We start from the raw sequence: 57,671 nt of genomic DNA, 5'->3' as shown, positions 1-57,671 counted from the left end.
CAGTTGGTCTGGTAGTTATTGGAGATCCCCCCGAGGAAGGCGTGACAGTCTACGTGGCTCGAGCGCAGAAGGTGAGCCAGCAGGGTAGAGGTCGTGGTCTTGCCATGGGTACCAGCGACACAGAGCCCACGCTCTCGGCGGGTCAAGTCGCCCAGGAGCTCTGCTCGCTTGATCACCCTATTACCCTGATGGATGAAGAAGTTCAGCTCCCGATGATCTCGAGGTACAGCAGGGGTGAAGACGACCAAGGTATCTGGACTGCGGAAGGGCTCAGGGATGAGCTCGGGATCATCTTCGTAGTGGATCAGTGCACCCTCTTCGGTGAGTGCTTTGGTCAGAGGCGAAGGTGTCAAGTCATAGCCCGCTACGTCGTCCCCTTTGCTGAGGAAGTAGCGTACCAGCGCACTCATGCCTATGCCACCGATACCGACAAAGTATAGCTTCATGCTGTATCTCTATTTTACCATTTTACGCAAAGGTACAAAGAAAGTAACACTACGCCTCCAGACTCTTATATCGAGCGTATAAGTCCTTCCCATCCCTTAGGGAAGGCGGGACAAATGGGTAAGGGAAGAAGAAAGCAGAGGCCTCAGCACGCAGCGTGTGCTGAGGCCTCTGCCTTTCTATATGTACTAGGGAAGGGTGGACGATCACTCTGCCTTACCTGAGCCCAAGTGGTAGTAGGCGCAGTGCGGATATTCGTAGAGGTCGAGCCCGAGGTAGTTGATATTCGTTCGGTAGACACGGCTACCGTCTTCTGTATAGCTCTCGGCAGGGAGCAGTCGGAAGTAAACCCGTGCATAGAGTGTATGGGCATTATGCCCCAGAGTACCAGAGCGCTTCTCATAGCTTTCGGCTCGCTCAGCAGGTACGCTGATGAAGGGTACTCTCTGCTGTGTGGCGAGGTAGAGCGATACCCTATCGTCACCTGAAGTAGAAAGGAAGGGGACGGCAGGCCCGTATAACTCTGCCCAAGGGTAGCCAGAGCGTGTGAAATCATACCCATCAGTGGTGAGCTGATGCCGTGCATAGTAGACTCGGTTTAGATCGAACTTCTCCACGGCTTCCTTTAGCTTTTCCAGAAGAATAGCCCGTTGTCGCTGATATTCAAAAGGGTTATTCACAGTGGTATGTGATGACCCACTATTCCCCAAGGATTGAGCATAGGCCTTGATCGCTACATCTGTGTACGTCGTGTAGCCCGCCTTGATGAGTGCGGGGACATAGTCCTCAGGGAGAAGCTCCACGGCCTCTGGGTAGAGAGGCGTGTGCTCTACTGGAGCAGTCACGATTTCCCCCTTCTGCACAGCCTCACCAAGGTAAACAATGAGGCTATCCTTGGGGAACTTTGGGTGATTGAGGAAGTACACAGTGTCTTGTGGTATGAGATTCCCAAAGATATTTCTCTTTGGGGAGGGGATATGCCATTTGAGTTTTCCTTTCGTGAAAGCTGGAATCTCCCGATATTCCCACGATGAAGGATGAATGGTTCGGTACCTTCCCCTCGGTATGTGAGGCAGGCCAATCGTGAGGCTATCCCCCAGGTGGAAGGTCTGTCCTGCGACGGTCGTGACGGCTGTCTGAGCGAAGCTACTTCCGCCCCCAAGCAGAAGCACCAAGAATAAATAGAGGTAATTGCGCATAGCTGTATTGAGGTAATTTGGTTGGCAGAGTCTCTGTCCAGTCGAAGGGCAAAGATACGATAAGCTACTTATCCGCCTAGTTTGGAGGCGTGGTGGCGAAGGGGAAAAATCGAGGCTCGGAGGAGGGGGAAGATGCCTTGGGAAACAGAGGGGGGTATCTATGTAGAGAAAGGGGAGCTGTAGGGTGTCTCGCTGGAGGGGGCTGTCGTGGGGTGTTTTGGAAACCTACTGTGGGTCGCCTTGCGACCCACGGTAGGTCGTCTCAGGCGACCTACAGTAGGTTTTTTGACGACCTACCGTAGGTCGGTTTTTGAGGGTGTCGGAAGGGGGGCGTCGAGAGGGTGAATGGAGGTGGATAGAAGGGGTGGGGAAAGACGCCTTGAGGGGGAGGAGGGAGGTGCCCTAAGGTATGGGGCGGGAGGCGTCGGGGAGTGGGGGAGAGAGGCTACTTAGCTAGTAGAGAGGTAGGTAATTAATTATCTGTACCTTTGCGCCCTAGAAATAGGTAATTAACATCACTTTTATTGCAAAGAAGCTTTAACTCATGATCGTAACCAAGCGTGCCAACGAGCCCGTATGGACTAACATCTATGCTTACGCACAGCTCCCCGAAGAGCTCCGTAGACTGGATGAACTGGCACACAACCTCTGGTGGGTATGGAACCCCAAGGCTCAAAACCTCTTCCGCCGTCTCTCCCCTGAGCTCTGGGAGGCAACAGAAGGCAACCCCGTGACACTCACACGCCAGCTCTCCTCCGAGGAGATCGCTGCGCTCATCGCAGACAAGAGCTTTACGGCCGAGCTCGACGATGTATATGCAGACTTCCGTGCCTACCTGGCTGAGCCCGCTGATACGAAGCGCCCTTCGGTAGCCTACTTCAGCATGGAGTACGGGCTGACGAACATCCTCAAGATCTATTCGGGTGGTCTGGGTGTCCTAGCAGGGGACTACCTCAAGGAGGCCAGCGACAGCAACGTCCGCCTGACAGCAGTGGGCTTCCTCTACCGCTATGGTTACTTCACGCAGACCCTTAGCCCTGAAGGTCAGCAGGAAGCTACCTACGAAGCTCAGGACTTCACGCAGCTCCCCATCGAACAGGTCTTCGAAGCTGACGGCAAGACGCCTATGGTCCTCGAAGTGCCTTACGCTACGCACGTCGTCGCCTGCCACGTGTGGAAGGTCAACGTCGGACGTATCAGCCTCTACCTCCTCGATACAGATATTGCTCAGAATAGCGAATGGGATCGCCCCATCACCCACAAGCTCTATGGAGGTGACTGGGAGAATCGTCTGAAGCAGGAATTCCTGCTCGGTATCGGCGGTGTCCTCCTGCTGAAGAAGCTCGGCATCTCGAAGGATGTCTACCACATGAACGAAGGGCACGCTGCCTTCATGAACGCTCAGCGTCTGGTCGACTACGTAGAGGGCGAAGGCCTTCCCTTCGACGAAGCTCTGGAGCTGGTACGTGCATCTTCGATCTACACGGTACATACGCCTGTCCCCGCTGGGCACGACTACTTCGCAGAGGATATCCTGGGTAAGTATCTCGGGCATCTACCCGACCGCCTCGGCATCTCGTGGCATGACTTCGTGAGCCTCGGCCGTGAGTGCCCCGATAGCAATGAGAAGTTCTCCATGAGCGTCTTCGCTCTGAACACCTGTCAGGAAGCCAATGGTGTGAGCCTCCTGCATGGCAAGGTGTCTCAGGAGATGTTCGCACCCGTGTGGAAGGGCTTCTTCCCCGAAGAGCTTCATGTGGGCTATGTCACTAATGGTGTGCACCTTCCTACATGGGCTTCGGCTGAATGGCAGGACTTCTATCGCAAGTACTTCGGCGAAGATTACCTCAAGCACCAGACGAGCGAAGATACTTGGGCTAAGGTGCAGCAGATCCCCAACGAAGTGCTCTGGGAGACGCATCAGAGTATCAAGCTTCGCCTCGTCGAGCATATCCGTTCCTTCTACGGCGAGAAGTGGATCCGCAATAGCGGTGACCCCGAGACGACGGTCTCCGTCCTCGAGGGAATCAACCCCAACGCTCTGCTCATCGGCTTCGGTCGTCGCTTCGCTACCTATAAGCGTGCACACCTGCTCTTCACCGACCTAGAGCGTCTGGAGCGCATCGTCAACAATCCTAAGTACCCGGTGCAGTTCCTCTTCACCGGTAAGGCACACCCTGCTGATGGTGGCGGTCAGGGACTCATCAAGTACATCCTAGAGATCAGCCGTCGTCCAGAGTTCCTAGGTAAGATCATCTTCCTCGAGAACTACGACATGCGTCTGGCGAGCAAGCTCATCGCTGGGGTCGATATCTGGATGAACACCCCTACACGACCTCTCGAAGCTTCGGGTACGTCGGGTGAGAAGGCAGAGATGAATGGTGTACTCAATCTCTCGGTCCTCGACGGGTGGTGGTACGAAGGCTACCGCAAGGGTGCCGGTTGGGCACTCACCGACAAGCGTACCTACAGCAATCAGACGCTGCAGGATAAGCTCGACGCTACGACGATCTACGACCTTCTGGAGAAGGAGATCGTACCTCTATACTTCAATCGTGAAGGGAAGCCCTATTCTGATGGGTGGGTACAGACGATGAAGAACTCGATGAACTTCATCGCACCTCACTACACGATGCGTCGTATGATGGACGATTACTTCGACCGCTTCTACACGGGGCTTGCTGCCCGCTCGGCGCATCTTCACGCCAATGGGAATAAGATCGCACGTGAGCTAGTCGATTGGAAGCGTGCCGTAGCGAGCGAATGGGATAGCCTTCGTATCGTCTCTGTCGAAGACTCAGGTAATTCGTCCAATGTATCCAACGAGCGCTATACGGGCACCCACGAGACCATTCGCCTGGTACTCGACAAGGCAAGCCTCTCTTGCGACCTCGAGGTAGAACTGGTAGACGCTCGTGAGGAAGCTGATGGCAAGCTCCGTCTGGTGGCTAAGACGCCTCTCCGCCTTGTAGAGAAGGAGGGCACGAAGGAGGTATACGAACTCGCCTTCACTCAGTCTCGCCCCGGACTCTACAAGCGTGCGATCCGTATCGTGCCTACGCACCCTGAGCTCCCACACCGCATGGACTTCGCTCTCGTACGTTGGGTAGCGCTTTAGTAAGCCTTCCCGACTAAGCACAGTCACCGAAAGTAAAGCCCCCACTTCATACCGCAGGGTATGGAGTGGGGGCTTGCTGTATCGGTAGGGTAGGGGAGTGCCCTGTGAAGTCTATAGAAGCGCTGTGAGCGCCTTCCTCTATGCTTGGGCGATCCTTCTCTATGTGAAGGGCTGTTCTTCCCTGTAGGGTGCTTTATTCAGCCTTGCCCGAGTTCTTGGGGTGCAGACCAAGCGCTTCTGCTTCTCGAAGCATGAAGGCGTAGGCTGGCTCATACTCGTTGGGGATGGTGCCGTCGAGGATGGCGTCCTTGATGGCATCCTTGATCAAGCCTACCTCACGGCAGGGAGTGAGTGCAAAGGTATCCATGATCATCTGCCCTGAGATCGGAGGCTGGAAGTTCCGTATTCGGTCCTTCTCTTCTATGTCGATGAGCTTCCTACGTACCAGTTTGTAGTTATCCAGGTACTTACGGACGCGCTGGGGATTCTTGCTGGTGATATCTGCTTCTACGAGGAGCATCAGGTCATCTATGTCATCACCTGCCTCGAAGAGTAGACGGCGCACCGCCGAATCAGTGACACCTTCGTCGACGAGTGTAGCAGGTCGCATGTGAAGATCAATAAGCTTCTCCACGTAGTGCATCTTATGATCCAGCGGAAGGCGTAGACGGCGGAAGATCTTTGCCACCATCTTCATCCCGATGAAATTATGATTGTGGAAGGTCCAGCCGAGGCGCTTGTCGAAGCGCTTCGTACGTGGCTTGCCGATGTCATGCAGGAGAGCAGCCCACAGTAGCCAGAGGTTCATCTCTTCTCCAGGGCGAGAGGCGGAGAGCGCCTTAGCCATGTTGTCGACTACCTTATAAGTATGGGTAAGGTTGTCCTTATGACCGATGCCATCACGGGTCTCGGCGCCCTTGAGTTCAAGAAGTTCGGGGAATACTTCGGCCATTAGCCCCGTCTGCTCAAAGAGCTCCAGCCCTATTGATGGGCGAGGGGAGAGGAGGATCTTATTGAACTCGGTGGATATTCGTTCGGCAGAGACGATCTCGATACGCTTAGCATTGCGCCCGATAGCGGCGAAGGTGTCGGGATCGATAAAGAAGCCCAGCTGCGAAGCAAAGCGTATCGCCCGCATCATACGTAGCGGGTCATCGCTGAATGTGATGTCGGGATCTAGTGGAGTACGAAGCGTCAGTTCCTCGAGATCGGTAAGTCCGTCGAAGGGATCAATGAGCGTGCCGAAGGAGTCTGCGTTGAGTGAGATCGCAAGAGCATTGATCGTGAAGTCTCGGCGCTCTTGATCCTCCTGGAGTGTGCCGTCCTCGACGAAGGGCTTACGGCTATCGGGGCTGTAGCTCTCCCGTCGGGCACCGACGAATTCTAGTTCAAGGTCGCCTTGTTTTACTTGAGCGGTGCCAAAGCGTGCGAAGGTCGTGATGTGTGCTCCCCGTCCAAGTCGCCGTGCTACCGCTTGAGCCAGGTCGATCCCTCGGCCGATGGAGACGATGTCTATATCCTTCGAGGGGCGGTAGAGTAGGAGATCGCGCACATAGCCTCCTACGATGTAGGCGTCGACTCCTAGTTCATCCGCCGCTTCTCCTATGAGATGGAAGAGGGGAGTATCGACCTTGTCGTAAATCAAATCTTCGCTAAGCATCCGTGGTCTTATTCTAATTCTTTTTCGCCTGCAAAGATAGGCATTCTATTACGTCGGTCACTTGGCCCGTGCTCCACGTGGAACGTCGGAGCGTTTCTCCGCTAATCTCCGAGCTCACTAAGCACACGATCGTCCTCCGTGATGGGGCGAAGCGGACGGCAGGGATTGCCGATGGCGATGTTATTAGCCTGTATGTCACGCGTCACTACGCTACCTGCGCCGATGACTGCACCGTCACCGATCGTCACGCCTCCTAGGATGGTGACCGAACCACCGATCCAAACGTTGTCGCCGATCGTGACAGGCTTGCCTTGCTCATAGCCTGTGTTGCGCTCCTCTGCTAGTAATGGGTGGGTTGGAGTATAGATACTGACGTTGGGCCCGATGAAGACACGCCTACCGATCTCAATGCGTCCGGCATCCAGAGCGGTGAAGTTGCTATTGACGAAGCTGTAGTCGCCGATGTGGACATTCGATCCGTAGTCGAAAAAGACGGGTGGGACGAAGTGGCATCGCTTACCCATACTCCCCAGAAGACTACGGATGATCTCTTCGGCTTCCTGATGTTCGGCTGGGGTTAAGCTGTTGTAGCGCTGGATGAGTGTCTGTGCTCTGAGGCGCTCTTCGTGAATCTCGGGGTCGAGGGCGCAGAAGTAGAGTCCTGCTTGACGGCGTTCTTTTTGGGTCATTGCTTGAGGGGAAGGGTGGGGGGGGGAAGTACGCTTTTCGCAAAGATACGATAAGCTGTGGCTTTGTTTCAGGGGAAGGAGTCGGTCTTCGCCTGTGGTGAGCCTCGGGTTTGCTTCAGGAGTCCTCTTCATTCTAATGAAGAGCGAGCGAGGGTGTCGTGTCCCCTCGCTCGCTTTTGCTTGTAGGTTTGGCTGTCTCTTCGACCACTACGGCTGCATAGTGAAGGAACCGAGACGCCGCAGTGGTTCTTTCTTGAGCTTAATGATCTTGGTCTTCATGCTGGTATTTTCGATCATGTTCCCCGACGTGATGGACTTTTTTCCTGTGATGTAATTGATGCTCGTCTTTTCTCCTTCGCCCGTCATGCGGTTGTGCCAACCAGTCTCTTCGCCGATGAGGTAGAAGTCGCCCGACTGGTAGCGGTATCTGTAGGTCGTACTGCCTGTGTCGGCGGTCCCCATGCTTGACCAACTGCTGACGTTGAAGTCGACAGCGCCCTTGGGTGTGACGGAGAGTTCGACACCGATCTCGGTATATTCGTCCTCCCGGTGTGGGATGGCCTCCTTCCATACTTTGAATCTTTGGTAGACGCCTGTGGGTGATCCGAAGTAGACGGCAAGGATGGCGGGGTTGAAATCGTATTCATATCCGTCGTCTCTCTTCTTCTTGTTCTCAGGAAAGTTAGGGTGTGCGATGAGGATGATATCCTCGATGCCGTCCTTGTTTAAGTCACCAGTGCCGTGCTGTGCTTCCCATCCTTTCGGGAGGAGTTCTTCGAGATTACGCCCTTCTTTTGCTAGCTCCGGCCTCTTGCTCTTCTGTGCTAGGAGCGTGTTCGAACTGAAGACGAGGACTGAACCTAGGGTAAGGGCGGATAGTAATGCTTTTCTTTTCATCGTGCGTATCGCTTTGTCTAAGGGTTGAGAATTATTGCGTCGTTGATTGCTTGCTCAAAGTCCGTCGTCAAGTGGCTAAGAGGTGGCTGAGGGATTTCTATTAAGATGCCAGCCCGAGTATCGTAATCGCTTCGCTCGTCTCTATGAAGATGAAGGCTTTTCTTCTGAAGTGGTGTCCCCCCCCCATCCTGTATTCGTCGGTGGAGGTGCCGGAAGAAGGGTGATTGCTCTAGTGCGAAGATAAATAGAAATTCCTGCATCCGACGCTCTTTGTTCAAGAGATGGATGCGGGAATTGCATAAGAAGTGTCGTGGGTGTGCGGTGTTCCACGTGGAGCGTTTTCGCCGGTCGAAGGCGAAGATGCAGGCGGGTGGGGCGCTTATTCTCTGAGTTTGCTGTCGAGCCAGATCGTCACGGGACCGTCGTTGACTAGCGAAACCTGCATGTCTGCTCCGAAGCGACCCGTGCCAATTTTATATCCGAGACGAAGCTCTAGCGCTTGGACCACTTCGTTGTACAGCGGTTCGGCGATCTCGGGACGGGCAGCACGGATGTACGAAGGCCGATTGCCCTTCTTCGTTTCCGCCATGAGTGTGAACTGCGATACTGCGATGATCTCCCCACCGACGTCAAGGATACTTCGATTCATCACACCAGCCTCGTCGTCGAAGATACGGAGTTGGGTCGCTTTCTTCACGAGATACTCGATGTCTTCGGCTGTATCGTCGGGAGCGATGCCGATGAGGATGAGCATGCCGAGGCCGTTGCTCTTAGCTACTTCTTCGCCACCGATGTGGACGGCTGCGGTACGTGTCCGCTGAATTAGGAAGCGCATAGGGTGGGGATGATTTATACTTCGGGGTGGAAGGCGGTGTAGATGATGCGGGCTTTGGCTGGACCGACGGCCGTGGTGAGCTCTTCAAGCGAGGCCGATGATATGCCCTGCACACTGCGGAAATGGTGTATCAGCGCTTCCTTTGCCTTAGGTCCGATGCCCTTGATGTAGTCAAGTCGGGAGTCTAGCTGGCTCTTGCTGCGCTTATCACGATGGAAGGTGATGGCGAAGCGGTGTACTTCGGCCTGGATTTGCTCGAGGAGACGGAAGACGGGACTATGATGTCGGATCGGGATCTCTCGTAGGAACTCGTCGCCGTAGAGGAGGGCGGAGGTGCGATGACGTTCGTCCTTGACGAGTCCAGCGACCGGGATTTCCAGCTCTAGTGAAAGAAGCGCCTCACGAATAGCACCAACTTGTCCCTTGCCACCGTCTGCTAGGATCAGGTCGGGCAGTACTTCTTCGGCCTCTTTCATGCGTTTGTAGCGACGTGTGACGACTTCTCGCATCGAAGCATAGTCGTCAGGACCTTCGACGGAGCGGATATTGAACTTGCGGTAATCCTTCTTCGACGGGCGTCCTCGCTTGAAGACAACACAGGCAGCTACGGGATCCGAGCCCTGGATATTCGAATTGTCGAAGCACTCGATGTGTAGGGGGAGCTTGTCGAGATGTAGTAGTTCCTTCAGTTCGGTCACTATCTGCATGAGGCGCTGATCGGGATTGAGGCGCTCGGCACGCTTATACTTGTCTAGTTTGTACTGGCGGACGTTGCGCTCGGATAGTTCAAGGAGCTTCTTCTTATCCCCACGCTGAGGGATGGTGATCGTGACACTTGGGTCGTCTTGCCAGCCGGGATCGAAGGGGAGAATGAGTTCTTTGGCTCGGGATGCAAAGCGCTGACGAAGCTCGGTGATCGCAGAGGCGAAGAGCTCTTCACGAGTCTCGCCCTCGAGTAGACTACGATACTCGAGGGTATAGACCTGAGTGACCATGCCTTGAGTCAGATGCATGAAGTTCACATAAGTAGCTCCGTCCTCGTCTTCTTCGAAGCTGAAGACGTCGACATTATGGATGTGGTGGGGCGCTACGGTATGTTTGACTTGGTAGTTCTCGAGATACTGCAGACGTTCTTTATAGATCTGCGCCTCTTCGAACCGTAATTCCTCGCTGAGTCGTAGCATCTCGCCTCGGTAGAGCTCGATGACGTCACGGAGATTGCCACGTAGTAGGGATGCGATCTCACGGACATTCTGCTCGTAGTCAGCCAGGGTCTGTAGGCCGATACAGGGTGCCTTGCACTTCTTGATATGGTACTGCAGGCACTCCTTGTACTTGCCTTGGGCGATCTTCTCAGGCGAGAGGTCGAGGTCGCACGTGCGGATAGGGTAGAGGTCACGTACCATATCGACCGCAGCATGCGCCATACCCGCACTGGGATAAGGGCCAAAGCGCTGAGAGCCATCCTGCTTCGGACGGCGCTCTACACGTATACGGGGGAAGGGTTCGTGACGGATGACGACTTCGGGATAAGTCTTGTCGTCCTTGAGGAGAATGTTGTAGCGGGGCTGATGCTCCTTGATGAGGGCATTCTCTAGTATTAGCGCTTCGGCTTCTGTGCCGACGACGACGTACTCGATACCACGGATCTGGCGCACCAGTAGCCGTGTCTTGGAGCTCTGTACGTCGCGCTGGAAGTAGCTACTGACCCTACGACGCAGGTTCTTTGCCTTACCGACGTAGATGATCGTGCCGTCCTGCCCGATGTACTTGTAGCACCCGGGGGACTCAGGTAGTGTGGGGAGGATCTTGCGTATCTCTTCGATCGTCATGGCGGGTAAGGTAAGGGAGGGCGTGCTTACCGTCCAGCCAGGACGAGTAGTACGCTCACGTCGTGGGGAGATATACCAGGGATGCGGGAGGCTTGGCCGATGGTGGCGGGGCGAATGCTAGAGAGCTTCTGCCGAGCTTCGGTGCTTAGCGCCTGGATGCTGGCGTAGTCGATGCCTTCGGGTATGAAGACGTACTCCAGACGTTCAAGCTTCGCCGCTTGCTCCCGCTCGCGCTCGATGTAGCCACTGTACTTGATGAGGATCTCAGCACATTCTATTAGCTCCGCTCTTCTATTGTCAGGGAGCTTATCTAGCTGGCGCTGAAGGGCTGGGATATAGGTAGCGAGCTGGAGAATGTCAAGTTGGGGGCGAGCGACTAGGTCGATGAGCTTGCACCCTTGGCGAAGGGGGACGAGGCCCGCTGCCTCAAGGTGGGGATTGATCTTGTCGGGGCGAACGGAGAAGCCTTGGATGAAGGCGATGAGTTCGTCCCGTAGTCGGATCTTCTCCTCCAGGAGAGCGATGCGCTCCTTTGTCGCTAGGCCGATGGCAGCAGCCCTTGGTGTCAGACGGATATCAGCATCATCCTGACGCAGGAGAATGCGATATTCCGCCCGAGAAGTGAACATGCGATACGGCTCATCGACTCCCTTGGTGACGAGGTCATCGATGAGTACGCCGATATAAGCCTCTGAGCGGCTCAGGGTGAAAGGTGCTAAGCCTCGGACTTGCTGGTGAGCGTTGATCCCTGCTAATAGTCCTTGGCCCGCCGCTTCTTCGTAGCCAGTGGTGCCATTGACTTGTCCTGCCAGGTAGAGTCGCTGAATGACCTTGCTCTCTAGCGTGTGATGTAGCTGGGTGGGATCGAAGAAGTCGTACTCGATCGCATAGCCGGGACGGTAGATCTTCACGTCACGGAGCTCGGGTATCTGGCGAAGCGCCTTGAGTTGTACCTCTAGTGGGAGCGAAGAGGAGAAGCCATTGATGTAGTATTCATTCGTTCGCTCGCCCTCAGGCTCTAGGAAAAGCTGGTGCTGTGGCTTGTCAGCGAAGGTCACGATCTTTGTCTCAATGCTGGGACAATACCGTGGTCCGATGCTCTGTATCTGCCCATTGTACAGGGGAGAGCGGTCAAGCGCCTCACGGAGTACAGCGTGGCAGGCTTCGTTGGTATAGAGGGTGTAGCAGGGAAGTTGCTTGAGTTGGGACTTCGGTGTATCGAGGTAGGAGAACTTATGATGGTCATCTTCTCCCTCTTGTACACCGAGCTCTTCGATATGCAGGCTACGAGCGTCGATGCGTGGAGGTGTACCCGTCTTCATTCGGTCGGTGCGAATACCCGCCGCTCTCAGCTGGTCGGTGATCCCATAGCTTGCAGGCTCGGAGATGCGACCGCCCGGTAGCTGAAGTTCTCCAAAGTGCATCAGTCCGCCGAGGAAGGTACCTGCAGTGAGGATCACTGCTTCTGCCGAGAAGGATACACCGAGAGCGGTATGCACTCCTCGTACACGTCCGCCCTCTAATTGCAGGGAAGTGACGGTGTCTTGCCAAAGGTCGAGGTTAGGCTCTGCATCTAGTTCCTCCCGCCATGCTTCCATGAAGCGCACCCGATCACTCTGTGCACGAGGGCTCCACATAGCAGGACCTTTGCTCCGATTGAGCATACGGAACTGCAGGGCTGTACGGTCAGTGATCACCCCCATACGGCCACCCAGAGCATCGATCTCTCGCACGATCTGCCCCTTGGCTATGCCACCCACAGCGGGGTTGCAACTCATCTGCCCGATCTTATTCATATCGGGCGTGATGAGTAGGGTCTTAGATCCTAAGCGAGCACAGGCGGCTGCGGCTTCACAACCAGCATGACCTGCTCCGATGACGATGATGGCGTAGTCCTGCATAGCGGGCATCAGACGTTGAATCGGAAGTGCATGATGTCGCCATCTTGCACAACATATTCCTTGCCTTCGACAGCCATCTTCCCTGCTTCCTTGACAGCGGCTTCGCTACCGTAGGCGATGAAGTCCTCGAACTTGATCACTTCGGCACGGATGAAGCCCTTCTCGAAGTCTGTATGGATAGCTGCGGCAGCACGAGGTGCCTTACTTCCCTTGGTGTAGGTCCAAGCACGCACCTCCTGCACACCTGCAGTGAAGTACGTCTCTAGGTCAAGGAGCTGGTAGGCTGCACGAATCAGACGGCTCACGCCCGACTCCTCAAGGCCAATTTCTCCTAAGAAGAGCTGGCGCTCTTCGTACGTCTCCAGTTCTGCTATTTCGCTCTCGATCTTGGCAGCGACTACGAGGAGGTTAGCCCCTTCCTCTTGGATCGCCTCACGTACCTTCTCGACGTAAGCGTTCCCTGTGACAGCGGAAGCCTCATCTACATTACATACGTAGAGGACGGGCTTGCTCGTCAGGAGGTAGAGCTCACGAGCTACCTTCTGCTCGTCCTTAGTCTCGAAGGTGACGGTACGAGCGTTCAGACCCTGCTCCAGCGCTTCCTTGTAGCGGGAGAGTACCTCGTAGGCGAGCTTAGCGGTCTTGTCGCCACCTGTCTGAGCCTGCTTGTAGACCTTCTGGATGCGTGCCTCTACGGTCTCTAGGTCCTTGAGCTGAAGTTCGGTGTCGATGATCGCTTTGTCACGAAGGGGATCTACGGAGCCATCGACGTGGGTGATATTGTCATCGTCGAAGCAACGCAGTACGTGCAGGATGGCATCCGTCTCACGGATGTTAGCCAGGAACTTATTACCCAGCCCTTCGCCCTTGCTCGCACCCTTCACAAGGCCAGCGATGTCCACGATCTCGACGGTGGTGGGGACGATGCGCTGGGGGTGTACGATCTCTGCAAGCTTGTTGAGACGCTCATCGGGGACGGTGATCACGCCGACGTTAGGCTCGATGGTACAGAAGGGGAAGTTGGCGGACTGTGCCTTCGCGTTGGAGAGGCAGTTGAAGAGGGTAGACTTCCCGACGTTTGGGAGGCCTACGATACCGCATTGTAATGCCATTATGTTTATTGATTTATATACTTAACTATGAACTGCAAAGATAGCGAAAAGCCAGGAGCTGAGCCCGCTCAGTCTCCCCCCTCATCCTTGCTATGGCCTTCAGCGGCATGGTAAAGATGTAAGATAGACAAGCCCATCCACATACAACAGCCTCCAGCTCTATTATCCGACGGGGCTGGGGGCTGTCTTACATAGATCCCGACTTAGACTATATCAAGCCCTCATGGGCAAAGGCATCGTAAAGATATGAGGAGAGCATCTGACCAGAATAAGATTTAGTTAATGAACATTCCACAAAACCATTCTCACTTGACGTTATTACCTGCAATATAGCCTTGGACTCAAGACCTTCAATTGAACTTATCCAGTTATCCATTGATAACCCTCTATCTATCATAGCATCTACGCAACTTCGAAGCCAAATCTTTAGCTTACCATTCTCTTGACTAATAGAAAGGAGGGGCCAAATACTATCGGTTGGATGCATTTGAATCCAGCCAACGACCAAGGAAAAAGCCTCTTCCTTGAGTATAAAGTAAGCCTCTTTCATGAGTAGCCCATTTATAACTTCACCCAATCGACCTACCTCATAATCATAGTATTTAGCAAGGCATGACTCCAACGCCTGCAACATAAGTACAGAAGCCTCCTTTTTCCCATAGACATATTCTTTATCTTGATTGGATGGATCTCCTATCACACTGAGGAGTTCGCATGCAAGCAATGGATGGTCAGAAATCATGCAATCAAAAACCCTATTCATGAGTCTCTTGTATTCGCCTGATCCACTAATTATTCTGATAGTTTCGTATGCATGAAGCCGTCCATCCGTCAAGAGCTCTATCAAGAGCTCCCGTAACTCTAAATCATTATACTTATCAGCGGCATACGCAATATGCATTATTGTAGTAGCACGATCATCATCTCTATAGAATTCTAATAAGGTCAAATCTACCCATAAGTTAACAATAGCATCACGATCCAAGGGATATCTCCTGTCAAGGATTTTTTGCACAGCTTCTCTATCCCTACTCTTGCGTAAGGATAGGACATCTTGATGCCATAGGTCTCTATCTCTATCACCTAAATCTGGGAAATATGAGCTAAAGCTATTACTGTTTCTAATAGCAGAATAGGGAACTCTATATGTTCTCCCATAGCCTGCGATAGCAGCTGGAGGTAATTGAAACCCCTTCATCATCTTACTATTTGGAAACAACAGCCATAAGAGCACTGTGGCTCCTTCCCAATGGGCACCTTGCAGTATTGATAGTAGTTGCTCCGAAAAACTTTGAGGATAGACCCTCCGCCCGGGATTCAATGAGTTCGCCTCCGAATAGGAACACTTACGATAATACCAATTCTCTGGACGCAGATTTACAAATGGCTCTCCATCCTCCAAAAAGCGCACTCTATACTTCAGCATATTGTACACTCCCTTGTCCTTATATTTCAAAAGAGTTAATATAAAGAAGTCTGCAGGGTCAATAAAATCCTGCACCTCTCGAAAATCTGAGATGAAGAGATTAAAGTATCTCTTAAGTTCTCGGCACGTTCCTAAATGAGGAATGATATAATTTGCGATACCATACCACTCCTGAAGCACTTCCTTTTTCGAAACCAAGATACCATCAGTAATTTGCGCTTGAAGGTATCTAACCATCATAAACGTCAACTTCTCATTAATATATCCTAGGAGATCTATCTCCCTCGTGATGTACTTATCCAGATAGCCCTGTCCTGGGTTGCTCCCGAGGTGTGCCTGTAGTACATCATTCGCATATTTTTTGTCGCAAGCAACAAGAAAAACAGTGTTTTTGAAGGAGGCATTTAGATCAATCAGCTTAATAGTTTCCAAGAGCTCCGCACCCGTGAGCCGGTCTAAGTCATCCAAGATAATGTAAAGCCTCTTACCTGTTTTCTCGATCGCATTACTAACAGCTTCCTTGTTCCCCTTAGTTTGGAATAGGCGCAGGGCATCTGCAATTAGACGGGTCTCTGAGTAATGATCCAGCAGCCCAAGATGCTTGGCATATCGAGAGATGATGAGTCCTGCCCCCCAGTAATAGCGAGATAATTCTTTCCCTAGCTTTGCAAAGAAATCTTCTTGTATACGCTCTGCCGACTTGGCAGAGCGAGGGTTGAACCAGACGATGATTCCATCGCCTGTTGATCGTAACTCGTCCGACAAGAGGTTTAGAAATGAGGTCTTGCCATATCCCCAAGGAGCAATAATACCATAGCAGGTTGACTGCTCCCTCAAGTCCAGCTCTTTCAGCTCTTGCACTAGCTCATCTACCTTGGGCTTAAAATCTAATTCATCCTCCTTTGCACTTTCTATCGCTCTATTTAAGATTTGCGAAGAAGGCACCTTGGTTTCATCCTTTTCCTCCCGAGTGCAGCGTATTTTGACATAGCGTAGTAGGATATATAGCCATGGAAGTAAGAAGAGGTCTGCCCACGCTACTGGGTAGCCTGCATCTATCAGCCAAAAGTGGCAGGAGGGAGAGAATAAACGATAGTATAGATAGAGTACAGCGATGAGGAGCAGACCTGGGAGTATGCTACTTGGTAGGTACGTCTCCTTATGCGCCCATATCCAATAGATTAGATAGAAGACTATAAGACTTATCATACCCCCGAACCAGAGCATTAGATCATTCACCAAAAGGTAGTCATGAAGCTTTGTAAGGATAGGGAAGAGTAATGCCTGCGTTAGAATATAAACGACACCTATTAGGCAGACAGTGAAGAGGTGCTTGAAGAAAGCTTGAATAGAGGTGGTCGGAGTTTTATTCATACGCTGGAGCAGGGAAAGTGTTTGAGCTAATAGTATCCATCAGGAGATTACTCATGTAAAGGTACAGAATTAGGGGCACTGGAGGGGCGCTACTAAGCTTGATGAGGACAGATAGCATGCGGGTGTGCTACTATATACATCTTATCATTGTAGTAGGGTGCTCCCGAAGGGGGTAAAAAACGATCCACGGTAGGTCGCTGAAAAAACCTACAGTGGGTCGTCGATGCGACCTACCGTGGGTCGGTAAGACGACCTACCGTAGGTTTTTTTCGAGGGCTTGGGGAGACCCTGCAAGCGACCGCTTATGGAGCGGGTTTGCGAGGCGTGGGGGAAGATGCTGTTTTGTGCCTGTCTGAGGGGGAGTGTAAGCCCTGTTTATTCGGGGGGGGGTAATCGGGGTGGTTTTGAGGGAGATGATCTCAGTGAGGGCGGGGGGATAATACGAGGCACGGCCCTGGAGCGAACTCGGGGTTCGCTCCGTGGCCGTGCCGTTTGAGTTGGTGAATGGGGTGGGGCAGTGCCTTACATCATGCCGCCCATACCGCCCATGCCGGGAGCCATAGCGGGCATGGCAGGAGTATCTTCCTTCTTCTCGGCGATGACGCATTCGGTGGTGAGGAACATACCAGCGATCGACGCTGCGTTCTCGAGGGCAACACGAGTGACCTTCGCTGGGTCGATGACACCGGAGACGTAGAGGTTCTCGAACTGATCCAGACGAGCGTTGTAGCCGAAGTCGCCTTCCCCATCCTTCACTCGCTGTACGATGACGGCACCTTCCTTGCCAGCGTTGGCCACGATCTGACGGAGGGGTTCTTCGACAGCACGACGGATGATCTCAATACCGGTCGTCTCATCGTCGTTCTCACCGACGAGGCCATCGAGCGCACGGACAGCACGTAGGAGTGCCGTACCACCACCAGGGACGGTACCTTCTTCGACAGCAGCACGCGTAGCGCTGAGAGCGTCGTCGACACGATCCTTCTTCTCCTTCATCTCTACTTCGCTAGGAGCACCTACGTAGAGGACGGCTACACCGCCAGAGAGCTTCGCCAGGCGTTCCTGGAGCTTCTCACGATCGTAGTCGGAGGTGGTATTGGCGATCTGTGCCTTGATCTGAGCGGAGCGCTCACGGATAGCTTCCTTGTCGCCAGCACCGCCGACGATGGTGGTGTTGTCCTTGTCTACGGTGATCTTCTCAGCCTTACCGAGCATGTCGAGGGTCACGGCGTCGATCTTGAGACCCGTCTCTTCGCTGATGACGACGCCATCGGTGAGGATAGCGATGTCCTGAAGCATAGCCTTACGGCGATCACCGAAGCCTGGAGCCTTGACAGCACAGACCTTCAGACCACCACGCAGGCGGTTGACGACGAGGGTAGCCAGGGCTTCGCTGTCGATGTCTTCGGCGATGATCAGAAGGGGACGGCCCGTCTGGACGGTCTGCTCGAGGATAGGAAGGATCTCCTTGAGGGTAGAGATCTTCTTGTCGTAGATGAGGATGTAGGGATTCTCCAGCTGTGCCTCCATCTTCTCAGAGTTGGTCACGAAGTAAGGAGAGATATAGCCTCGGTCGAACTGCATCCCTTCGACGACTTCGACGGTGGTCTCGATGCCCTTAGCTTCTTCGACGGTGATCACACCTTCCTTGTTGACCTTGCGCATAGCTTCGGCGATGAGCTGACCGATCTGTTCGTCGCCGTTGGCTGAGATCTTTGCTACGTGCTCTATCTTCTCGAAGTTGTCACCGATCTCCTGAGCCATGGAGCGAATCTCGGCGACGATCTTAGTGACAGCCTTGTCGATCCCACGCTTGAGGTCCATAGGATTGGCACCAGCGGTTACGTTCTTCAGGCCGACACCGATGATGCTCTGGGCTAGGATGGTGGCGGTGGTCGTACCGTCACCTGCGTCATCGTTGGTCTTGGATGCTACCTCCTTGACGAGCTGAGCGCCCATGTTCTCGAAGGGGTCTTCCAGCTCGATCTCCTTAGCTACAGATACGCCGTCCTTGGTGATGTGGGGTGCTCCGTAGGTCTTGCCGAGGATGACATTGCGACCCTTAGGGCCGAGGGTGACCTTGACGGCGTTGGCTAGTGCATCTACGCCACGCTTGAGGCTATCACGTGCCTCTATATCGAACTTGATTTCTTTTGCCATGATTGTATCTAGATTAAATATCGGGTTAGATGAAGCTAGATCGTAGCGAGCACGTCAGACTGACGCATGATGAGGTACTTCTCGCCTTCGTGCTCGATCTCTGTGCCGGCATACTTACCGTAGAGGACGACGTCGCCTGCCTTGAGGACCATCTCTTCGTCCTTGGTGCCTCCACCTACGGCGATGACTTCGCCACGCAGGGGCTTCTCCTTAGCTGAATCGGGGATGATGATCCCGCTGACGGTCTTCTCTTCTTGGGCAGCGGGGCGTATAAGCACGCGGTCTGCTAGAGGCTTGATACTCATGATCTGAATGTTTATTCTGTGGTTGATGTAATCTAAATCTGTCGGTGTGAAGCTCGAGTGCTGTGTGCTGAGCTCACGAAGTACGCTCAGCAAGGAGTGTGCCAAGGAGCGGGGGTAAGTCATTTCTGAGAAAGCCTGTCATTCTGTCACGTATGCAGGGGCATTTCTTCCCCCTTCTGAGGTGGGTAATTTCAACACTCCTTAGACGATCTCAAAAACGACCTACGGTAGGTCGTCCTTGCGACCCACGGTAGGTCGGTCGGGCGACCTACAGTATGTTTTTTCGACGACCTACCGTAGGTCGTTTTTGCCCCCCTCGAGAGACCGCTCTACATCAGGGCTAGCGAAGGGTGTCGGAAGGCCTCGTTTTCGTCCCTCGGATTTGGGGGTGAAAATGGTGGCTTCGGAGGGTAGGGAAGAGCCCCCTCTGACAGAAGGGCATCTCGGGGGTGCTAGCTACCTTATTATATACCCGTCTGGAGGGTGTCTAGGCTTCCTCCCTGTCACTCCCCCGCTTTTCGTATCTTTGTGGCTCATAGTCTAGATACAAAGAACTTAATCATATATGGCAAAAGAACTCAAGGAACTTACCCCTCGCCACGTCGACTATTCGCAGTGGTATCAGGATCTCGTCATCAAGGCCGACCTGGCCGAGAGCGCAGCGGTGCGTGGCTGTATGGTCATCAAGCCCTATGGCTATGCTATCTGGGAGCGCATGCAGCGTCAGCTCGATGATATGTTTAAGGAGACAGGGCACTACAATGCGTACTTCCCCCTCTTCATCCCCAAGAGCTTCCTGAGCAAGGAGGCCGACCACGTCGAGGGCTTCGCTAAGGAATGTGCTGTCGTCACGCACTATCGTCTCAAGACGAGTCCCGATGGCGGTGTCGTCGTAGACCCCGAGGCTAAGCTTGAGGAAGAGCTCATCGTCCGCCCGACTTCCGAGACCATCATCTGGAATACCTATCGTGGCTGGATCCAGTCCTACCGAGATCTACCTATCCTGTGCAATCAGTGGGCGAACGTAGTCCGCTGGGAGATGCGTACCCGCCTCTTCCTCCGCACGGCAGAGTTCCTCTGGCAGGAAGGTCATACGGCTCACGCCACCCGTGAGGAGGCTGAAGAAGAAGCTATCCGCATGGTGCGCGTCTACGAGGACTTTGCTCGCAACTATATGGCCGTACCTGTGCATGTCGGTGTGAAGAGTGCCAACGAGCGCTTCGCCGGCGCCGTAGAGACCTACACCATCGAAGCGCTGATGCAGGATGGTAAGGCTCTGCAGAGCGGGACGTCTCACTTCCTGGGTCAGAACTTCGCCAAGGCCTTCGATGTCCTCTTCACCAACAAGGAGGGACAGCAGGAATATGTCTGGGCTTCGTCCTGGGGGGTATCGACCCGTCTGATGGGTGCCCTCATCATGAGCCACTCCGATGACAATGGTCTTGTCCTGCCTCCTAAGCTCGCTCCTCATCAGGTCGTCATCATACCTATCTACAAGAGCCTCGAGCAGCGTGACGAGATCACCCGCCACGTAGAGCCTCTGATCGCTGAGCTGAAGAAGCGTGGCGTGCGTGTACGCTACGACGATGCGGACAATAAGAAGCCCGGGTGGAAGTTCTCCGAGTACGAACTCAAGGGGGTACCCATCCGTCTGGCTGTCGGTGGTCGTGACCTCGAGAACGGCACCGTCGAAGTAGCCCGCCGTGATACACTGACCAAGGAGACCCGCTCCTTCGATGGCATCAGCGACTACCTCGTCGAGCTCCTCGATGAGATCCAGCAGAACATCTATCAGAAGGCCCTCGACTACCGTGCGGCACATACCATCGAGGTAGACACCTACGAAGAATTCAAGGAGAAGATCGAAGAGGGTGGCTTCATCCTCGCTCACTGGGATGGTACTCCCGAGACGGAAGAGAAGATCAAGGCCGAGACCAAGGCTACGATCCGCTGTATCCCGCTCGCTGGTGACAAGACCCCAGGTAAGTGTATGGTCACGGGCAAGCCCTCGGCACAGCGTGTCCTCTTCGCCCGTGCTTACTAATCCCCCCTTACACTAGATAGATACCGCTATGGCCAGCATACGTGACGGAGAGGGTGAACTCTCTCTCCTCGGATCGAAGACCACCCAGTACAGCCAGGACTATGCCCCTGAGGTACTGGAGGCCTTCACCAACAAGCATCAGGGCAATGACTACTGGGTGCGCTTCCACTGCCCCGAGTTCACCAGCCTCTGCCCCATCACCGCTCAGCCCGACTATGCGACGATCTACATCAACTATATCCCTGATGTGCGCATGGTCGAGAGCAAGAGTCTGAAGCTCTATCTCTTCAGCTTCCGCAATCATGGTGCCTTCCACGAAGACTGCGTGAATATCATCATGAAGGACCTCATCGCCCTCATGGATCCTCGCTATATCGAGGTCGCGGGTGACTTCACTCCTCGAGGGGGGATCAGCATCCTGCCCTACGCTAACTACGGCCGTCCCGGCACCAAGTACGAAGAGCTCGCTGCACAGCGACTCGCTACCCACCCCGTGCGATGAGTAAAGTCCTAGCCATCATCAACCCCATCTCAGGGACTGGCTCTAAGAAGAGCATCCCTGACCTGCTGGCTCGTGCCTACGCTCCACTAGAGCATGAGCTCCTGCTGACCTATACCAAGGCCGCAGGCCATGCCGAGGAGCTGGCTCGCCGAGCTGCAGAGGAGGGCTATGATCACGTCATCGCCGTCGGTGGTGATGGCACGGTCAATGAGGTCGCTCGTGGACTCGTAGGGAGCAAGACCGCACTAGCGATCGTCCCTAAGGGTTCGGGTAATGGACTGGCACGGGCTCTTGGCCTGTCGATGTCCACCGACCGAGTGATCAAGCAGCTGGCTTCGGGCCGTAGGATCACCATCGACAGCTGCGAGATGAATGGTCAGCCCTTCTTCTGCACCTGCGGGATGGGCTTCGATGCTGCCGTGAGCCGCACCTTCGCTGAGGCCTCTACCCGAGGACCCGTGACCTATCTGCGTACGATGATCGATGAGTACCGAGCCTTCAAGCCCGAGACCTACCGGATCATACTAGACGAGGGTGAGCGAACCATCGAGACCGAGGCCTTCGTCCTCGTCGTGGCTAATGCTTCGCAGTACGGCAATAATGCGTACATCGCTCCCGAAGCAGACCTGTCGGATGGTCTACTGGATCTAGCGATCATACGCCCCTTCCCCGTCCTAGAGGCTGCCCTCGTCCTCGGGGATCTGATGCGTGGCAAGCTGGCTGACAACAAGTACTACCACACCGAGCAAGTACGGCACGTCCGTATCGAGCGTACTAGCGGAGGCTCAGTGCACCTCGACGGCGAACCGCTGGTGATGAGTGAGCACATCGACGTCTCGCTCCGCCCTCAGTCCCTAGAGGTCATCATCCCTTGATCCCGAGGTAGTCTACCCGCCCATTCCCTCCCCTGCAATCCCTCCATGGCAAAGAAGAAGGTCAGCCCCCAGCCCTCAGCACGTCTGAAGCGTACGCACAGCCTACGCTTGACGCTCAATGAGCGAGAGTACAAGGCTATCTTAGACCACTGCCAGGTGTGTAGGATCGCTAACCGCACCGGCTGGATACGCTCGGTCATCATGGCGGAGGTCATCCGAGAGCATGAGCTCCGCTCGCCCCTGCTCTTTGACGAAGAAGAGATGCGCTGATGGATCTGCAGCCCTATTCAGAAACCTATTTCATGCGTCAGGCCCTTGAGGAGGCACGCCTAGCCTTCGAGGAGGGAGAGATCCCCATTGGTGCAGTCGTCGTCTGTCGTGGGCAGATCATCGCCCGAGCACATAATGAGGTCGAGCGACTGAAGGACCCTACTGCCCACGCCGAACTGCTAGCTATCACCGCTGCGACAGAATATATGGGAGGGAAGTTCCTCTCCGACTGTCAGCTCTATGTGACCGTAGAGCCGTGCGTGATGTGTGCAGGGGCGCTCTTCTGGGCTCGACTAGGAGAGATCATCTACGGAGCAGGGGAGGAGAAGTTCGGCTACCGCCACTATGCTCCAGATATCTTCCCACGCAGAGCAAAAGTGCGGGGCGGTGTCCTCTCAGAGGAAGCTGCCGAGCTGATGCGTAGCTTCTTCGCTACACGCCGATAGCGCTCAGTAGCTAGTCTTCTTCCTAGAGCCTGATACCAGCCGATCGCACCTGAGTATATATATGAAGTACTTTGTGTACCTTTAGCGCGTTTTGAGAGAGGTGGCAAGAAGCTCGACCTTAGTCTTGTGTCTGCCTCCGCACCTCTAGACACGAGTAACCTGATCAATAGACCCAACTACGTGATGACGATCAAGACACCACGAGCGACTCGCCTCGCTAAACACCTCCTGATAGCAGCTGCTTTGGGAGGACTTTCCTACACCTCTCTCTCTGCCCAAGTATCGAGTCTCCGTACGGGACGACTCCCCAACGGCTTGACTTACTACATCAGCCGTGATGCTGGCGCTTCGGAGGGTACGGCTCACTTCTTCCTCCTACAGAATGTGGGCGCTATCCTCGAGGATGATCATCAGAATGGCCTAGCGCACTACCTAGAGCACATGGCCTTCGAAGCCACCGAGCACTTCCCTGGTGGCGTGATGAACTTCCTGCGTGCTCGTGGTCTCTACAGCTTCGATGCTCGTACCGGGACCGACGATACCCGCTACAGCATCATGGATGTACCTACGGCGGAGAAGGGACTTACAGACTCCGTGCTCCTCATCCTCAAGGACTGGTGCAGTGGCATCTCCATCACCGAGAAGGATACGGAGAAGCAGCGTGGCATCATCATCGAAGAGTGGCGCCAGCGTGGAGGCATAGACAAGCGCCTCAGTGATAGTATCGCTGGCGTCATCTACAACGGCTCACAATACTCCCAGCGCAATGTCATCGGGAGTCTCGACGTACTGAAGACCTTCAAGTACCCCGATATCCAGGCCTTCTACAAGACTTGGTACCGCCCCGACCTGCAGTGCGTGATCATCGTCGGGGATATCGACCCTGCGGCTTATGAGAAGCAGGTACAGCAACTCTTTGCTTCGCTCCCCGCTCCACGTAATGCTAAGGCCCGTCCTGCCTTCTCGATCGACGATAATGTCGGCCCCCTCTACTACCGCTTCATCGATAAGGAGAACCGCTCTCACTCGTACGGTCTCTATCAGCGTGTAGCTACCCCTACCAACCGCTCTACAGAAGAGGCGACGAAGGACTATCTCCTCGGTCAGCTCTTCAATACTCTTGCGCCTCAGCACTTCGCACGTCTGAGGAATCGTGGTGCAGAAGCCTTCATCGCAGCTTCCGTCAGTTACTCCCCGCTGGTACGTGGATACGCCCAGTTCGCATGGGACTTCGTGCCCTACGCTGGCCAAGATGAGGAGGCACTTCAGCAGGTACTCTTCGCCCGAACCAAGATGAGTGTCGAGGGCTTTGGCAAGGAAGACTTCGAGGCAGAGAAGCAGAAGCTCTACGAAGGCATGAAGGAAGTGCTCAGCGATGACAAGGGGCTCGGCACGCCACAGAACTTCATCGACATCTACCGGAATAATTACCTCTATGGCACTCCTATGAGAGAGTTCCGTCAGCAGCTTGAGGACAACCTCGAGACACTGGTAGAGCTGGAGGCAGAGGATATGCAGTCTTGGCTCGGCGAGCGCCTAGGTAGCACCCGCAATCTTGCATTCGTCGCCTATACAGATAGTCCTACCGCCTCGGCTATCTCAGAGGAAACCTTCCGTGATGAGCTTGCGGTGAACAAGAGTACGGTACTTGACCTAGATGCTAGCGACTCCAAGCCCATCACGAAGCTTATAGACTTCAAGCTCCCTGTAGGGAAGATCGTCCGTGAGAAGAAGATTCCTTCACTCGGCGCTACGGAATGGACGCTCTCCAATGGCATGAAGATCCTCTACAAACATCTGCCTAAGGAGCTCAAGGGTGAAGTACTCTTCCTGGCCTCGGCTAAGGGAGGTCAGTCCATCGTCAAGCCACAGGATCTAGCTTCCTTCTCTGCGATGCAGAGCCTCATCATGGCTTCTGGTCTCTACAAGTACGACCGCAATCAGCTCGCCCAGTGGCTACGCTCCCGTCCGATGGAAGTCAATCTCTCCATCACCGAATATATCGACGGGATGCAGGCACGTAGCAAGACCGACGGCGTAGACGATCTCTTCTCCTACCTCTATCTCGTACTCAATAAGCAGCGCTTCGATCAGCGGATCTTCGACAAGTGGCTCCAGCGCAAGCGCTATATATATGCCTCACAGCCTCAGCAGGGACGTGAGGCGGTGGATCGTGAGATACGTGAGCTCCTGAATCCCATCACCGAGGCCAATCCTCGTGAAGATCAGTCCTTCTATGACAAGATGAAGCTGAGCGATCTGCCCCGACTCTACGCCGAGCACTTCGGTGACGCCTCCCAGATGGCAGGCTGTCTCGTCGGGGATATCAGCGAAGCCGAAGCTAAGCGTATCGTCACGACCTATCTCGCTGCCCTACCCGGCAACCCCAAGGCACCACGTCGCACCTACACGATCCGTGATCACAGCTCCCGTGAGCGTGTCATCGAGCGCACCTTCGAGGTAGATACCGAGGGGGATCTCGGTGAAGTCGAGCTCTCCTTCATCGGAGACAAGAAGCTCAGTGAGCGTGAGCGCCTTGCTCTTGGCCTGCTGGAGCCTCTGCTTCAGAACCGTCTCTTCGACGAACTTCGTGAGAAGGAGCAAGGGACTTACAGTATCGCCGTCAAGACGAATTATACAGACGATCCCGTCGCTAGCGCTAGTCTCTCCATCCACTTCATCACATCTCGGGCTAAGGCCGATCACCTCAAGGCTCGCACCTATGAGATCCTCCGCTCCATCGCAGCCGGTGGGATCGATCGTGACGAGTACAAGAAGGTGCACATACCTCAAGTCCTCGACGAAGAAGCAGAAGAAAAGGCTTCGGGTGACGAGATGGGGCTCGGCGTTTGGATTGCTCTGCTCAATAGTTATGCTGAGACGGGCAAGGCGCCTAACCTCTCGAAGAAGGGAACTCCTCTGGAGTCCGTCAAGATCTCTGCCGTCACGGCTCAGGATCTCTCGGCACTGCTGAAGAAGCTCCTCGACGAAGGCAAGCGCCGAGACATCGTAGTCAAGAGCATCGCTCCCGAAGCAAAGACCTGGGAGCACTAAGAAGGGCTCTCCCGCCTAAGCACACACTCCCTATATCACAGCCTGTATCGCTTAGATAGCCTCATATATAGACTCTCGGGATCATCCCACAGTTGATCCCGAGAGTCACCACGAGGGGTGCCTTACTCCTCCGATATCATCACACCGATAATAGATAAGTCATACCTATACCTATCCTCCATGCGACATCCATCCAGTAGTATACGCCGGCGCTTAGCCCTTGGGCTTTGCCTGTGTGCTCTTGGACTCTCTTCGCCTATTGCGAGCTGGAGCCAGAGCCCTGTGCCGACCGTTTCGATCTCGTTCAAGGATAAAGAGATCGCCTCTATCCTTGATTTCATCGCTAAGAACTCAGGCTACAAGATCGATTATGAGCCTGAGCTCCGCACTGCGGGCTACAAGGCGACCGTCTCTTTCGATGAGGTGACTCCCGAGAAGGCCGTAGAAGGCCTCCTCAAGGGTACGCCATTCGTCTTCACCGTAGACGGCAAGACGATCCGCATCTTCCGTCCCCAGCAGCAAGCTACCGCTAAGGGCCAAGTCACGGGTACCGTAAAGGACGCCCGAGGTGAAGCTGTCATCGGAGCTAATGTCCGTATCAAGGGCACGAAGCTCGGGACACAGACCGACGTCGAAGGGCGTTTCGCCATCCAGACAGATAAGCAAGCGGGCGAAGTCCAAGTGAGCTTCGTGGGCTACTATGATGGTAGCGCCGCCTTCACTGCAGGCAGTCCCGTGGCGATTGTCCTGAAAGAAAATGTCAAATCACTTGATGGCGTCACCGTCATCGCCTATGGTCGGCGCAATACCCGTGAGCTTGTCGGGGCTGTGAGTTCCATCAAGGCTGACCAGCTCAAGGATGCTCCCGCTCCTAGTCTGCAGTCACTCCTGCAGGGACAGATGTCTGGGCTCTCGGTGACCAACCAGTCCGGCTCGCCTGGTGGCGGTGGTACACGCATCAATATACGTGGGATTAGTTCGCTCAATGACCAAGGGATCAACGACGGCTCACCGCTCTACGTCGTCGACGGAGTGCCACTCTCCAAGGTCTCTGCAGAAGCTACCGGCGGGATCAATGCGCTAGCGGGACTTGATCCTTCGACCATCGAGTCGGTGGAAGTACTGAAGGATGCTGCCTCGGCTTCGCTCTATGGCTCCCGTTCGGGTAATGGGGTCATCCTCATCACGACGAAGAAGGGGAAGTCAGGTAAGGCAGAGTTCGGCCTCAACTTCTCGCAGTCGATCTCCTTCCTCCCTGCTACGCCCCTGCAGATGCGTGGTCATGGTGAGCGTCTGGTACACAACCTCCTGGCTCGCTATCAGCGTATCGGGCACAACGACTACACGACGAACCGCTACCTCCTACCACGTAGCTACGGCCAGTCTTATGGATGGGAGCCCACGCTTGACGGTGCTTACGACTACTTCTGGGGTAATGGTAATGTCCTCTCTAAGGATAATCAGCCCCCGGCCTCAGCGCAAGACTCACTCAATAGCTTCTATAATAATGATACGAACTGGTGGAAGTACATCTTCCAGATCGGTCGTGTCAGCTCCGGTGATCTCTATGCATCGGGTGGGAATGACAATGTACGCTACCTCGTCAGTGCAGGTCTCTACGATGAGCGTGGAATACAGATCAACTCGGGATTCAAGCGTCTGAGCTTCCTCTCCAACCTTGATCTACGCCTCACACCTAAGGTAAATGCCTTCACTCGTCTCAATCTAGCCTACAACAAACAGGACGCTATCAGTGGCACCAATATCCAAGGGCTCGACGTCGACCCCAAGGAAACGCCTTCGGTTTATCCTGGTCGTGGCTCGATCGCAGAGAAGCTCACGCTCCAGAAGATCCGTGATGTGCGGGCTCGTAATGGGATGTTCAACGCCCGACTCTCCGTAGGTCTTGACTACACTCCTATCTCTGGGCTGAAGTTCGCTACGTCAGCTTCGGGTGATGCGTACTTCTCGAACAACCACGTCTTCCGTCCCTCCTACCTCAACAACAATAATCTCTCCTCCGTCGAAGCCTCTCGCTCGATGGTAGCTATGCTTCAGTGGGAGAATATTCTCTCGTACCGCTTCAGCCTACGTGACCGTCACAACTTCGACGTCATGGCCGGGATCACCACGACTTACGACTTGATGGAGAACATCAAGGGTAAAGCCGCCGGTGGACCAACGAATAAAATCTACGAGATCGGCGATGGATGGCCTCAGGCTCGCTCCATAGAAGGACGTGACGAATACCTGCAGCGTGTGACCACGGACCGACAGGAGCAGATCATGCTGAGCTATCTAGGCCGTGTCGCTTACAACTTCGACAAGCGCTACATGCTCGAAGCTTCGCTCCGCTATGATGGATCTTCCGTCTTCGGTCGTGATGTACGCTGGGCCGCATTCCCTTCACTCGGTGCTGCATGGGCCTTCTCTAAGGAGCATTTCATGCGTGACTTCTGGTTCCTCAGCTTCGGTAAGCTCCGTGCTTCATGGGGTAAGAGCGGGCAGAAGTTCCAAGAAGCGTACCTGGCACATGGCCTGATGGAGGAGTCGAATTCCTTCTTAGGTCAGCCCGGTCTTCAGCCCAGCGCTATGGCCAATAGCCATCTTACTTGGGAGAAGAGCGACCAGTACGACCTCGGTCTGGACGTAGACCTCTTCAACTATCGCTTCAAGGTCAAGCTCGACTACTACTACAAGTACTCGTACGATCTACTGATGCAGGTGCCTACTCCAGGTAACTTCTTCATCTCTAAGACGACGTGGACGAACGCTTCTGCTATCTCCAACGAAGGTCTTGAACTAGATCTCTCGGCCGATCTCATGCGTCGCAAGGACTTCTCGTGGAATCTCCGCTTCAACATCGCACGCAACTGGAACCGCTTCCTCGCTTCATACGACGGCAAGGACCTCGGTGACAAGGTGCTCGGTCGCCCTATCTACGGGATCTATACCTATAAGGACGAAGGTCTCGTACAGCGTGAATCCGACATCCCTTACTACTACGACCAGACAGGTCAGCGTGTACCGCTCTCCTTTGGTTCGCTAGCTTACCCTCTACGTGTCGGTGCTCGCAAGATCAAGGACCAGAATGGCGACGGCTATATCAATAGCGAAGACCTCTACTATGCTGGTAGCGCTCTGCCCAAAGCCTACGGGGGGATCACGAATACCTTCACCTACAAGCGTCTTGCACTGAATGTCCTGCTGACATATACCATTGACCAGCGCATGATGAATATGGTGAAGAACGGCGCCTTCCTCTTCAACAAGAAGTTTGGTGTCGTGATGAACGACTTCTCTCGTGCTACCTTCTGGCAGAAGCCCGGTGATGAGACGCAGTATCCATCGCTAGAATTTGCCGATGACGGCTACACTGGCCAGTTCGATGGGGATATCGACTCCAATATCGAACGTGTGAGCTACCTCCGTCTCAAGCAACTCAGCCTCTCCTATACGCTCCCCGATAGCTGGACCAAGCGCCTCCGCATGAAGGATGTGCGTGTATATCTAGCCGGCGAGAACCTCTTCCTCCTGACGAATTACTCGGGACTTGACCCCGAGATCGTTGATCCTGCTACGGGTAAGGATACTGGGCGCATGTATCCGCTCAATAGAAAGCTTACTCTTGGTCTCAATCTGAAGTTCTGATGAAACGCTATATCCTACCCGCCCTGGCGCTCAGCCTGCTTGCTTCTTCGTGCAAGCTCGACCTGACGCCCGAGAATGCCATCACCTACAGCAATGCATTCTCCACCGAGGCTGAGCTCAACACCACGACGAGCACCATACACTTCTACCTCGACAACTGTATGGACGCCTTCTCACCACTCACGAAGATCGGCCTCCTAGCAGATGAGACGCAGGACGATGGGCAGCTCCGTGAGGGCAACCCTCGTACGATCATCCAGGCCGCTGCGGACTGGGAGTACGTCTATCGCATGATATTCGAGGCTAACCTACTGCTTGACAACATCGGCAAGACGCAGGGACTCTCCGAAGATCGCTATGCATACCACGTCGGACAGGCGCACTTCGCTCTTGGTTTCGGCTACTTCATGCTCTCACGTGCTTATGGTCAGGCCGTCATTACGGCCAATGCCAAGGATCTTAAGCTGTACGGACTCTCGACACAACAGCAAGTCATCGACGCAGGTATAGAGCATGCGCTCAAGGCCTTCGAGCTACTGCCTACTTATGACAAGCTTCGCACGACCTCAGGTAACCTTGCCACCTACAAGCAGTACGGGAGCAAGGGGAACTCTGCTACGCTACTTGCCCACCTCTATGCATGGAAGGGGAGCATGGCTGAGCTGTATGGTGACACCTCAGTAGATGCTAATGCCGCCTATCGTAAGAGTGTAGAGTACGCTTCGAAGGTCATCAACGGCGAGACGGGTGCCTATAGTCTCGTCTCTACCCCCGACCAGCTCTGCCAGCTACTCTCTGATCCTAATGCGTCGAACCCAGAAGAAATCTTCTCGCTCGTCTATGACAAGAGCCGTGGCAATGAGTCTACGTCGAAGAACGAAGTAGCTAATCTCTTCGCCACTTGGCCGGTCAACAGCACGCTTACTCAGGGTGATCTGGCCCAGGCTGCCTTCCGTCTGAAGAAGTCTACCATAGAGAAGCTCTATCCCGATGCTGATGACGCACGTCGTACAGCCTTCTTCTATGAGTTCGATACCGACCATGAAGTCTCGGGTGTGAACTATGCTGTGCCCTACAAGTTCCGTAATGCGGTCTTCACTGTCGACCAGAGTGCTGAGTCGGGTAAGAGCTTCCTCAGCATCAATGCGAACTATGTCTACTGGCGTCTAGCAGATGTCTACCTGCTTCGTGCTGAATGTTCGGCCAAGCTAGGCGATACTTCCGGCGCTACCTCCGACCTCAATCGTATCCGCTCTCGTGCTGGTGCGACCGCTTACCCAGCTGCTGGGGAGAGTGACCTCAAGAAGGCGATCTTCCACGAGCGTGAGCGTGAGTTCATACTAGAGAATGATAGCCGCTACTATGACATACTGCGCAACGGCTACCATCGTACAGAGCTCACGGGTAAGTTCCCATCACTCACCGCTGCAGATATCGCTGGCGGTGCGCTGTGTCTACCCATTCCGTCGAGCGCTCAGCGTGACAAGGACGGCAAAGTCATCAATGGACTCATCCTCCAGCGCCCATATTGGTTCCGCTACATGTAGTACTTCTCTAAGCTCTATCTATCATGCGAACGATCAAGCATCCACTATATCTACTCGCACTCTTCGTCCTCTCGCTCTTCTCTTCCTGTACCAAGTACGACTTTGTCGAGACAGGCAAGGCCAAGGGCTATCATGACACGACGATGTGGGAGTATTTCCAGACCGACAGCTACAACTGGAGCTACCTGGTCTATATGGCCAAGCGTGCTGGCCTAGAAGATCTCTTCCAAGGCAAGAGCACAGAGTTCGGGCCGAATATCACCTTCCTCGGGATCACGAATCATAGTATCCGTCGCTATCTCTTCCGTACCTACGGCATCAAGACCGATGGATCCGAATCCCCAGAGAATGCAGTCGACCCCAGCAAGCTCACAGAAGAGGAGACGATGAAGCTCATAGATCGTATGAGTGTAGCGACTTGTCGCAGTCTCATCCTCGACTGTGTCATCCCCAAGGAGAAGCTACTGCTCGAGGACTTCCCCGCAGGGCGTAAGTCCGCTGACGGGAAGGCTATCGGTACGGGTGGTAAGACCTACACCATGGCTTCAGGCAAGCAACTTTGGCTCTACACCTTCCGTGATACCTATGCGGGTGTAGCGGGGGCCGGAGCTAACCGTCTGCACATCGTCTCTCCTACGACGACGATCTCCCGAGATATCGCTTCTCACAACATCCAGACACGTACGGGCGTCGTCCACTCCCTGCAGTACGACTTCACGCCTACGGACTTCTAATCTCTCCTTACGATGAAAGCAAGATCCATCTATAGCCTGTTCCTCGTGACTTTTCTAGCACTTGCTCTGCCTTCGTGCCGTAAAGTCGCAGTGGGTTACCTTGACGCGACACATGCGACCTTCGCAGCCAAGGAGCTGAAGGTCTATCGCACCGTCCCCGATGACGACCCACACAGCCTCAAGCGAGAGTATCCCGCCCCCTGGACTTCGCAGCGTATCCAGGGCGTCTCAGGTACTAACCCCGTGAACTACGAGTTCCTCAGCGTCGATGTCGCCGATGGAGGTGACGCCGCTAAGTTCGCTGCCGCTGTGAAGGACGGAAAAGTCACTGTCAACGGTGGTACGATCAACCTCTTCCCTTCGGCCGTCCAGACCCTGCCCAACGGCAGATACACCGTCAATCTACGGGTCTACAACGAGAGCCACAGCCGTGAGCTCCGTGGCCTCTTCACCTTCATCATCCAAGACGAAGAATAATACTCGCTCCCTATGAGATATATCAAGTATGTGACCTTCGTGGTCGTAGCGCTCTTGTCCATTGCGATCGGCTCCGCACAAGAGGCTACTGGCATCCGTTTCTTCAAGGGTTCCTTCGCCGAAGCACAGGCAGAAGCTCAGCGCCAAGGCAAGCCACTCTTCGTGGACTTCTATGCCACGTGGTGCGTCCCCTGTAAGAAGATGGAGAAGACTATCTTCACTCAGCCTGAAGTGGGCGCCTTCTTCAACGCCAAGTTCATCAATCTTCAGCTCGACGCAGAAGCTCCTGAGAACGTCGAGATTGCGAAAAAGTACAAGATCGAAGCCTTCCCCACCCTCGGGATTATTGCCAGCGACGGCAAGGCTATCCAGATAAACGTCGGCTTCATGAAGGCAGACGAACTTCTCGAGATGGCAAAGACCGCCGTCGGTGAAGTGAAAGGCTTCGACGATCTCTACAAAGAATATCGTGCACACCCCAATGATCTGAAGATCCAGCAGGAACTTCTGACCATGGCTCCACGCTTCCTCACCACGCAGGACGGTATGGATGCCGAGAAGTGGGTCGTACGTGTCCGCAAGATCTACAAGGAATACCTCTCCAAGAAGATGGCAGATGGTAGCCTGATCAATAAGAAAGACTACCTGATCATCAGCAATCTCGGCGGAGATGATGCCGATGAGGTCGCTCGTGTCGTCGAGTACATCAACGCTCATCTGGATGAGTGGATCGCAGCTGTGGGCGAGCCCGCAGCCTATTACGTCATCGAGAAGAACGACGAACGTATGCTCGAGCTCGTCAAGAAGGGTGATGAGTCCTACAAGACCTATCTCGAGAAGATCCGCACCGACTACAAGAAGGCGTATGATGTGATCAAGTTCAAGAAGGTGACACCCTATCAGAAGTCTGTTGACTATTACGGCGCCCTCTATGCTATATACAAGAGCAAGGACGTAGCCCGCTATATCCAGCTCATGTCTAGCTACCTCGATGGCCTTGGCGAAGATGCCAACGCTGCCGACTACGGTATCGCCGCTCAGTCGCTCTACAATGCTGCCGGCAACAAGCTGACACCCGCCGACCACAAGCAGGCGATCGCTTGGCTTCAGAAGGCTATCCCCAGCGAGACGGTCCTGATGAACAAGATCAACTTCCTCGTCATGGCTGGCGACTCCTACCGTGAACTGAAGGACTACAAGCAGGCACGTGAGTACTACAATCAGGCTTATGGCGAATCGCTTCTCATGGGGGACGCCGAGCAAGCACAGCAGATGATCCAGGCCTCTGTCGTCTACAAGCTCTCCACCCTCGAGCTCCTCGAGAAGTAGTCACCCGCTGACTCCTCCCGACTGTATAGAAAAACCCCGAGCGTCTACAGGTAGACGCTCGGGGTTTTTCTATGCATTTTGCCTCCTTCTTCCCCCCTTCCCCTTGACGATTCATAGAGCTATGCTCTTCTTTTACGGCCAGCGTGGGGATAGAATAACCCCCTTCGCTACCAGAGTAACGAAGGGGCTTATCGTTAGAATTCCATCATCTGTCCGTCGTATGCTTGTACGAGGCGCTTGCGGGAATTGTTGTACTGGCTTGAGAAGAAGTCAAGACGAGGATCATAGTACTTAGTCTTGATTCCGAGGAGGCCACAGATCGAGTTGGAGAGTAGGTCAGTCATGATCTTCCTATCCTTAGCAGCGACGATCTCTGCATAGATCTCGGGACGCTCCTGACGAAGCACGGGCGAGACATATACCATCAGCGGGATCGTCACCCCTGGGCGAGAGACCTCGTGCTCACAATAGTCAGGACGCTGAGGATTCTCGAAGACAGCCTGTCCATGATCTGAAAGATAGACAAGGATAGTAGGCGTCGAACTGTAGCGCTGTATGATCTGCGAGATGATCTGGTCATTATAATGGATGGAGTTCACATAGTCACAGATGACTCCACGACGCTTATCGTCCGTAGGTGTAGGCATTCCATTGGGGAGGTTCTTCGGAAGATCCTTCGTGCTGAATGCTGCTTTCCCATGGATGTAGCGCTCTGTGAAGGGGCTGTGTGATCCCATGAGATGGATGACTTCACAGAACTCTGAGCGATCACTTCTCTGAGGGATGGACGTGCGGTCCAATAGAAGAGGGAGGATATCACTATCTAGCGAGATGTTCCAGTCTCCGTAAGTGCGGTTGCGTACAAAGCGAGTGCTGTCTGCCGTAGCGGCTATCGTCGGTATCATTTGCACGCCAGAGCCCTGCTTCTCCTGGTTACTGACCCAATAGGTATAGTAGCCAGCCTTCGAGAGCATCAGAGGAAGTGTGGGGTACTTATACCATTCCTTCTCCTTTCCTTCACGAGAATAGAAGGTCATACTTTCAGAGATGGAGCTCGTAGTCCAAGCTGCAGAAGAGACAGCATCCGTGAAGAGTACCAGGTCACCTGTCTTAGCAAGCGAGTCCTGATGTGGTGTATTAGGGAGCGGATAACCATAGCAATGCATGTAGTCTCGTCGCATAGATTCGCCGAGGACTATGATGACATTGATCCCCTTCATATCACGAGTATGCTCGATGGTGCCGACATCGATGAGGCGAGCTTCGGCACTATACTTCGCAAGTTCTTCGGCATCCTTCATACAAGTAGTTGTACCTCGGTAGATCCGTTCGACAGGAGCCATATAGAGATAGCTAGCGATCGAGCGCTGTGCTGGCTGTACGAAGAAGACCGATACCGGCAGAGTCACTAGGAGCACTCCGAAGAAGATGACTCGGATCACAGGCGAACCCACGCCCTTTCCCCAGCGACGGGCGCTCCAGAAATAAAGACCTAGGAGGACGATCAGCGCAAAGAGGGGAAGGAGGAATACCTTATAGTTGAGGTTTTCAAGGAAAGCGGTGGCTTCTCCAGGGTTAGTCGACAGGATGTTTAGCGCAATGCTGTCCGTGTATACCGAGCTATAAGAGAAGACAAGGAAGGATTCGAAGAGCAGAAGATACCCATAGACGAAGATCGTGATTCCCTGAAGAAGGCCTCGAAGCCAACGATAGGGAGCCAATGCTACGATGAGTGTCGGTAGAGCTGACCACGTCAAGAGGCTCAGCGTCTGATAGACGATCTCACCCGAGTAGGGTAGTCGACCTTGGTCTAAATAATAATCGCCCGCAGCCCATAGCTGTAGGAGGAAGAGCAGGAGCGCAAAGAAACGTTGCTGATACAGGCGCTGCAGATAGCGCCCGAAGAGCGAACCACTCGGAGTAGAAGTATTCGATAGCATAAATGTTGAGAGATTGGTCAGTGCATGTCCACTAGTTTACCTCGGGCTAGAGGCGGACGTAGAGGGGATCACCCGTGATCTCTTGGATCACTTCGATGAAGGGCGGGAACTTGATCTCTAGATCCGGCGCACAAGAGATCTCTAAGATCTGATAATCACGACGTGGCTCGATGAAGTCATCTACTTCAAAGTACTGCTTGGCCCATACAAAGCTGCGACGAAGCTTGTGCACGAGCACTTCGTCAAGCGAAGCGATCGAGTTGAGATAGGATACATATTCGTCGGGACCTATTTGTCGCTCGGTGATGATCTGCTGTGATTCGACGGGGCTCTTACGGGTCATGAAGTAGACATAGTTCCCACGGAGGCCACGCTTACGGATACGGATGCTGGAGCCGTCTTCCTGATCGAGGTACGCTTGGTAGAGGTCGGTCTCGACGCCGTAAGGTATTTCGCCGGTGACGTGGACGAGGAAGCGACGGCGGATGTCGCTGAAGGTTGCTGGGTCGTCGCCTAGTGTCTCGTGGATGGCATCAAGGACTTGGCGGATCTTGACTTGGAAGTCGACGTTGTTTTCTACGATATGTAGGTGTGGGTGCCCCGTCCAAGCCTTGAGGATACGAGCGTCTAAGTCGCGAGCCTCTTCGATGGTTTCGCCTCGGAAGCTATTGGTCTCGAGGGTGTAGAATTCTTCTGCTCCCTGCGCCGCTGTGACCATGTGGATGACGGCGTCATAGCGAGCGTCACGGATCTTGACTTCGGAGAGCCCGAGTTCGTCGAGCATCGCCTGCCACATTGTCCGCTCGACGTAGTTGGAGATATCCATTGTCCCGCGGTCGGAGATGATAAGTACGGGGTGCGAAGCGGCGTGGGCCAGCTCGAGGAAAGTATCTTCCATCTGGATCTGATACTTCAGGACGGCCTTCTCGATATTGTAGAAGTACTGGCGATCGGGGGTAGCGAAGTTGATCGATGCATTATTGAAGAGCGTCGGTGTCTCGGGCAAGGCGTAGACAAGGTAGCCAAGATCGCTGAAGTGCTCAATGATTTGCGCCAGGGCTGTCGTCTTGCCGGCGCAGGGACCGCCTGTGAGGGCGATGCGGGTGATATTTTTATTCATCTATAGTCTTTTAGGGGCGCTAAAGCCGTCACAAAGATACACCTCTTCGCTCAAAGCTGATGCCTTCGGGCTTCTCTGGTGAAAAAGTGCTGGGAGAAGGCAAGTGAGAGGGAAGCTAACCGCTTATCCAAGGCGAAGAAGCGGGTTTCCTTCCTCTGTCTTCCTTCATCTCACCTCGGGAGAAGGAGAAGATTCGACCGAAGGCTCAGCTTCTTCCCTCGCCGTCTTCCTTCGGAGAAGGGGGGACGTAGGGGAACGAAAAGGGCGAAGTGATCGAAGAATAGATGCAAAATAATATAGGAAAAGTTGGAGCGACGAACGTAGCTTAATAAAACTACAAGCGTAACTTTATAGAGCGACAAACGTAGATTCAATTTTTCATAAGGCACTTTATAGGTTTCTTGCAGTAAGTTGCGTACTTTTGAGAATCAAGAGCGGGTCTCCTTCTACTGTCAAAGCTTTCGTCTTCTCCTGTAGAAGCTGTGGAATTCGTTTATAAAGGCTTGCGTCTTCTGCGGTGGAAGCTAGCGCCTTCTACTAAAGAGGGCTTCGGAAGAAGAGGACTTGCCCGACCATTTGAGAAACATTGCCTTCTAAAACCAAACGTATGGCTAAGTACATCATGAGAGAATTGCCCGAGCAATTCGGGCGTGGGAAGCGACGACATGCACCAAGATTGCTCGTCGAAGGAACCGTAACCTTAGGCGAACTAGCTGAACGAATTGCTCGAGGTACGACCTTCGCTAGCACCGAGATCGAAGGGATCGTCGCCTTGCTCGTCGATGAGTTGAGCGGAAGCCTTGCCGATGGGTACTCGGTCCGCATTGAGGGGCTCGGCGCTTTTACCGCTAAGCTCGCCTACCAAAGGGATATTGAGCCCGAGGAATGCGAAGGCGGACGACGCAATGCAGCGAGTCTTCGGGTCTCGGGAATAGCCTTTCGCCCCGACAAGAGGCTGATAGGCGCCACGGCAGGAGCTTGCCATCTGAAGCGAAAGAAATGCCCCGGCTACGTGAGTCCTTCGACGGGGCGGGACGGACGATGGGAAGTGGCCAAGGCCTTCCTCCGAAGCCACGGGATGATGCGCGTTAAGGAGTATCAGAGCCTAGTGTCACTCTCCCCGACGGCTGCAAGGATGGAGCTCCGTGCCTTCGCTGAGGAAGGGCGCTTGGAGCGGTATGGGTCGAGGGCGCAATTGATCTATTTGCTCCCGAAGTAATCAGGCTCAGAGACGGAAAAACATTCGCCCCCTCACTCCTATTGCTGGAGTGAGGGGGCGAAGTCGTATCAGAACGAGCGTCGGAAGCCGTGACTAGTAGTTCGGATTCTGACGAAGGTTCTCAGGATTGGCCTGAATGTCGTCGGCGGGGATGGGGTAGAGCTGACGGTAAGCATCCGAAGCCTTTCCTTCCTTCACACCAGCCTTCCAAGGCCAGACATAGTCGCCGGAGATGAACTTACCGAAACGAATCAGGTCCGTACGACGCTGTCCTTCCCAGTAGAACTCACGACCACGCTCGGCGAGGATCTCAGTGAGCTCGGGAAGTGCTCCGTAGTTGCCCACAGCCGAGCCGTAAGCACGAGCACGGACAAGGTTGAGGTACGTCAGACCCTTTGCTACGTCGGCCTTGCCACGCACGGCTGCTTCGGCGAAGTTGAGGTAGAGCTCAGCCAGACGGAAGAGTGGGAAGTCGGTGTCTGCATGGTCCCCGTTGCTGCCGTTAGCGCCAGCGCTGGTGACATTGCGGAACTTGTAGACGTAAACACCCTGATTGAAGTCCGTCACCGTATTGATCTCGCCCGAGCCTACAGCCTTGATGAGGGCACGCTTGTCGGTAGCTAGGTTACCACCGAAGAGGTTAAGCAGGCCTGCTGTAGCACGATTGCCGTTCCAGCCACCATTGACACCCATGTTCACACCCGTTGCCTTCTTAGCGTCACCTCCGGTAGAGGAGTTGATGAGGAACGTCATACCGCCCCAGTTCTGCGAGCGCTGTCCGTCGTAATTGACGGAGAGCAGGACCTCAGGATTATTGAGGTTGTTGTCCGCTAGGAAGAGACGATCGTAGTTGGTGTGGAGACTGTACTTGCCCGAAGCGATCACACGCTCAGCGTACGCAGCTGCGTCGGCGTAGCGCTCCGTACCAGTGTAGACCTCTGCATTGAGGTACAGGCGAGAGAGGAGCGCCCAAGCCGTAGCCTGGTCAGCACGACCGTAGACATTCGCCTTAGGTGCCTTGAGGTCGGACTCAATAGCCTTCAGTTCAGACTCGACGTAGGAGAAGAGCTCCTTACGGCTAATCTGACGAGGATAGACCTTACCCGTGGGGGTGGACTCGTCGATGAAGGGAGGATTACCAAAGAGATCCATCAGCACCCAGTACTGATAAGCTCTCAGGAAGCGAGCCTCAGCACGGTAGGTGCGCACGGTAGCATCCGAAGCTTGGTCTTCGGTATTCTTGAGGAACTCCGATGCAAGCTTGATCTGGTAAATAGAGCGGTAGTAGAAGCCTCGTAGGATCGGGTTAGAAGCCGACCACGAGAAGGCGTGGAAGTCTGGTACCCCGCCGTCGCCCCAAGCACAGATAGCTGTCTCTGTTGGTAGCTCCTGGAGGTTAAACAGGCCACGAACGAAGTCGCTCGTACCTTCGTCGATCCCTGCGATATCGCCTCCGTCACCATTACCCGTAAGGCCGAAGGCGCCGTAGACCTTAGCAAAGGCCTGAAGGGTCTTCTCTGGTGAGGAGTAGATCGTCTTATTCGTATCGCCGTTGGTGGGGAAGCGGTCAAGGTCCTTGACACAAGAGCTAAGGCCGAGCGCACCGATAAGCCCCAGCGCCGTGAAGCTACGGCGAAGCATCTTCTTATTTGTACTCATGATTAGCTAGGCATTAGAGTGAGAGAGATAGATTGAGCGTGTAGGTGCGTGGTATGGGGTACAGGCTGAAGTCGATCGCCCGCTCAGGGTCAAGACCCTTGTAGGGAGAGAGGGTGAAGACATTCTGCACCGTAGCCGAAGCACGGAGGTTAGCACGCCCAAGGATTCGCCCGAAGTCGTAGCTGAGGGAGAGATTGTCCATCTTGAGGAACGATGCCTTGTGCAGGTAGTAGTCCGAGATGATCTGCTTGTCGTTGCTGTTCTTGAAGTCCGAAGCATTGATCTCAGGAGTAGTATTGCGGAAGTACTGGCCCGAGTTCAGCACAGCGGTACGTGTCGCCATGTACGAGGAGACGTTGTCGTAGATGTAGTTCCCGAGGCTAGCACGGAGCGAGGTCGAGAGCGTCCAGCGGTCGAGCGAGAGGCTAGTAGAGAAGCCCATGATGACCTTTGGTTCGGGGTTGTGCGTACGATACTTGTCGAGCTCGTTGATGACACCGTCGTTATTACGGTCGACGAACTGGCCTTCCAGAGGCTTGCCATTAGCGTCGTACTTCTGCTGGTAGACGAAGAAGGTACCAGGAGCGTAGCCTACGGAGTGGATCTGGACATTAGTACCCGTACCACCGGTGACACCACCAGTGGGGACACCCTGATAGCCGGGTACCTCGACGGCGTTGAGCTTGGTGATCTTGGTGCTGTTAGAGCTGATATTATAGCTCACATCCCAGGAGAAACGCTTGGTCTGTACAGGTGTAGCGTTGATGCTAAGTTCGAAGCCCTTGCTGGTGATGTTCCCTACGTTCGTCAGGATACGATTCGAGAAGTTCGCTCCAGCGGGAGTAGGGATCTCGTTCAAGAGGTCGCTGGTGTTCTTCTGGTAGAAGTCCAGTGTCCCTGAGAGACGACCCTTAATGAAGCTGTAGTCGAGGCCCACGTTGTAGGTAGCGGTCTGCTCCCAGTGGATGTTGGCATCGTAGGCAGCTGGGCGAAGCATGTTGTAGTACGTGTCGCCGAACTGGTAGCGAGCCGTGTTCGTGCTTAGCGAGTAGAAGGGTAGGTAGGTGTAGTTACCGATACCATCCTGCTGCCCTGTGACCCCGTAACCGAGGCGGAGCTTCAGGTCATCGATCCAGTAGGTATCCTTGAGGAAGGATTCCTGGTTGATACGCCAAGCTAGAGCTAGTGCAGGGAAGATACCCCAGCGATTCTCCTTGCTGAAGCGAGAGGAGCCGTCAGCACGGACAGTAGCCGTGAGGAGGTAGCGATCCAGAAGGCTATAGTTCAGACGTCCGTAGAAGGAGACGAGGGTATTCTGAGGATAGTCGTACTCGTAGGTAGGAGCCGAGACCAGCGTCTTGTCGTAGGTGTAGTCAGGCGTATTGTGGACATAGGTCTTCCAGTCCTGGTACGAATACCCTGCCATGACGTCGAGGCGACTCTTGATAGAGGAGAACTCCTTGACATAGTTAGCGTAGAAGTCAAAGAGCAAGCTACGCTTACGCTGGTCGTAGGTGTTGTTCGTCCCGCTCTTCAGTTCGTCGGGCTTGCCAGCCTGCTTGTAGGTGAAGCGCTGCCAGCCTAGCGCAGAGGCGGCGGGGATGATGACGCTCCCCTTACCGGAGGCGTAGTCGTAGCCGAGGTTGACATTGAGCTTGAGCTCGGGGAGGAAGTGGAGCTTGTAGTCCAGCTTCAGGTTACTGATGGTGCGGAAGACATCGCTGACGTCTTCCTTCTGCTGGAGGAGAGCGACGGGGTTGCGTGGTGCTAGCGTCTGCAGGTTAGCACCGTCCATCCAAGCCCAGTAGCCCCCGAAGGGAGCGAACTTAGCATCGTTGTCACGGACAGGACGCGTGGGGTCAAACTGGACAGCAGCACCGATAGCGTCCTTGTTGGCGAAGCGGTTGTGCGTCGCTGTGACCTTCACGCTAGCGTCGATGGCTAGATGACTGTCGAAGAGGCGAGGATTGATGCTGAAGTCACCGCTGACACGGTTCATCTGGTCGGTCTTCAGTACGCCCTGCTGGTGGTAGAAGCCCGTAGAGACACGATAGGGGAGCTTGCCTGCTGCACCGCTGACGCTGAGGTTGTAGTCACCGCCGTAGGCCAGCTGATAGATCTCATCCTGCCAGTCTGTATTGGCTGTGCCAAGCTTAGAAGCAGAAGCGGGGTCGATACGCTGAATCAGGGCACGATATTCGTCTGCCGAGAGCACACGTACACGGCGGGCAGCTTCGGAGAGCGAGCTCTGCACGGAGACAGCGATCTGGGTCTTCTGCCCGACTTTACCACGCTTCGTGGTGATCATGATCACACCGTTGGAAGCACGGGAGCCGTAGATAGCCGTAGCCGAAGCATCCTTCAGCACGTTCATCGAAGCGATGTCCTGAGGGTTGATGGAACTGAGGATACTAGGAGCACCGGCTACTGCGGTGTTCTCGATGGGTACCCCGTCGATGACGATCAGTGGGTCGTTGCTTGCGTTGAGCGAAGCACCGCCACGGATACGGATACGACCACCGGCACCAGGAGAGCCGTCAGGGGTGATCTGCACCCCAGCGACCTTCCCTACGAGGAGTTCGCCAGCAGTAGAGATAGCCCCCTTCTGGAAGTTCTTCTCGTTGATGGAGCTGACGGAGCCGGTGAGGTCCTTCTTCTGCATCGAGCCGTAGCCGACGACTACAATCTCCTTGAGGCTCTGAGCGCTCTCCTCGAGGACGATCTTCAGGGGGAAGGTAGCTGAGGCTAGGGGTACGGTCTTCGTGGTATAGCCGATGCTGGAGATGATGAGGTGTCCGCGCTTAGGAGCTCGTACAGTGAATCCTCCGTTGATATCGGTGATAGCACCCTGAGGTGTTTCCTTGACCTTGACGGAAGCTCCGATGACAGCTTCACCCTTGTCGTCTACGACTACGCCCTTGATCTGGACCTCCTGCGCCAGTGCAGGTACCGCCAGTAGGAGTAGGGAGAGACAGAGGTAGGTAAGGCGTAAAATCTTCTTCATTTTACGTACTCTGTTTGTGATGGATTAGTAGAACGATCGGGCTACCCGCCTCGGCCGGTGGAGCCGTGAGGCGAGTAGCCCGAGGGTATTATTTGCCTGAATTAGGGATGATGGAGATGGCGAAGCCACCACCAGGAGCAGACTGCAGGGAGAGCTTAGAGCCCTTCTTGACCTTCACCTTGCGGATGGTATAGACCTCAGGGTTGGTCTTGTAGTGTGCACCCTTGGCATCGGCGTAGATGGTAGCCGTATAGGTCTTACCAGCGTCGAGGAAGTCAAGCGAGAGGGTCGACTTGTGTCCGTCGTAGCCAGCGACATTGCCGACGAACCAGCTGTCGGAGTTCTTCGCCTTACGAGCGATCGTGATGTATTCACCTGGCTCAGCCTCGATGATCTTCGTGTCGTCCCAGTCTACAGCCACGTCCTTGATGAACTGGAAGGCATCCATGTGCTTCTCGTACACCTCGGGTAGGTCTGCTGCCATCTGCAGGGGACTATACATCGTCACATAGCAGGCGAGCTGATTGCAGATGGTCGTGTTGACGTGAGAGTTGCTCTGTGGATTGTACTTGCTGATGTCCATCTGGAAGATACCAGGGGTATAGTCCATGGGCCCTCCGATGAGGCGGGTAAAGGGCAGTACCGTCAGATGGTTGGGCTTACTGCCGCCGAAGGCCTGGTACTCCTGGCCACGTGCCGACTCCTGTGCTATGAGGTTGGGGTAGGTACGACTGAGGCCTGTCATGTGTACAGACTCGTGAGCGTTGACGGAGATCTTGTGCTTAGCCGCTTCCTTCACTGCGTGTAGGTAGTGGTTGACCATACTCTGGCCGTAGTGGTATTCCCCTCGGGGGATGATGTTCCCTACATAGCCACTCTTGACGGCGGAATAACCGTTGTCGACCATGAACTTGTACGCCTTCTCCATGTGACGCTCATAGTTCCATACCGAGCTGGAAGTCTCGTGGTGCATGATGAGCTTCACGCCCTTCGACTTGGCGTAATCATGGAGCTCAGCGACGTCGAAGTCGGGGTAAGGGGTGACAAAGTCAAATACTCGGTCCTTGCTGTTGCCGAACCAATCCTCCCATCCGATATTCCATCCTTCGACTAGGACAGCATCGAAGCCGTGCTTGGCTGCGAAGTCGATGTACTCCTTCACATGCTTCGTGTTGGCAGCGTGCTTACCATTGGGGCGAACCTTGGAGTAGTCGGTCTCTCCGATCTTCACGTAAGGTAGATCGTCGGTGTAGGCCCAAGAGCTCTTGCCGGTGATCATCTCCCACCAGACCCCTACATACTTAATAGGCTTGATCCAGTCGGTAGTCTCGTAGGCGCAGGGCTCGTTGAGGTTGTACGTCAGCTTCGAGGCCAGGATGTCTCGGGCGTCACGGCTAACGATAGCGGTACGCCAGGGCGTGTTGAAAGGCGCTTCGATGTGCCCGCGGTTGCCCTGAGCGTCAGGCGTGAGTTCGACACGGAAGACCATGGTCTTATCGTCCAGATCGAGGTTTATTGCTGGGAAGTCGATAAGAGCAGCTTCATGAAGGTTGATGTACACGCCCTTGTCTGTCTTGAGCATCAGTGGCGTCTGGACACCGGTCTTGGAGAAGGCCTTCTGGGAGCAGTTCTCCGTGAATGCCTTGTCAAATAGGCCACGGATCTCCGAGAGACGGCTGTGCTGGTAGTCGTACTCCTCGGTGTCGTAGTCGCCTGGGATCCAGTGCGCCTTGTGGTCGCCCGTCATAGCGAACTCGGTGAGCTCACGCTTGACGACGTAGAAGTTGCGGTCCTTACCCCCTGGGAACTCATAGCGGAAGCCGAGCCCGTCATCGAAGAGACGGAAGCGGATGGCTATGGGATCGCCGTTGCTCTTCTTCTTGAGCGTGACGAGGAGTTCGTTGTAGTGGTTGCGGATCGACTTGACTTCGCCCCAGACGGGCTTCCAAGTCTCATCGAAGGTAGACTCCTTTGTTCCCGTGACCTCGAGCCCCTTGTCGAAGGACTTCTTCGAGTCGGTCATCTCCAGACCCAGATGGCTGGGACGGATGATCTCCTGCCCATCGGCGAAGGAGAGGCGGTACATAGGAGCACCGTCCGAACTCATCGAGAAGTGTAGCTGGAGGCTCTTGTTGGGAGAGCTGATGGTCTGCGCCAGGGCACTCCAGCCTGCGGCCAGGGCGAGTGCTAGGGTGAGACCCCATTTTCTTGCTTGCTTCATACGTAGATTATTACTTAGTATATGTATCAGTTTGTGCAATCTCTTCTTCCTTCTGATCCAACCGAAGAACCCTTAAGAAAGCAACTTAAGGGGTTGCAAATATAATAAGAAAAAGTAACGGAAAAACCTCCAATTTTCTAAATAATTTTAGCAAGCAGGCGCTTCTTTTTGTCATGTTGACGAAGTGCCGTCTCTGGGGTGCAAGGAATGGGCTCCCACCTTCGCCCCGTCACCAGAGGGTAAAGGAAGGATGCTTAGTTGGTTAGCTAGTGGCGCTACTGCTGCCACCACGGAGGCGCTACTGCTTCCTCTCCCGAAGCGCTACTAGCGCCTCCTCCCCCTTAAAAATATCCCTCCTCGGGCAAGAAGAATTAAAAAAGTAAACGGGTGAAGGGGGGAGAGCTGGCAGATCTTTAGTAGGGGAGTAGGGCAATGACGAGCCTTCGCCCACCCCGTCAGCCTCGGCCAGCAGAGGGAAGGAGCCCCGCACCCCGGAGGAATGATCCTAGCGAATGAACTATCTTTGCACAGATGCACTTATGGATAAGCATCATATATCATACCTCATAGATAGATCGAATAATGGGAAGTATCCTAGTCATCTTCATCGCTCTGACCGCCCTCGGTATCCTCGCTGCCCTCATAGGCTATGCGCAGGGACGTCTGCGTGCTCGCCGCATCGCTCGTGGCGAAGCTGTCGAACCTGAGAAAGAGTATACGCCGCCCTCGGGTGGATGCTGTGGACAGCATCTGACCTGTGAGCACGATAGCCTGCTGGCAGCCGTGAGCGAGCGTATCGAGTACTACGACGACGAGGAGCTCGACCGCTATGTCGGTACCTCGGCCTCAGGCTATACTGAGAGAGAGGTGGAGGAGTTCCGCGAGATCCTCCTGTCGCTCGACACTGAGGAAGTCCCTGGCTGGGTACGTAGCCTCCAGCTCCGTGGGATCGAATTCCCCGAGAGCCTGCGCCCCGAGCTCTACCTCATCGTGTCGGAGAATAGAGATTACCACGCGATCGTCGGCCGTCACGAAGCTACGGCCATCGCCTAGCGACACCTGTCGCCATCATCGGGATGCCAAGCATCTTCTCCTACCAGTTCTTCCAGAACGCCCTTGGGGCTTCGCTTCTCACGGCCGTCATCTGTGGCCTAGTGGGAGCGTACATCGTCGTGCGTCGCATCGTCTTCGTCAGCGGGGGCATCACGCACGCTTCGTTTGGGGGGATAGGTCTGGGGCTGTACCTTGGCATCAATCCCATCCTCTCGGCTGCGGGGGCAGCCGTGCTAGCAGCCTTCTCCATCGGGAAGCTGAGCCGAAGCGAGGGGATCCGTGAGGATTCGGCCATCGCTAGCGTATGGGCACTGGGTATGGCGCTGGGGGTGCTCTTCATGACCTTGACCCCAGGCTACGCCACGAGCCTCCCCTCGTACCTCTTCGGGAACATCCTCCTCGTGACCTCGGGCGACCTCATTGCCCTCGGAGCGCTGGCCCTCGTGCTGGTCCTGCTCTTCGTCCTTGGCTACCGCCGTATCCTATATATTGCCTTCGATGCGGACTTCGCTCGGGTGCGGGGGCTGAGGGTAGAGCTCTGGGAGCGTGTCCTCCTCCTGCTCGTGGCCGTGAGCCTAGTACTGACGATCCGATCGGTGGGCATCATGCTCCTACTGAGTCTACTCACGCTCCCTCAGACGACGGTAGGCCTCTTCACCTCAGACTTTCGCCAGATCATCTTCGGCTCGATCATCCTGTCCGCTCTGGCGAATGTAGGCGGGCTTCTCCTGAGCTATTACGTCCTGAGCGTCCCCTCCGGCGTCCTCATCATCCTGCTCCTTTTCCTCTTCCTCGCTCTCGGCAAATGTCTCAGTGCTCTCCTCAGGAAAAGAAGCCTACGTCGCTGACGGCACACCTCGGGAGCCTCAGTCTCCTCCTCGGTATCCTTGCCTTCGGCTCTGCTTGCTCCCGCCAAGCTAATACCGCTGCCACCCGAAGCTGGCAGGCCTTCACCACCCGCTACAATGTACTCTATAATGCTAGGGAAGCCTACGAGGCGTCCTACCGAGCCTTCGTCGAAGCTACACGGGAGGACTACTCGGAGCGACTCTACCTCGACCCCTTAGCCCTCCGTCTGGAGCGAGGGGAGAAGGCTGGGGACTTCACCCGTGCGATCGAGAAGGCCGAGAAGGCTATCCGTGAGCACAGCATCACCCGTAAGCCCCAGAAGGCACCAGGCTGGCGCCGAGATCCCGAGGCCGTGCGCCTGGAGGAGAAGACCGAGTACAATCCCGCCCTCTCCGAGGCGTGGCTCCTGCTCGGCAGCAGTTACCTCTACGAGGGACGTCTGGGGGAGGCTCGCTCCACCTTCGAGGACATCTCCCGTCGCTATGCTACCGAGCCTGAGGTGCGGGAGATAGCCCGCCTCTGGCTCGTGCGCCTCGCCACCCTCTCGGGGGACTACCTGGAGGCCGAGGAGGAGCTCCGTCGGCTCGAGGAGGGTGGTGCTACCGCCGAGAAGCATGCCCCCTACCTCTATCATCAGGCCCGTGCCGAACTCTCTCTGGCTCGAGGGCGTGAGGCCGAAGCCCTGCCTCACCTAAGCTTCGTCGCTGGGCGGGAGAAGCACCCCCTCCTTCGCTCCAGGCTTCTCTTCCTGCTCGGGCAAGTAGAGGAGGCACTGGGGCACCGAGCCGAGGCCGAGCGTGCCTTCGCTCGGGCTGAGCGGACGGCACCCCTGCCTCCGCTGGAGCTCGCTGCTCACTTGAGACGCCTTGCCCTCGGGACTGAAGGGGACAGGGGTAGTGCACGCCTGAGGGCTCTTGCCACCAAGCGTCGCTATGCCCCCTACCAAGATGAAGTCTATCTGGCACTCGCTGGGCGCTACCTCACCGAAGGGCTCAGAGCCGAGGCGAAGCAGAGCCTACAGCTAGCGGTGGATTCCTCCCAGCAGAAGGGCCACGCTTGGGCTACAGCCTGGGCAGAACTAGGCCTCATGGCACTCCAGGAGCGTCGCTACCCCGAGGCGCATGACGCCCTCGCTCTTGCTCTCCCCGTCCTCTCGCCCAAGCATCCCCATTACCCCCGTATCAAGGAGCTCCTCCCCGGGCTTCAGCTCCTTCGGGGAGAGGCGCTTCTCGTTCGGCGCTCCGATAGTCTCCTCCATCTGGCTGGTCTCACCGAGTCCGCCCGCTTAGCTCATATAGATAGCCTCATCGACCGAGTGCGCTCCCGTCGGAGAAGTTCGCTCCCAGAGAGGAATTACCGAGGGGCGAACCTCAGCACTCGCACCGAGACCGGAGGGGGGAAGCGGGGCTTCTACTTCGATGATCCTAGGCAGGTCGCCGAGGGACGTCAGCGCTTCCTCAATCGCTGGGGCGACCGCCCCCTCACGGATGACTGGAATAGAGCTCGCCGTACCCCTGCACTGGATCCCCTCACGGGGCAGGCTAATGCGCCCCTTCCCGAAGCCGAGCCTTCGTCGGAAGAGGTAGGAGCGGGCGCCGACTCGCTCAGCCGATCCTTCTACCTCCGAGCGCTCCCGCTGACTCCGGAGGCGAAGGATAGCCTCTCGGCCCGTACCGCTACGGCTCTCTACAAGATGGCAGGCCTGCTCTCAGAGCGCCTCGAGCTCCTCTCCGACGCTGACCTCCTCTATACTCGCCTCATCCGAGACTACCCACTCTTCCCCGAGCGGGAGGAGGCTCACTATAGGCATCTACTCCTAGCGCTCCGACAGGGGCATCAGGCGAAGGCCGAGGAGCTCCGCAGGCGCTACGTCAGGGAATTCCCCTCGTCGCCTCGAGCTTCGCTCCTCGGGCGAGCTGATTATCTCACCGAGCTTCGCCAGCTGGACACGCTCTCAGGGCGACTCTATGACGAGGCGTGGATCAGCTACCGAGCGGGTGAGCGTGAGGCCGTGCGCTCAGCACTGGAGCGCCTCCACCAGCTCCCCATGATCCCCGAGGACTTACGCCCGAAGGTGCTCCTGCTCTCCGCCCTCTCCGAGGCTAGCGCTGGGCGTGAAGCTCAGCTGGAGCGTCAGCTGTCAGCCTTCGTGGAGCAGTACCCTCGGGAGGAACTCCTGCCCTATGTCTCATCACTTTTGGAGGGACTGAGAGCTGGGCGGGAGCTGAAGGGCTGGCCCCGACCTTCTTCCCCCGAAGAGCCCTCCACGATGGACTCGGTCACAGCACCGACTGCCCCCCTCTTCCTCTCTGCCGAAGACGGGGAAGTTCCCAGCCTTGTCCTCCTCTACCCCGAGGGTGAGATCCAGCCTCATGAGGTGTACTTTGCCCTCAAGAGCTTCGGCTATTCGACCTTCACGCAGTGGGTGCTGAGCGTCGAAGCCCTGCCCCCGACAAGCGGGCTCACGGGCTACTTGATCCGTGGCTTCCGCTCTCAGGGTGAGGTCGCTACCTACCGGCGAAGGGCAGAGGAGAAGGGAGGTCTTCTCCCCTTGCTCCCCCGAGGGACGCTCCTTCTTCCCCTCACGGAGGCGAACCGATCACGCCTCTCCGGCGAGACCCTAGAGGCCTATCTCAGCTTCCTCAGAGCCCGCCCCTAGGAGGCAGATGTGCCGGTCTCTCGCTCCCCGAAGTGCCTCGGGTGCAGAGATACTGCTAGAAAAAGCTTATTTTTGTGTGCCTTAGTGGCTTAGCTTGGTTGCTTCCCCGAGGGACTCACCGAGCTAGGCAGGCTCTTATTTACATCACAATAAAGACTATACACGAGTTACTCATGGAGAAGGTAATACGTAGGGCACTCATCTCGGTGTACCACAAGGACGGACTAGCAGAGATATTAGCACTCCTTCACAAGGAGGGAGTGGAATTCGTCTCGACCGGCGGAACTAGTGCGTTCATCGAGAGCTTGGGCTACCCTTGCGTTGCCGTCGAAGACTTGACCAAGTATCCCTCGATGCTGGGAGGCCGAGTCAAGACCTTACACCCCGCTATCCAAGGGGGTATCCTCGCCCGACGTAGCCACGAAACAGACCAGAAGGAGGTCGCAGAATACGGTCTCTCACTTATTGATCTAGTCATCGTGGACCTATACCCCTTCGAAGCTACTGTCGCCTCTGGTGCTAGCGAAGAAGACATTATCGAGAAGATCGATATAGGGGGTATCAGCCTCATCCGTGGCGCTGCTAAGAACTTCGAGGATGTAGTCATCGTCCCTTCGCAGGCCGACTACTCGACCCTCCACGAGATCCTCACCGCTCGTGGGGCACGTACCACGCTCCAGGAGCGTCGTCACTTCGCCTGCCGTGCCTTCGCCGTCAGTTCGCACTACGACTCGGCGATCTTCCGCTACTTCGATGGGGAAGAGCACTCAGCCCTTCGCCTCACCGCTGATGGCGCTAAGCACCTACGCTATGGGGAGAACCCCCATCAGCAGGGTGTCTTCTACGGCGACCTCGAGCGCTACTTCGAGCAGCTACACGGCAAGGAACTCTCCTACAACAACCTCCAGGACATCGAGGCTGCCGTCTCGCTCATCCAGGACTTCTCAGAGCCTACGTTCGCCATCCTCAAGCACAACAACGCCTGTGGCTGTGCTTCTCGTCCCACGCTCCTAGAGGCGTGGCAGGCTGCTCTGGCTGGTGATCCCGTCTCCGCCTTCGGAGGCGTGCTCGTGGCCAATCGCCCCGTAGACCTCGAGACAGCCGAAGAGATCAATAAGCTCTTCTTCGAGGTGCTGATAGCTCCAGACTTCACCGCAGAAGCCCTTCCCATCCTCGAGAGCAAGAAGAACCGCATCCTACTGCGCCAGCGCGAGCCTATCCACGCTACCTGGTCGTACCGATCGATGCTCGGTGGGGTGCTCGCTCAGGAGACCGACCGTGCTGTAGAGACTACCGCCGAGATGAAGCCCGTTACTAAGGTAGCCCCCACGGATAAGGAGCTCGTGGATCTGGTCTTCGCGACGAAGCTCGTCAAGCACAGTAAGAGCAATGCGATCGTCCTCAGTAAGGATGGTCAGCTCATCGCCTCGGGCGTCGGTCAGACCTCACGTGTCGATGCCCTCCAGCAAGCCATTGCTAAGGCTCGACACTTCGGCTTTGACCTCCACGGGGCAGTACTCTCGAGTGATGCCTTCTTCCCCTTCGATGACTGTGTCACCCTCGCTGCTGAGGCCGGGATCACAGCTATAGCGCAGCCCGGGGGCTCCGTACGTGACGCCGACAGCATCGCCGCTGCTGACCGCCTCGGCGTAGCGATGGTGATGACGGGTGTGCGCCACTTCAAGCACTAGAATTAAGACAATACGACTAAGATAAGCATGGGACTTTTTTCCTTTAGGCAGGAGCTGGCGATGGACCTGGGTACTGCCAATACCATCATCATCAAGGATGACAAGATCGTCCTGGATGAGCCCTCTGTAGTAGCCTTCGACAACCGTACTGGCGAGATGATCGCCGTGGGCACTAAGGCTCGTGAGATGTACGAGAAGGGCAACGCAAATATCCGTACTATCCGTCCCTTGAAGGAAGGCGTGATCGCAGACTTCGACGCTGCTGAGCACATGATCCGAGGGATGATACGCATGATCAGCCGTCGCCGTGGGTGGTTCACTCCCTCGCTCCGTATGGTCGTCTGTATCCCATCAGGGAGCACGGAGGTGGAGATCCGAGCTGTCCGTGACTCCAATGAGCATGCAGGTGGACGTGACGTCTACATGATCTACGAACCCATGGCCGCTGCTATCGGTGTCGGCATAGACGTGCTCGCTCCAGAGGGGCACATGATCGTAGACATAGGTGGCGGTACTACTGAGATCGCTGTCATCTCCCTAGGAGGGATCGTCGAGGATCAGTCGATCGACACCGCTGGCGACGAGCTCACCCAGGACATCATGGACCATATGCGTGACCGCCATCAGATCAAGGTAGGGGAGCGTACCGCCGAGCAGATCAAGATCCAGGTAGGAGCGGTATATGCCGACCTCGACGATGCTCCTGCTGACTTCACGGTATGGGGTGCGAACATGATGGACACCATGCCCCGCAAGGTAGACGTCAACTATCGTGAGATCTGCGAATGCCTAGACAATTCGATCGGGAAGATCGAGAGCGCCATCCTACGTACCCTAGAGGCTACTCCTCCTGAGCTCTATGCCGACATCGTGGCTAACGGCGTCGTGCTGACGGGGGGCGGTGCACTCCTGCGTGGTCTGGACAAGCGTCTCAGTGAGCGCTTTGGCCTACAGTTCAAGATCGCTGAGAACCCTCTTCACTCCGTCGCTATCGGTACCGGTATCGCACTGAAGAACGTCCATAACTTCAACTTCCTCTTCCGCTAAGCCTCTCGTCCTAGCTTCGTCTCCGTGGATAAGCTCCTAGAGTTCCTCCAGAAGTATCGGCACTGGTTCGTCTTCATCCTTTTGGAGGCGATAGCCCTCGGTACGCTCCTCAATGGTACGCTCTATTCACGTAGCCTCGGTTGGTATGCCACTAGTACTGTCTTCGGTCGAGTAGGCGAACTGATGACCGAGGCGTGGAGCTACATCGACCTCAGACCTAAGAACGAAGAGCTCCTTCGGGAGAACGCTCGACTCCGAGCAGCCTATACGCTCCTCTCTCGGCAGATGCAGGATGCGGAGGCACATGGTCGCCTCCCGCACCTGCATGCTACCGACAGCCTCCCTGTAGACCCTGCCTCAGTGATCATCGCTCGGGTGGTCAATCGGATCTCTCCCCAAGGCGATATCTACTATACGATCAACAAAGGACGCCGGGATGGTGTCGAGCCCGATATGGGGGTGATGAGCGCTTCGGGGGTCGTGGGGGCGGTGATGACCGTCTCCGATCACTATTCGCTAGTGATCCCTGTGCTCAATCCCAAGATCCGCCTCTCCTGCACCCTCCTCGGGCAGGAAGTAAGCGGGACACTCACCGCCACCTCCAATCCCAATGCCAACCATGCGATGCTGAGCAATGTGCCCCCACATGCCCAGCCCCATCTGGGGGATACGATCACCACGAGTGGCTACTCCTATCTCTTCCCTGAGGGGATGATGGTGGGGACGGTGTCCGATACGATCCCCGTCCGGGTCAAGGGCAGTGCAGGTACCTTCGCCAACTATCAGGTGCGTCTAGCTACCGACTTCCAGAGCCTACGCTATGTCTACATCATCCGAGAAAGGCCCGCACGGGAGGTGCGAGCCCTCGAAGACTCGATAAGCCCCAAAGATGAATAGTCCCTATCTGCGCTTTGCTCTCTTCTCAGTGCTCTTCGTAGCGCTGCAGGTGTGGGTCTTGAGTCCCATCGCCCTCTTCCGTGTAGCCACCCCTTATCTCTATCCTTTTCTCCTCCTCCTGCTACCAGTAGGTACGAGTAGGAGTGTGCTCTGTGTCGTGGGCTTCGTCTTAGGCTTCTTGATCGACTTCTTCGGCCTGACGCCAGGCTTGCATGCCTCGGCTCTGACCCTGACGGCCTTCCTGCGTCAGCCCATCCTGTACCTACTGACGGAGAAGAATACCCCCGAGCATCTCCTGCCTCTCTTCCCCACGCTACGGGGCCGGGCGGTACTACTCCTCACCCTCCTCCTTCTCATCCACCATGTGCTCCTCTATAGCCTCGAGGCAGGGATGGGGCTAGCGAGCTGGCATCTGCTCCTTAGCTTCGGGACAGGCTATGCCTTCTCCTGGGTACTCTCGGTGATGACGCTCTTCTTCTTCGGCACAGGAGAGGGGGCACGTGCCAAGTAATCACTCCCTATGGTCAACGACGAGCTCTTCCGTAGACGCTGGCTGATCATCGGGCTCACCTTCGCCATCGTCGGTATCTTCATCGCTCGACTCTTCTCCCTGCAAATCGTCAGCAATGACTATAAGCAGCGGGCAGAGAACAATGCCTATTACATCCTCACCACCATACCTGCTCGTGGGGTCATCTTCGACCGCAAGGGCGAGCTCCTAGTCGCTAATCGTCCGATCTATGATCTGATGATCGTCAATCATGAGGCTAAGGGCAAGCTCGACACCACACTACTGGCCTCGACGCTGGGCCTTCCCCGTGAGGAGATCGTCCAGAAGCTCGAAGCCGTCCGTGACCGAAGAGTCAATCGGGGCTACAATCCCTATACTCCCCAGGTCTTCCTCTCCCAGCTCGAGCCCGAGGAAGTAGGGCGCTTCGAGGAGCAGTTGTATAAGTTCCCAGGCTTCTCTGTACGCTCCCGCACCATCCGTCAGTACAACTATCACCATGCTGCCCATCTGCTGGGCTACCTCTCTGAGGCAAGCACCAGTGACCTCCAGCGAGATAGCTCGATCATGCGAGGCGACTTCGTGGGGCGCAGTGGCGTAGAGCGTACCTATGAGGAGGTGCTCCGAGGCGTGAAGGGGGAGGAGATCTTCTACCGCGATGCCCGTGGCCGTATCCAGGGGCGTCTCGATGCCGGAGCACATGACAGAGCCCCCGTGGCTGGTAGAGACCTCACCCTCTCCATCGATGCTGGTCTGCAGGAGCTAGGCGAGCGTATGATGCGGGGCAAGCGTGGGGCGATCGTCGCCATCGAGCCTGAGACAGGTGAGATCCTAGCCCTCGTCACAGCTCCCAACTACGACCCTGAGCTCCTCGCAGGCAAGAGTAAGGGGGAGAATCACCGCATGCTCGAGGAGACCTTCGGTAAGCCTCTACTTAATCGTGCGATCCAAGGGAACTACCCTCCAGGCTCTACCTTCAAGCCCGCCCAAGGGGCGATCTTCCTCGAGGAAGGCTCCATCAATCCCTCCATGGCGCTCTCCTGCTACCACGGCTATCCGCCCCTAGGGAATCGCCCGAAGTGCCACAGCCATCCCAGCCCCATCTCCCTCATCCCTGCCCTTGCCACGTCGTGTAATGCCTACTTCTGCTGGGGCCTACACTTCATGCTCGACGACCGCAAGCGCTACCCTTCGGCAGCCGTCGCTCTAGAGCACTGGAAGCAACGTATCGTCTCCCTCGGCTACGGCTACCGCCTCGGTGTCGACCTCGTCGGAGAGAAGCGTGGCTACATCCCGAATAGTGGGGTCTATGACAAGGTCTATAAGGGACGCTGGAATGCTAGCTCCATCATCTCGATCGCTATCGGACAGGGGGAAGTCCTAGCTACTCCTCTACAGATAGCTAACCTCGCCGCCCTCATCGCCAACCGAGGCTACTACATCCGTCCGCACGTCGTCCATTCGATCAAGGGCATGCCCATAGATACCATGTACCGCAACCATCAGCCCACGGGGATCTCTCGGGAGCACTGGGAGTACATCGTCGCTGGTATGGCTGGGGCGGTCACGGGGGGTACATGCCGAGGTGCGAACTTCGCCCCCGGGGAGATCGAAGTCTGTGGTAAGACGGGTACGGCGGAGAATCCCCATGGTAAGGACCACTCGGCCTTCATCGGCTTCGCCCCACGCACCCAGCCCAAGATCGCTGTGTCGGTCTATGTCGAGAACGGGGGCTTCGGGGCGCAGTTCGGCGTACCCATTGGGCGGGTGATGATGGAGTACTACCTGCGTGGCGGTAAGCTCTCAGGCTCAGGCGAAGCCATTGCCTCTTCGATGGAGCACCGGACGATCTCCTATATCAATGATATCTAACCCATAGCCCTAGCCGCCTCACGCATGCGACAGTCCTCTTCCTCCCCCTCCTTCATCAGGAGCATTGACTGGGTGACGATCCTGATGTATCTGCTCCTTGTCTTCTTCGGATGGCTCTCCATCTGCGGGGCGTCGTACAACTTCGAGACGGAGGAGCTTCTTAGTCCTGGGGGGCGTCCAATGATGCAGCTGCTTTGGATCGGGCTCGGTGTACTCATCGGCTTCGCTGTCCTCTCGCTCAATACCGATATCTACGAGGTGGGGGCACCGCTCTTCTATGGGGCGATGATGCTCCTGCTGATGGTGACCATCGTCATCGCCCCCGATATCAAGGGCTCCCGCTCGTGGCTCGTGCTGGGTCCCGTGCGCCTACAGCCGGCAGAGTTCGCTAAGGTAGCTACGGCCCTTACCCTGGCCTGGCTATGCAATCAGTACGAGTTCAAGATCGACTCCATCCGTAGCTACCTCAAGATCTTTGGGATTATCTTCTTCCCCATCCTGCTGATCCTACTCCAGCAGGAGACGGGTTCCGCCCTTGTCTTCCTTGCCCTCTTCCTAGCCCTCTACCGAGAAGGCTTCTCGGGGCTCTTCATGGGGCTAAGTGCTTCGGCAGCGGTCTACTTCATCTCGGCGCTCGTGCTGGAGGATACGCTGTGGTGGGAGCGTACAGATGCCGACTTCTTCTTCGTCTGTAATGCCATCCTCGCCTTCTCCGCAGCTCTCTTCGGCGTCTATACCCATGATTGGCGCAACCGCTGGCGCTACCTCCTCTACGGGGCGGGCATTGTCGCTGGGGTCTACCTCATCGCAGGGGTGGTGAACTTCTTCGTGAGCTTCAACCTCGTCTATGTAGCCCTTACGCTGGTCCTCCTCCTCGTCGGCTTCTTCGCCTACCTAGCACTGAGGGAATACCTCCTTCGCTATCTTCTCTTGGCAGTCTTTGCCCTAGGTTCGCTGGGCTTCTTCTTCTCGGTGAACTATGTCTTCAATGATATTCTCCAGCCTCACCAGCAGGTGCGTATCAAGATCGCCCTCGGCATCGAGAGCGACCTCAAGGGCAAGGGGTACAACGTCGACCAGTCGAAGATCGCCATCGGCTCGGGGGGCTTGACGGGGAAGGGCTTCCTCAAGGGGACGCAGACCAAGCTGAACTATGTCCCCGAGCAAGAGACGGACTTCATCTTCTGCACCGTAGGCGAAGAATCGGGCTTCATCGGCTCCTCTGCCCTCCTCATCGCCTACGCTATCTTCATCCTACGCATCGTCGCACTAGCCGAGCGCCAAGTGACGAAGTTCGGGCGGGTCTATGGCTATTGTGTGGCCTCGATCTTCCTCTTCCATCTCTTCATCAATGTCGGGATGGTGCTGGGGCTCGTCCCCGTGATCGGTATTCCCTTACCCTTCTTCAGTTACGGGGGCTCATCACTCTGGGGCTTCACCTTCCTCCTCTTCATCTTCCTCGGCATCGACGCCCGTCGCAAGCAGTACACCGGCCACTAGGCACACGGCTACGGCAAGGTAGAGTGTACTCATGGGATACTGAAAAAAGTTGACAGTAGGGCGGGGTGGTACACCCCAAACGGCTATGTCCAAACATCTCAGTAATCTGGAGCGCCTTCGTATCCTCGAAGAACACCTAGCCTCCGACCCCAGCAACTACACCATCGAAAAGAAGTCCCCCCCCTCCCTCGCTTTCTGCATTCCAGCTTGCTTCCTAGGCAATATCTATAGCCTTACTGTACCAAGAGTTCGGCAATAGCCGACTCTAAGGTGAATTCAGTGAAGGGGTATATAACTATTCGTGCTTCTTTGCTTTGTATTGTTGATTGGGGTGGTTAGGCGTGTCCGGGAAACGCATCTCTAATTTACCAGACTCCGTGAGCTGTGGGAGAACCTTGTTACGCAGGTAATCTTTCTTGCGCCCTAAATAGATTGTTATATCCTGGACTGTTCTCCAGACATCACCACAATAAGCCAAGATTAGTTGCTCTCGCTTTTGAACGCTGAGTTTTTTAGGGATAGCTTGCAACCTTTCCTCTTCTGAGCTTGCA

At 55.4% G+C, this 57,671-nt stretch carries 39 protein-coding genes and 1 pseudogene (1 of these 40 running past the window's edge); 22 read left to right on the top strand and 18 right to left on the bottom strand.

Annotated features, from left to right (window positions below):
• Both murC and HMPREF1556_RS02100 read right to left on the bottom strand, forming a co-directional pair.
• Positions 1 to 446 carry the beginning of a UDP-N-acetylmuramate--L-alanine ligase gene (murC, locus tag HMPREF1556_RS02105; protein WP_021666552.1) on the bottom strand. It extends 937 nt beyond the left edge of the window, so only the first 446 of its 1,383 coding nucleotides appear in the window; it begins with the start codon at positions 444 to 446; its stop codon lies off the left edge, out of view.
• Between the two features lie 204 nt (positions 447 to 650).
• Positions 651 to 1,370 carry a hypothetical protein gene (locus HMPREF1556_RS02100; RefSeq protein WP_044125104.1) on the bottom strand — a complete coding sequence of 240 codons (720 nt, stop codon included), beginning with the start codon at positions 1,368 to 1,370 and terminating at the stop codon, positions 651 to 653.
• An 817-nt stretch (positions 1,371 to 2,187) separates the two neighbouring features.
• Here HMPREF1556_RS02100 and glgP point away from each other — a divergent pair.
• On the top strand, positions 2,188 to 4,761 hold the full coding sequence (glgP, locus tag HMPREF1556_RS02095; protein ID WP_021666549.1) for an alpha-glucan family phosphorylase: 2,574 nt from the start codon (positions 2,188 to 2,190) through the stop codon (positions 4,759 to 4,761).
• A gap of 193 nt (positions 4,762 to 4,954) precedes the next feature.
• Here glgP and HMPREF1556_RS02090 read toward each other — a convergent pair whose 3' ends face one another.
• The 10 genes from HMPREF1556_RS02090 to HMPREF1556_RS02040 all read right to left on the bottom strand — a co-directional run bounded on the left by HMPREF1556_RS02090 (position 4,955) and on the right by HMPREF1556_RS02040 (position 18,952).
• On the bottom strand, positions 4,955 to 6,421 hold the full coding sequence (locus HMPREF1556_RS02090) for a CCA tRNA nucleotidyltransferase (RefSeq protein WP_021666548.1): 1,467 nt from the start codon (positions 6,419 to 6,421) through the stop codon (positions 4,955 to 4,957).
• A gap of 101 nt (positions 6,422 to 6,522) precedes the next feature.
• Entirely contained in the window at positions 6,523 to 7,110 is a 588-nt protein-coding gene (locus tag HMPREF1556_RS02085; protein ID WP_021666547.1) for a sugar O-acetyltransferase, read from the bottom strand.
• A 207-nt stretch (positions 7,111 to 7,317) separates the two neighbouring features.
• A complete protein-coding gene (locus tag HMPREF1556_RS02080) occupies positions 7,318 to 8,007 on the bottom strand; it encodes a hypothetical protein (protein ID WP_021666546.1) in 690 nt (229 codons plus the stop codon).
• Between the two features lie 379 nt (positions 8,008 to 8,386).
• Positions 8,387 to 8,842, bottom strand: a complete 456-nt coding sequence (gene dtd, locus HMPREF1556_RS02070; protein ID WP_021666544.1) for a D-aminoacyl-tRNA deacylase — start codon at positions 8,840 to 8,842, stop codon at positions 8,387 to 8,389.
• A gap of 14 nt (positions 8,843 to 8,856) precedes the next feature.
• Positions 8,857 to 10,674, bottom strand: coding sequence for an excinuclease ABC subunit UvrC (uvrC, locus tag HMPREF1556_RS02065; RefSeq protein ID WP_021666543.1), 1,818 nt, complete (start codon positions 10,672 to 10,674; stop codon positions 8,857 to 8,859).
• A gap of 26 nt (positions 10,675 to 10,700) precedes the next feature.
• Positions 10,701 to 12,575 (bottom strand): tRNA uridine-5-carboxymethylaminomethyl(34) synthesis enzyme MnmG, encoded by a 1,875-nt coding sequence (gene mnmG / locus HMPREF1556_RS02060; RefSeq protein ID WP_044125114.1) that lies wholly within the window; start codon positions 12,573 to 12,575, stop codon positions 10,701 to 10,703.
• Positions 12,576 to 12,583: 8 nt separating this feature from the next.
• A complete protein-coding gene (gene ychF, locus HMPREF1556_RS02055; protein WP_021666541.1) occupies positions 12,584 to 13,687 on the bottom strand; it encodes a redox-regulated ATPase YchF in 1,104 nt (367 codons plus the stop codon).
• Between the two features lie 208 nt (positions 13,688 to 13,895).
• A complete protein-coding gene (locus tag HMPREF1556_RS02050; protein ID WP_021666540.1) occupies positions 13,896 to 16,487 on the bottom strand; it encodes a P-loop domain protein, KAP family in 2,592 nt (863 codons plus the stop codon).
• Between the two features lie 522 nt (positions 16,488 to 17,009).
• Positions 17,010 to 18,647 carry a chaperonin GroEL gene (groL, locus tag HMPREF1556_RS02045; protein WP_021666539.1) on the bottom strand — a complete coding sequence of 546 codons (1,638 nt, stop codon included), beginning with the start codon at positions 18,645 to 18,647 and terminating at the stop codon, positions 17,010 to 17,012.
• Between the two features lie 35 nt (positions 18,648 to 18,682).
• On the bottom strand, positions 18,683 to 18,952 hold the full coding sequence (locus tag HMPREF1556_RS02040) for a co-chaperone GroES (RefSeq protein WP_009432230.1): 270 nt from the start codon (positions 18,950 to 18,952) through the stop codon (positions 18,683 to 18,685).
• Positions 18,953 to 19,517: 565 nt separating this feature from the next.
• Between HMPREF1556_RS02040 and proS the strand changes: the two genes are divergently transcribed.
• The 11 genes from proS (at position 19,518) to HMPREF1556_RS01985 (ending at position 33,881) form a co-directional block, all read left to right on the top strand.
• Positions 19,518 to 20,996 carry a proline--tRNA ligase gene (gene proS, locus HMPREF1556_RS02035; RefSeq protein ID WP_021666536.1) on the top strand — a complete coding sequence of 493 codons (1,479 nt, stop codon included), beginning with the start codon at positions 19,518 to 19,520 and terminating at the stop codon, positions 20,994 to 20,996.
• A 28-nt stretch (positions 20,997 to 21,024) separates the two neighbouring features.
• Entirely contained in the window at positions 21,025 to 21,498 is a 474-nt protein-coding gene (queF, locus tag HMPREF1556_RS02030; RefSeq protein WP_021666535.1) for a preQ(1) synthase, read from the top strand.
• Positions 21,495 to 22,373, top strand: coding sequence for a diacylglycerol kinase family protein (locus HMPREF1556_RS02025; protein ID WP_021666534.1), 879 nt, complete (start codon positions 21,495 to 21,497; stop codon positions 22,371 to 22,373). Before queF ends, HMPREF1556_RS02025 begins: the two co-directional genes overlap by 4 nt.
• Before the next feature lie 45 nt (positions 22,374 to 22,418).
• A complete protein-coding gene (locus HMPREF1556_RS02020; protein WP_021666533.1) occupies positions 22,419 to 22,643 on the top strand; it encodes a hypothetical protein in 225 nt (74 codons plus the stop codon).
• 32 nt (positions 22,644 to 22,675) lie between these two features.
• Positions 22,676 to 23,089, top strand: a complete 414-nt coding sequence (locus tag HMPREF1556_RS02015) for a nucleoside deaminase (RefSeq protein WP_369795583.1) — start codon at positions 22,676 to 22,678, stop codon at positions 23,087 to 23,089.
• Positions 23,090 to 23,215: 126 nt separating this feature from the next.
• On the top strand, positions 23,216 to 26,143 hold the full coding sequence (locus HMPREF1556_RS02010) for a pitrilysin family protein (protein ID WP_232299025.1): 2,928 nt from the start codon (positions 23,216 to 23,218) through the stop codon (positions 26,141 to 26,143).
• Between the two features lie 180 nt (positions 26,144 to 26,323).
• On the top strand, positions 26,324 to 29,794 hold the full coding sequence (locus tag HMPREF1556_RS02005; RefSeq protein WP_052332602.1) for a SusC/RagA family TonB-linked outer membrane protein: 3,471 nt from the start codon (positions 26,324 to 26,326) through the stop codon (positions 29,792 to 29,794).
• On the top strand, positions 29,794 to 31,341 hold the full coding sequence (locus tag HMPREF1556_RS02000; protein ID WP_021666529.1) for a RagB/SusD family nutrient uptake outer membrane protein: 1,548 nt from the start codon (positions 29,794 to 29,796) through the stop codon (positions 31,339 to 31,341). The genes HMPREF1556_RS02005 and HMPREF1556_RS02000 overlap by 1 nt, the downstream gene beginning before the upstream one ends.
• A gap of 23 nt (positions 31,342 to 31,364) precedes the next feature.
• Positions 31,365 to 32,075 (top strand): hypothetical protein, encoded by a 711-nt coding sequence (locus tag HMPREF1556_RS01995; RefSeq protein WP_021666528.1) that lies wholly within the window; start codon positions 31,365 to 31,367, stop codon positions 32,073 to 32,075.
• A 12-nt stretch (positions 32,076 to 32,087) separates the two neighbouring features.
• Positions 32,088 to 32,552, top strand: a complete 465-nt coding sequence (locus HMPREF1556_RS01990; RefSeq protein WP_021666527.1) for a hypothetical protein — start codon at positions 32,088 to 32,090, stop codon at positions 32,550 to 32,552.
• A 12-nt stretch (positions 32,553 to 32,564) separates the two neighbouring features.
• The gene (locus HMPREF1556_RS01985) at positions 32,565 to 33,881 is read left to right on the top strand and encodes a thioredoxin family protein (RefSeq protein ID WP_021666526.1); all 1,317 of its coding nucleotides are present in this window, start codon (positions 32,565 to 32,567) and stop codon (positions 33,879 to 33,881) included.
• A gap of 194 nt (positions 33,882 to 34,075) precedes the next feature.
• Here the strand turns inward: HMPREF1556_RS01985 and HMPREF1556_RS01980 are convergent, their stop codons facing one another.
• Both HMPREF1556_RS01980 and HMPREF1556_RS01975 read right to left on the bottom strand, forming a co-directional pair.
• Positions 34,076 to 35,821: a phosphoethanolamine transferase gene (locus HMPREF1556_RS01980; protein ID WP_021666525.1), complete on the bottom strand. Its 1,746-nt coding sequence runs from the start codon at positions 35,819 to 35,821 to the stop codon at positions 34,076 to 34,078.
• A gap of 46 nt (positions 35,822 to 35,867) precedes the next feature.
• Entirely contained in the window at positions 35,868 to 36,941 is a 1,074-nt protein-coding gene (locus HMPREF1556_RS01975; protein ID WP_021666524.1) for an AAA family ATPase, read from the bottom strand.
• 607 nt (positions 36,942 to 37,548) lie between these two features.
• Between HMPREF1556_RS01975 and HMPREF1556_RS01970 the strand changes: the two genes are divergently transcribed.
• Positions 37,549 to 38,160, top strand: coding sequence for an HU family DNA-binding protein (locus HMPREF1556_RS01970; RefSeq protein ID WP_021666522.1), 612 nt, complete (start codon positions 37,549 to 37,551; stop codon positions 38,158 to 38,160).
• 93 nt (positions 38,161 to 38,253) lie between these two features.
• Here HMPREF1556_RS01970 and HMPREF1556_RS01965 read toward each other — a convergent pair whose 3' ends face one another.
• The 3 genes from HMPREF1556_RS01965 to HMPREF1556_RS01955 all read right to left on the bottom strand — a co-directional run bounded on the left by HMPREF1556_RS01965 (position 38,254) and on the right by HMPREF1556_RS01955 (position 45,044).
• Positions 38,254 to 39,819 carry a RagB/SusD family nutrient uptake outer membrane protein gene (locus HMPREF1556_RS01965; RefSeq protein WP_021666521.1) on the bottom strand — a complete coding sequence of 522 codons (1,566 nt, stop codon included), beginning with the start codon at positions 39,817 to 39,819 and terminating at the stop codon, positions 38,254 to 38,256.
• A gap of 13 nt (positions 39,820 to 39,832) precedes the next feature.
• The gene (locus tag HMPREF1556_RS01960) at positions 39,833 to 42,823 is read right to left on the bottom strand and encodes a TonB-dependent receptor (RefSeq protein ID WP_021666520.1); all 2,991 of its coding nucleotides are present in this window, start codon (positions 42,821 to 42,823) and stop codon (positions 39,833 to 39,835) included.
• 88 nt (positions 42,824 to 42,911) lie between these two features.
• Positions 42,912 to 45,044, bottom strand: a complete 2,133-nt coding sequence (locus HMPREF1556_RS01955; protein ID WP_021666519.1) for a glycoside hydrolase family 97 protein — start codon at positions 45,042 to 45,044, stop codon at positions 42,912 to 42,914.
• A gap of 582 nt (positions 45,045 to 45,626) precedes the next feature.
• Between HMPREF1556_RS01955 and HMPREF1556_RS01950 the strand changes: the two genes are divergently transcribed.
• From HMPREF1556_RS01950 to rodA, 9 genes are all read left to right on the top strand, one after another.
• Positions 45,627 to 46,097: a hypothetical protein gene (locus HMPREF1556_RS01950; protein ID WP_021666517.1), complete on the top strand. Its 471-nt coding sequence runs from the start codon at positions 45,627 to 45,629 to the stop codon at positions 46,095 to 46,097.
• 23 nt (positions 46,098 to 46,120) lie between these two features.
• Positions 46,121 to 46,945 (top strand): metal ABC transporter permease, encoded by an 825-nt coding sequence (locus HMPREF1556_RS01945; RefSeq protein ID WP_021666516.1) that lies wholly within the window; start codon positions 46,121 to 46,123, stop codon positions 46,943 to 46,945.
• Entirely contained in the window at positions 46,903 to 49,605 is a 2,703-nt protein-coding gene (locus tag HMPREF1556_RS01940; RefSeq protein WP_021666515.1) for a tetratricopeptide repeat protein, read from the top strand. Before HMPREF1556_RS01945 ends, HMPREF1556_RS01940 begins: the two co-directional genes overlap by 43 nt.
• 173 nt (positions 49,606 to 49,778) lie before the next feature.
• Positions 49,779 to 51,296: a bifunctional phosphoribosylaminoimidazolecarboxamide formyltransferase/IMP cyclohydrolase gene (gene purH / locus HMPREF1556_RS01935; protein ID WP_021666514.1), complete on the top strand. Its 1,518-nt coding sequence runs from the start codon at positions 49,779 to 49,781 to the stop codon at positions 51,294 to 51,296.
• 27 nt (positions 51,297 to 51,323) lie between these two features.
• Positions 51,324 to 52,343, top strand: a complete 1,020-nt coding sequence (locus HMPREF1556_RS01930; protein ID WP_021666513.1) for a rod shape-determining protein — start codon at positions 51,324 to 51,326, stop codon at positions 52,341 to 52,343.
• Positions 52,344 to 52,367: 24 nt separating this feature from the next.
• Positions 52,368 to 53,240 carry a rod shape-determining protein MreC gene (gene mreC / locus HMPREF1556_RS01925; RefSeq protein WP_021666512.1) on the top strand — a complete coding sequence of 291 codons (873 nt, stop codon included), beginning with the start codon at positions 52,368 to 52,370 and terminating at the stop codon, positions 53,238 to 53,240.
• A complete protein-coding gene (locus tag HMPREF1556_RS01920) occupies positions 53,233 to 53,751 on the top strand; it encodes a hypothetical protein (RefSeq protein ID WP_021666511.1) in 519 nt (172 codons plus the stop codon). Before mreC ends, HMPREF1556_RS01920 begins: the two co-directional genes overlap by 8 nt.
• A 9-nt stretch (positions 53,752 to 53,760) precedes the next feature.
• Positions 53,761 to 55,620 carry a penicillin-binding protein 2 gene (gene mrdA / locus HMPREF1556_RS01915; RefSeq protein WP_021666510.1) on the top strand — a complete coding sequence of 620 codons (1,860 nt, stop codon included), beginning with the start codon at positions 53,761 to 53,763 and terminating at the stop codon, positions 55,618 to 55,620.
• 24 nt (positions 55,621 to 55,644) lie between these two features.
• Positions 55,645 to 57,120, top strand: a complete 1,476-nt coding sequence (rodA, locus tag HMPREF1556_RS01910; RefSeq protein ID WP_021666509.1) for a rod shape-determining protein RodA — start codon at positions 55,645 to 55,647, stop codon at positions 57,118 to 57,120.
• Between the two features lie 295 nt (positions 57,121 to 57,415).
• Here rodA and HMPREF1556_RS08795 read toward each other — a convergent pair.
• Positions 57,416 to 57,671 (bottom strand): annotated as a pseudogene (locus HMPREF1556_RS08795) (hypothetical protein); the annotation flags it as partial.

Origin of the sequence: Porphyromonas sp. oral taxon 278 str. W7784 (genome assembly GCF_000467855.2) — a bacterium.
GTDB lineage: Bacteria > Bacteroidota > Bacteroidia > Bacteroidales > Porphyromonadaceae > Porphyromonas.
This window is presented reverse-complemented; position numbering and strand designations above follow the sequence as displayed.

What these genes read in the sequence shown, in the direction of transcription:
- glgP (WP_021666549.1), top strand. Translation starts at nt 2,188, where the DNA reads ATGATCGTAACCAAGCGTGCCAACGAGCCCGTATGGACTAACATCTAT.
- HMPREF1556_RS02090 (WP_021666548.1), bottom strand. Translation starts at nt 6,421, where the DNA reads ATGCTTAGCGAAGATTTGATTTACGACAAGGTCGATACTCCCCTCTTC.
- HMPREF1556_RS02085 (WP_021666547.1), bottom strand. Translation starts at nt 7,110, where the DNA reads ATGACCCAAAAAGAACGCCGTCAAGCAGGACTCTACTTCTGCGCCCTC.
- HMPREF1556_RS02080 (WP_021666546.1), bottom strand. Translation starts at nt 8,007, where the DNA reads ATGAAAAGAAAAGCATTACTATCCGCCCTTACCCTAGGTTCAGTCCTC.
- dtd (WP_021666544.1), bottom strand. Translation starts at nt 8,842, where the DNA reads ATGCGCTTCCTAATTCAGCGGACACGTACCGCAGCCGTCCACATCGGT.
- uvrC (WP_021666543.1), bottom strand. Translation starts at nt 10,674, where the DNA reads ATGACGATCGAAGAGATACGCAAGATCCTCCCCACACTACCTGAGTCC.
- mnmG (WP_044125114.1), bottom strand. Translation starts at nt 12,575, where the DNA reads ATGCAGGACTACGCCATCATCGTCATCGGAGCAGGTCATGCTGGTTGT.
- ychF (WP_021666541.1), bottom strand. Translation starts at nt 13,687, where the DNA reads ATGGCATTACAATGCGGTATCGTAGGCCTCCCAAACGTCGGGAAGTCT.
- HMPREF1556_RS02050 (WP_021666540.1), bottom strand. Translation starts at nt 16,487, where the DNA reads ATGAATAAAACTCCGACCACCTCTATTCAAGCTTTCTTCAAGCACCTC.
- groL (WP_021666539.1), bottom strand. Translation starts at nt 18,647, where the DNA reads ATGGCAAAAGAAATCAAGTTCGATATAGAGGCACGTGATAGCCTCAAG.
- HMPREF1556_RS02040 (WP_009432230.1), bottom strand. Translation starts at nt 18,952, where the DNA reads ATGAGTATCAAGCCTCTAGCAGACCGCGTGCTTATACGCCCCGCTGCC.
- proS (WP_021666536.1), top strand. Translation starts at nt 19,518, where the DNA reads ATGGCAAAAGAACTCAAGGAACTTACCCCTCGCCACGTCGACTATTCG.
- queF (WP_021666535.1), top strand. Translation starts at nt 21,025, where the DNA reads ATGGCCAGCATACGTGACGGAGAGGGTGAACTCTCTCTCCTCGGATCG.
- HMPREF1556_RS02025 (WP_021666534.1), top strand. Translation starts at nt 21,495, where the DNA reads ATGAGTAAAGTCCTAGCCATCATCAACCCCATCTCAGGGACTGGCTCT.
- HMPREF1556_RS02020 (WP_021666533.1), top strand. Translation starts at nt 22,419, where the DNA reads ATGGCAAAGAAGAAGGTCAGCCCCCAGCCCTCAGCACGTCTGAAGCGT.
- HMPREF1556_RS02015 (WP_369795583.1), top strand. Translation starts at nt 22,676, where the DNA reads ATGCGTCAGGCCCTTGAGGAGGCACGCCTAGCCTTCGAGGAGGGAGAG.
- HMPREF1556_RS02005 (WP_052332602.1), top strand. Translation starts at nt 26,324, where the DNA reads ATGCGACATCCATCCAGTAGTATACGCCGGCGCTTAGCCCTTGGGCTT.
- HMPREF1556_RS02000 (WP_021666529.1), top strand. Translation starts at nt 29,794, where the DNA reads ATGAAACGCTATATCCTACCCGCCCTGGCGCTCAGCCTGCTTGCTTCT.
- HMPREF1556_RS01995 (WP_021666528.1), top strand. Translation starts at nt 31,365, where the DNA reads ATGCGAACGATCAAGCATCCACTATATCTACTCGCACTCTTCGTCCTC.
- HMPREF1556_RS01990 (WP_021666527.1), top strand. Translation starts at nt 32,088, where the DNA reads ATGAAAGCAAGATCCATCTATAGCCTGTTCCTCGTGACTTTTCTAGCA.
- HMPREF1556_RS01985 (WP_021666526.1), top strand. Translation starts at nt 32,565, where the DNA reads ATGAGATATATCAAGTATGTGACCTTCGTGGTCGTAGCGCTCTTGTCC.
- HMPREF1556_RS01980 (WP_021666525.1), bottom strand. Translation starts at nt 35,821, where the DNA reads ATGCTATCGAATACTTCTACTCCGAGTGGTTCGCTCTTCGGGCGCTAT.
- HMPREF1556_RS01975 (WP_021666524.1), bottom strand. Translation starts at nt 36,941, where the DNA reads ATGAATAAAAATATCACCCGCATCGCCCTCACAGGCGGTCCCTGCGCC.
- HMPREF1556_RS01970 (WP_021666522.1), top strand. Translation starts at nt 37,549, where the DNA reads ATGGCTAAGTACATCATGAGAGAATTGCCCGAGCAATTCGGGCGTGGG.
- HMPREF1556_RS01965 (WP_021666521.1), bottom strand. Translation starts at nt 39,819, where the DNA reads ATGAGTACAAATAAGAAGATGCTTCGCCGTAGCTTCACGGCGCTGGGG.
- HMPREF1556_RS01960 (WP_021666520.1), bottom strand. Translation starts at nt 42,823, where the DNA reads ATGAAGAAGATTTTACGCCTTACCTACCTCTGTCTCTCCCTACTCCTA.
- HMPREF1556_RS01955 (WP_021666519.1), bottom strand. Translation starts at nt 45,044, where the DNA reads ATGAAGCAAGCAAGAAAATGGGGTCTCACCCTAGCACTCGCCCTGGCC.
- HMPREF1556_RS01950 (WP_021666517.1), top strand. Translation starts at nt 45,627, where the DNA reads ATGGGAAGTATCCTAGTCATCTTCATCGCTCTGACCGCCCTCGGTATC.
- HMPREF1556_RS01945 (WP_021666516.1), top strand. Translation starts at nt 46,121, where the DNA reads ATGCCAAGCATCTTCTCCTACCAGTTCTTCCAGAACGCCCTTGGGGCT.
- HMPREF1556_RS01940 (WP_021666515.1), top strand. Translation starts at nt 46,903, where the DNA reads ATGTCTCAGTGCTCTCCTCAGGAAAAGAAGCCTACGTCGCTGACGGCA.
- purH (WP_021666514.1), top strand. Translation starts at nt 49,779, where the DNA reads ATGGAGAAGGTAATACGTAGGGCACTCATCTCGGTGTACCACAAGGAC.
- HMPREF1556_RS01930 (WP_021666513.1), top strand. Translation starts at nt 51,324, where the DNA reads ATGGGACTTTTTTCCTTTAGGCAGGAGCTGGCGATGGACCTGGGTACT.
- HMPREF1556_RS01920 (WP_021666511.1), top strand. Translation starts at nt 53,233, where the DNA reads ATGAATAGTCCCTATCTGCGCTTTGCTCTCTTCTCAGTGCTCTTCGTA.
- mrdA (WP_021666510.1), top strand. Translation starts at nt 53,761, where the DNA reads ATGGTCAACGACGAGCTCTTCCGTAGACGCTGGCTGATCATCGGGCTC.
- rodA (WP_021666509.1), top strand. Translation starts at nt 55,645, where the DNA reads ATGCGACAGTCCTCTTCCTCCCCCTCCTTCATCAGGAGCATTGACTGG.